The sequence below is a fragment of the Streptomyces sp. NPDC089915 genome (genome assembly GCF_040684675.1).
Lineage (GTDB): Bacteria > Actinomycetota > Actinomycetes > Streptomycetales > Streptomycetaceae > Streptomyces.
Genome location: NZ_JBFBGN010000034.1, coordinates 1 through 56,205, shown reverse-complemented (window position 1 = coordinate 56,205; position 56,205 = coordinate 1). Strand labels below are relative to the sequence as shown.

Below are 56,205 nucleotides of genomic sequence, written 5' to 3'. Positions count from 1 at the left end.
GGTTTCCCCCGGGGGGGGGGGGGGGGCGGGGGGGGGGGGGGGGGGGGGCCCCCCCCCCGAAGCGGCGCCCGGGGCGCACCGCCCGCAGGGCCCGCCCCCGACCCCACCCCTGTCCCCGGCCCGGGTCACCCTCTTCCCGGACACCTTCACCAACCACCTCACCCCCGAAACGGCCCGCGCAGCCCTCCGCGTGCTGGCCGCCGCCGGCCTCCCCACCACCCTCCCCGCCACCGGCCACCCCTGCTGCGCCCTCACCTACATCTCCACCGGCCGCCTCACCACCGCCCGCAAGGTCCTGCGCCGCACCCTGGACACCCTCGGCGAGCCCGAGGGCCCCGTCCTCGTCCTGGAACCCAGCTGCGCCGCGGCCCTCCGCACCGACCTCCCCGCCCTCCTCCCCGACGACCCCCGCGCCCACCGCCTCGCGGCAGCGGTCCGCACCTTCGCCGAGACCCTGGAGGAGTACGCCCCCCACTGGACCCCGCCCCGCCTGGACCGGCCCGTCGCGGGCCAGACCCACTGCCACCAGCACGCCGTCCTCGGCGACGCCGCCGACCGGCGGCTGCGCGAGCGCGCCGGGCTCACCGGCGGGCTCAGCGGCGGCTGCTGCGGCCTCGCGGGCGACTTCGGCTTCCAGCCGGGCCACCACGCCGTCTCCGTGGCCTGCGCGGAGGAGCAGCTCCTGCCCTCCCTGCGCGCCGCCGCCCCCGGCACCGCCGTCCTCGCCGACGGGTTCTCCTGCCGCACCCAGATCGCCCAGCTCTCCGAGCACCGAGCCCGCCACCTGGCGGAACTCCTGGCGGAGGCCCTCCCGGCGGACCGGCCGGACCCGGCGGAGCCCGTGTAAGAGAGAACACGGAGGCACGCCCCTTACCCACCCCTTAATCTGGAGAAATGCCCGCACCCTCCGCTTCCCCCACGAAACCCCCCACCGGAACGACGTCGTCCGCCACCACGAGCCCCAAGGGCGCTCCCGACGCTCCCAACGCTCCCGGCGGCCTCCGCGACCGCTTCGGCCCGGTGGCACTCGTCGTCGCGGCGGGCGTCTCGGTGCAGTTCGGCGCGGCCCTCGCGGTCATGATCATGCCGAGGGCGGGCGCGGCGGGCGTGGTCACCCTGCGCCTCGCGGCCGCCGCGCTGGTGCTGCTGGCCGTCTGCCGGCCCAAGGTGCGGGGCTACACGCGGGCCGACTGGGGCACGGTCGTCGCCTTCGGCGTGGCCATGGCGGGCATGAACGGCCTCTTCTACCAGTCCATCGACCGCATCCCCCTGGGCCCGGCGGTCACCCTGGAGGTCCTCGGCCCGCTGGCCCTCTCCGTCATAGCCTCCCGCCGCCTGGTGAACCTCCTGTGGGCCGGCCTGGCCCTGGGCGGCGTCGTCCTCCTCTCGGGCCACGGCGGCGGAGGCCTCGGCTTCGGCTCCCTGGACCCGCTCGGCGCGGCCTTCGCGGTGGGCGCGGGGGCGATGTGGGCGGCGTACATCGTCTTCAGCGCCCGCACCGGCCGCCGCTTCCCCCAGGCGGACGGCCTGGCCCTGGCGATGGCGGTGGCGGCGGTCCTCTCCCTCCCCCTGGGCATCGCCCAGTCGGGCTCGGCCCTCCTGGTCCCGAGCACCCTGGCCCTCGGCCTGGGCGTGGCGGTCCTCTCCTCGGTGCTCCCCTACACCCTGGAACTCCTCGCCCTCCGCCGCCTCCCGGCCCCGACGTTCGCGATCCTGATGAGCCTGGAACCGGCGATCGCGGCGACAGCGGGCTTCCTGGTCCTCCACCAGGCGATGTCGGCCCTGGACGCGGTGGCGATAGCCCTGGTCATAGCGGCAAGCATGGGCGCGGTACGAGCCCAGCGGGGCTGACCCCCTGCGGGGTCGGCCGCCCACCCGCCTCCCCGGGGAGCGGTCTCCCGCCAGGCAGCACTGGGACAGCGGGCGGGACCGGGGGAGGGCGGGACTTGACCCGACCGTTCTCAGGGAGGGTTGGGGGTTTCCCGCCAGTCTCATCGTCCTTCCGCGTCGGGCCGGTCAGTCAAGAGCGCTCCTTCGTCGCGTCGCTTCGCGATGTCGCTGCGCTCCACTCTTGACAGCCCGTCCCGCCACGAAATGCCGAAGACTGCCGGGAACCCCCCAAAGGAACGGGACGGATGTAAGTCAGACATGCGGCGGGATCAGCGATGAGCCGGGCAGACCGGGCCACGGCAGACCACACATCCGGCCCCCGACAGCGCCAAACGGCAATCCGGGCCAGCCCACGCATCAGATCGCTACGCGCTTCTCATCGCTTGGCGTCCGGCGACCGTCTGGGGCCGCTACCTGCACCCAAGGCCGACGAGATCGGCATCGGGGACCGGCGGGCGCAGCAGATCGCTACGCGCTTCTCGGATTTCGGCGTCCAGTTGGCGTCTGTGGTTGCTATCCGCACCAGGGAATCCCAGCAGCTCCGATAGCTGTCGGACTACCGTGCCCGCATGGCTGACTTCATGATCGTGCTGACGACGACCGACACCCAAGAGGCCGCCCGCGCCCTCTCCCGTTCGGCCGTCGAGAAGAATCTGGCGGCCTCCGGGCAGGTGAGCGGACCGATCGAGACCACCTACCGGCACCTTGGCACGGTCTCCCACGGTACGGAGTGGCAGGTGACCTTCAGGACCAGCGGGGATCGGTACGAGGCCCTGGAAGAACACCTCGTGTCACACCACCCGTACGACTCCCCGGAGGTCATTGCCTTCGCCATCGACGCGGGCCGCGCCGAATACCTGGAATGGATCACCCGCGCCACCCGCTAGACCCGGTGTGGGCCCGGCGGTCACCGTCCCCGCCTATGACCAGCCCCAGACGGCCGCCGGACGCCGAGACCAGCGAAGCGCGTAGCGATCTGACGCGCCCACCGGCCCCGGATGCCGCTCTGATTGGCATTTCGTGCGGGTAGCGGCCCCAGACGGCCGCCGGACGCTGAGAATTGAGAAGCGCGTAGCGATCTGATGCGTGGGCTGGCGCCGATTGCACCTAATGGCGGCCCGGATGCCCGGCTTGCCGTGTCCCGACGGCTCGGCTCATCGCTGATGCCGCCGTATGTCCAAGGAACATCCGTCCCGTTCCTTTGGGGGGTTCCCGGCAGTCTTCGGCGTTTCGTGGCGGGTCGGCCTGTCAAGGGTCGCCGCAGGCGATCGCGAAGCGACGCGACGAAGGAGCGCCCTTGACAGGGCGGCCCGACGCGGAAGGACGATGAGACTGGCGGGAAACCCCCAGCCCTCCCTGAGAGCGCCCCGCTTGGACCCCGCCTGCCCCCGGCCCCGGTCGGCTGTCCGGTCACCGCTCAGCGGGAGTCGGCGCCCGCCCAGCGCCCCGTACCGACGCCGACGGCCCCCTCGGCTGGGCCGAGGGGGCCGTCGGGCGTGGGGGTGGGGCCGGGGGTTACAGGCCCATCGCCGCCGCGAGGTCCTTCTTCACCGTGTCCAGGATCTCCTGGCCGCGGGTGCGGGCCGAGGTGAGGTCCGAGGCGTCCGTCACCGGGACGACGACCTCCAGGTAGCACTTCAGCTTGGGCTCCGTGCCCGACGGGCGGCAGATCACCCGGGCCTTGTAGTCGCCCTCCAGGTAGTAGCGGAGGCCGTCCGTGGGCGGGAGGGTGGCCGTGCCCTTGGACAGGTCCTCCGCCGAGACCACCCGCAGGCCCGCCAGGGAGGTCGGGGGCTGCGCGCGGAGCTGCGCCATCGCGTTCGCGATGATCGACAGGTCCTCGACGCGGACCGAGAGCTGGTCGGTGTGGTGGAGGCCGTGGGCCATCGCCAGGTCGTCCAGCAGGTCGGTCAGGGTGCGGCCCTGCTCCTTGAGCACCGAGGCCAGCTCGGCGACCAGGAGCGCGGCGGTGATGCCGTCCTTGTCGCGGACGCCCTCGGGGTCCACGCAGTAGCCGAGCGCCTCCTCGTAGCCGTAGCGCAGGCCCTCGACGCGGGCGATCCACTTGAAGCCCGTCAGGGTCTCCTCGTAGCCCACCCCGGCCGCCTCCGCGATCCGGCCCAGGAGGGACGAGGAGACGATCGACTCGGCGAAGACGCCCTGCGCGCCCTTGTGGACCAGGTGGGCGGCCAGGAGCGCGCCGACCTCGTCGCCGCGCAGCATGCGCCAGCCGCCGTCGTCGGGGACGGCGACCGCGCAGCGGTCCGCGTCCGGGTCGTTGGCGATCACGATGTCCGGGCGGACCTCGGCGGCCTTCGCGAAGGCCAGGTCCATCGCGCCCGGCTCCTCCGGGTTGGGGAAGGCGACCGTCGGGAAGGCCGGGTCCGGCTCCGCCTGCTCGGCGACGAGCACCGGGGTGGGGAAGCCGTGCCGGGCGAAGGCCGCCATGACGACGTCCTTGCCGACGCCGTGCATGGCCGTGTAGACGGTCCGCACGCCGCGCGGGGACCCGGGGGTCAGGACGGCGTCGGTGCGCGCCAGGTAGGCCTCCAGGACCTCCTCGTCGAGCTGCAGCCAGCCGTCGGAGGGGCGGGGGACGGACGCGAGGGAGGGGACCGCGTCGATCTCCGCCGCGATCTGCGCGTCCGCCGGGGAGACGATCTGCGAGCCGTCGCCGAGGTAGACCTTGTAGCCGTTGTCCCGGGGCGGGTTGTGGCTCGCGGTCACCTCGACGCCGGCGACGGCTCCCAGATGCCTTATCGCGTACGCGAGGACGGGCGTGGGGAGGGGGCGGGGGAGGACGGCCGCGCGCAGTCCGGCGCCCGTCATGACGGCCGCCGTGTCGCGGGCGAAGTCCGCGGACTTGTAGCGGGCGTCGTAGCCGACGACCACCAGGCCGCCCTCGTGGCCCTGGGCCTTGAGGTAGGCCGCCAGGCCCGCCGCGGCGCGGATGACCACGGAGCGGTTCATCCGCATCGGGCCCGCGCCGATCTCGCCGCGCAGTCCGGCGGTGCCGAACTGGAGCGTGCCGGAGAAGCGGTCCGCGAGCTCGGCGGTGTCGCCCGCCTCGATGAGCGCGCGCAGCTCGGCCGCGGTCTCCTCGTCGGGGTCCTCCGCCAGCCAGGCCCGGGCCCGGGTGAGCAGGTCGTCCTGTGCCTGTTCCACTAGTTCCGCCTTACCTCTCGTACGTCGGTCGTCGAGTTGTCGAGTCGGGTCGAGTCGAGTCGTCGATCAGATGCGGGCGAGGACCTGCGTCAGCAGGGTGCCCATGCGGGCGGCGGAGTCGCGGCCGGCCTGGAGGACCTCTTCGTGGTTCAGCGGCTCGCCGGACAGGCCCGCGGCCAGGTTGGTGACCAGGGAGATGCCCAGGACCTCGGCGCCGGCCTCGCGGGCGGCGATGGCCTCCAGCACGGTGGACATGCCGACCAGGTCGGCGCCCATGACGCGGATCATGTTGATCTCGGCCGGGGTCTCGTAGTGCGGGCCGGGGAACTGGACGTAGACGCCCTCTTCGAGGGTCTCGTCGATGTCCTTGCACATGGCGCGCAGGCGCGGCGAGTACAGGTCGGTGAGGTCCACGAAGTTCGCGCCGACGATCGGCGAGGTCGCGGTGAGGTTGAGGTGGTCGCTGATCAGGACGGGCTGGCCGGGCTTCATGCCCTCGCGCAGGCCGCCGCAGCCGTTGGTGAGGACGACGGTCTTGCAGCCGGCGGCGACGGCGGTACGGACGCCGTGGGCGACGGCGGCGACGCCGCGGCCCTCGTAGTAGTGGGTTCGGCCGAGGAAGAGCAGCGCGCGCTTGTCGCCGATCTTGTACGAGCGGATCTTGCCGCCGTGGCCCTCGACGGCGGGCGGCGGGAAGCCGGGCAGCTCGGTGACCGGGAACTCGGCCTCGGGCGCGCCGAGCGCCTCTGCGGCGGGGGCCCAGCCGGAGCCCATGACGAGGGCGACATCGTGGGATTCGACGCCGGTGAGCTCGCGGAGGCGGGCGGCGGCGGCGTCGGCGGCGGCGAAGGGGTCGGTAACAGATGCGTTCACGCGGATGAGCGTAGCCGCTGTTGGCCTACGCGCGTAGATGGCACAGCTCACGGTGTTCGGATCGTTGCCTTGTCGTTTCCGCCGAATCGTCCCGGAGGGGCGTGGAGGGCCTTTCCCGGGGGCTCCGGCCCCGGACCCCCGCGCCTCAAGCACCGGCGGGGCTGGATACGGCTGGAGGTGGCTGGACGGAGCCTGAAGCTCCGCCTCAGCGTCAGCAGGGGCGCTTGCGGAGTTCCATCACGTAGTCGTGCGGGGCGCCGGCCGATTCCGCCGCGTCGGCGATCTCGCCCAGGTAGCGGGCCGAGGGGAGGCCGCCCTCGTAGCCGTTCAGGACGTAGCACCAGGCGGCCTCCTCGCCGTCCAGCGTGTGGACCCGGATCCGCATGCGGCGGTAGATGTCCAGGCCGACGCCCTCCCAGCGGTCCATGGAGTCCTCGTCCAGCGGCGCGATGTCGTACAGGGCGACGAAGACCTGCTGGCGGGGGGCTTCCACGATGGTGGCGAGGGCGCCCTCCCAGCCCATCTGCTCGCCGCCGAAGGTCAGCCGCCAGTCGTTGATCCAGCCCGTGCCGCGCAGCGGCGAATGCGGAGCGCGGCGCGTCATCAGCCGCGGGTCGAGGTTGCCGGCGTACGCGGCGTAGAGCGACATGAGGTCGAGGGTACGGGAGGGGCGCCCCGGCACGCGTGCCCGGATGGCGCACGGATGACAGGACCGGGAGTGGGACACGTGAGCGGGACCGGGAGTGGAGCACCTTGAAGCGTGCGGGACAATGGGCGTGGAATGCATCCCCCGGGGAGACCCCCCGGATCGCCGGCAGGGGCGGCAGCCGGCCGGGCAGACGTGAGGCGGAGTTTTCGTGACCCGGATCGTGATCATCGGCGGCGGACCCGGCGGGTATGAGGCGGCCCTGGTGGGGGCCCAGCTCGGCGCGGAGGTGACCGTCGTCGACTGCGACGGTCTGGGCGGGGCGTCGGTGCTGACCGACTGCGTGCCCTCCAAGACCCTCATCGCGACCGCCGAGGTCATGACCACCTTCGACTCCTCGTACGAGGAGCTCGGCATCGTCGTCGCCGACGACACCCCGCCCATCGAGCAGGCCGCGCGCGTCGTCGGCGTCGACCTCGGCAAGGTGAACCGGCGCGTCAAGCGCCTCGCGCTCGCCCAGTCGCACGACATCACCGCGTCCGTGACCCGCGCCGGCGCCCGCGTCCTGCGCGGCCGCGGCAAGCTCGGCGGGCCGCAGGGCATCGACGGCACCCGGGACGTGATCGTCACCGCGGCCGACGGCACGGAGACGATCCTCACCGCCGACGCCGTGCTGATCGCCACCGGCGGCACCCCCCGCGAGATCCCCGACGCGATGCCCGACGGGGAGCGGATCCTGAACTGGACCCAGGTCTACGACCTGGAGGAGCTCCCGGAGGAGCTCATCGTCGTCGGCTCCGGTGTGACCGGTGCCGAGTTCGCCGGCGCGTACCAGGCGCTGGGCTCCCGCGTGACGCTGGTGTCCTCCCGTGACCGCGTGCTGCCGGGCGAGGACCCGGACGCGGCCGCCGTCCTGGAGGACGTCTTCCGCCGCCGCGGCATGAACGTCATCGGCCGCTCGCGCGCCGAGTCCGCCAAGCGGGTCGGCGACCGGGTCGAGGTCACCCTCTCCGACGGCCGGGTCATCAGCGGCACCCACTGCCTGATGGCGGTCGGCGCGATCCCGAACACCAGGGACATGAACCTGGAGGAGTCCGGGGTCCGGCTGAAGGAGTCCGGGCACATCTGGACCGACAAGGTCTCGCGGACCTCCTCGCCGGGCGTGTACGCCGCCGGTGACGTGACCGGCGTCTTCGCGCTGGCCTCCGTCGCCGCCATGCAGGGCCGGATCGCGATGTACCACTTCCTCGGCGACGCGGTGGCCCCGCTGAACCTGAAGACGGTCTCCTCGAACGTCTTCACCGACCCCGAGATCGCCACTGTCGGTTACACCCAGGCCGATGTGGACGCCGGGAAGATCGACGCCCGTGTCGTGAAGCTGCCCCTGCTGCGCAACCCGCGCGCCAAGATGCAGGGCATCCGGGACGGCTTCGTGAAGATGTTCTGCCGCCCGGGCACCGGGATCGTGGTCGGCGGCGTGGTCGTCTCGCCGCGCGCGAGCGAGCTGATCCACCCCATCTCGATCGCCGTCGACAACAACCTGACGGTCGAGCAGATCGCAAACGCGTTCACCGTGTACCCCTCCCTGTCGGGTTCGATCGCCGAGGTCGCCCGCCAGCTGCACACCCGCAAGGCCGCCGGAGAGGCGTAGGGCCGAGCGGCCGCCCGGGCCAACCGCCCCTCCCTCCAAGGGGGTTGGGGCGGGTTCCAGGGCCGGGCGGTGGCGTCCGGGTGGACGCGGGATGTCCGTTCGGACGCGTATACCACTTGTCGCCCCACCGTATGGACAACTTCGGTATTCCGGCGCAAGGAGCTGAAACCAGACGGTCGTTGGGGTTACTGTCAGTTTCGTGTTCGCTGCTGAACGTCGCCAATTGATCCTCGAAATGGTGCGGGCCAACGGTGCGGTATCGCTCCGTGAGCTCGCCCGCGTCGTCCAGACCTCCGAAGTGACCGTACGGCGGGACGTGCGGGCACTGGAGGCAGAAGGACTCCTCGACCGCCGCCACGGCGGTGCGGTCTTGCCGGGCGGTTTCACGCGGGAGTCCGGCTTTCCGCAAAAGTCCCATCTCGCGACGGCGGAGAAGACCGCCATCGCCGATGTCGCGGCCGGCCTCGTCGAAGAAGGCGAGGCCGTCGTCGTCGGCGCCGGCACCACGACCCAGGAGCTGGCCCGCCGGCTCGCACGGGTGCCCGGCCTGACCGTCGTCACCAACTCGCTGCTCGTCGCCCAGGCGCTGGCGCACGCCAACCGGGTGGAGGTGGTGATGACCGGCGGCACGCTGCGCGGGTCGAACTACGCCCTCGTCGGCAGCGGCGCCGAGCAGTCCCTCCAGGGGCTGCGGGTCTCGCGGGCCTTCCTGTCCGGCAGCGGTCTGACCGCCGAGCGCGGGCTGTCCACGTCCAACATGCTCTCCGCGAGCGTGGACCGGGCGCTGGTGCAGGCGGCGGCGGAGGTCGTCGTCCTCGCCGACCACACCAAGCTGGGCACGGACACCATGTTCCAGACGGTGCCGACGGACGTGATGACCCGGCTCGTGACGGACGAGCCCCCGCCGCACGACGACCGGGCCGCCACCGAGCTCCAGGCGCTGGCCGACCAGGGCGTGCAGATCACCGTCGCCGGCTCCGCGCCGGCCTCGGGCGGCCACGGGGGTCCCGGGGACGGCATGCCGGGGCGCAGGCCGCGCCGTGACGCCCCGCTGCCGGTGCAGCGGCGGGGCGGGCCGGGGGCGCAGCTGCGGAGCGCTCCCGCGTCGATGCTGGAGCAGCAGGCGGGCGAGCGGGGTCGCGTCGCGGACATGCGGCGGCGGTAGCCGCCGCCGTTCCCCCGGCCGGTGTCCGCCGGGCCGTCCCCGCCAGGGCGGCCCGTCGGACACCGGCCGGCGGCGTTGGAATGTGCCACGCACGTCCAGCCCCGTCGGCTTGAGCGCAACGGGGTCCGGGGCCCGCCCCGGGAAACGGTGGAAGGGCGGGTAGGGGACAGCCCCGCAGGGACCCGGTGAGCGCGAAGGCCCCGCCCGGTGTACCCGGGCGGGGCCTTCGTCAGGTGCTGGGGCGTCAGTCCTTGATCTCGCAGATCGTGGCGCCCGACGTCAGCGACGCGCCGACCTCGGCCGTCAGGCCGACGATCGTGCCGGAGCGGTGCGCGTTCAGCGGCTGCTCCATCTTCATCGCCTCCAGGACGACGACCAGGTCGCCCTCGTTGACCTGCTGGCCCTCCTCCACGGCGACCTTGACGATCGTGCCCTGCATCGGGGACGCGAGGGTGTCGCCGGAGGCGGCCGGGCCGGACTTCTTCGCGGCGCGGCGCTTCGGCTTGGCACCGCCCGCGGCGGCCGTGCGGGCCAGGGTCATGCCCAGCGAGGACGGGAGGGAGACCTCCAGCCGCTTGCCGCCGACCTCGACGACGACCGTCTCGCGGCCGGGCTCGTCCTCGGTGTCCTCGGCGGCCGGGGCGGCGAAGGCCGGGATCTCGTTGACGAACTCGGTCTCGATCCAGCGGGTGTGGACCGTGAACGGGTTCCCGCCGGCCGGGGCGAAGGCCGGGTCGGCGACGACCGCGCGGTGGAACGGGATGGCGGTGGCCATGCCCTCCACGTTGAACTCCGCCAGGGCGCGGGCGGCGCGCTGGAGGGCCTGCTCGCGGGTGGCGCCGGTGACGATCAGCTTGGCCAGCAGGGAGTCCCAGGCGGGGCCGATGACCGAGCCGGACTCCACGCCGGCGTCCAGGCGGACGCCCGGGCCGGTCGGGGCGTCGAACTTGGTGACGGTGCCGGGCGCGGGCAGGAAGCCCCGGCCCGGGTCCTCGCCGTTGATGCGGAACTCGAAGGAGTGGCCGCGCAGGACCGGGTCCCCGTAGCCGAGCTCCTCGCCGTCGGCGATGCGGAACATCTCGCGGACCAGGTCGATGCCGGCGACCTCCTCGGTCACCGGGTGCTCGACCTGGAGGCGGGTGTTGACCTCGAGGAAGGAGATGGTGCCGTCGGTGCCGACCAGGAACTCGACGGTGCCCGCGCCGACGTAGCCGGCCTCCTTGAGGATGGCCTTGGACGCCGCGTACAGCTCGGCGTTCTGGGCCTCGGACAGGAAGGGGGCCGGGGCCTCCTCCACGAGCTTCTGGTGGCGGCGCTGGAGCGAGCAGTCACGGGTGGAGACGACGACCACGTTGCCGTGGGAGTCGGCCAGGCACTGCGTCTCGACGTGGCGCGGCTTGTCGAGGTAGCGCTCGACGAAGCACTCGCCGCGGCCGAAGGCGGCCACGGCCTCGCGCACGGCGGAGTCGTACAGCTCGGGGACCTCTTCGAGCGTGCGGGCGACCTTCAGGCCGCGGCCGCCGCCGCCGAAGGCGGCCTTGATCGCGATGGGCAGCCCGTGCTGCTCGGCGAAGGCGACGACCTCGTCCGCCCCGGAGACCGGGTCGGGGGTGCCCGCGACGAGCGGGGCGCCGGCGCGCTGGGCGATGTGGCGGGCGGCCACCTTGTCGCCGAGGTCGCGGATGGCCTGCGGCGGCGGGCCGATCCAGGTCAGGCCCGCGTCGAGGACGGCCTGGGCGAACTCGGCGTTCTCGGACAGGAAGCCGTATCCGGGGTGGACGGCGTCCGCACCCGAGTCGGCTGCGGCCTGCAGGACCTTGCCGATGTCGAGGTAGCTGGTCGCCGGGGTGTCACCGCCCAACGCGAAAGCTTCGTCTGCCGCGCGGACGTGCAGAGCGTCCCGGTCCGGATCGGCGTAGACGGCTACGCTCGCGATCCCGGCGTCCCGGCAGGCCCGGGCAACGCGGACAGCGATTTCGCCACGGTTGGCGATGAGCACCTTGCGCACGATGGCTCCCTCCTTGAAACAAGCTGAGTTTAGGGACTGCCGACACGGCCTTACGACCCTTCCCCGGTGGTGAGCTTGCCCACACAGAGCGTGATGCGAGTGCCCCTTGAGTGTGAAAACCCTTGTGTCGCCCCAGGTCAGGGTGATCCCCGACTGCACAGTAACCCCGTGGTGCGTCGGAGGTCTCTGTTCGGCGGGTCAGCGGCCCCCGTCGATTCTTTGTGGAGTCCCGACGAACGGCCTAGGCAATCTTTGCGTGAGAGCCGTCACGGACCCCGTCCCGTAACCGACCGGCCCCGACCTCTTGTCCGCGGGTTTACTCGTTAGTAGCCTCCGTGGCGTCGAACACGCTTGTGGCGTGGGAGGGATGGGGGCGTCGTGCTGCGCAGACTCGTGGCGGGGCTGGGCGCGCTCGCGCTCGCCGCCGAGGCGGCGGTGCTCGTCGTCGTCCATCTGGTGCTCGGCCGGGCGACGGCCAGTCAGTCGATGTCGGTGGCCGGCAGCGATCCGGACGTCATGTCCAAGGCGACGTACGGGCTGGGGATCGCCCTGGGCGCCTTCCTCCTGCTGAACGCCGCGTTCCTCGCCGTCGCCGCCCTGCGCGACCGCCGGCCCGGGCGCGTCGCCCGGGCCGTCCTCGTCGCCGCCGCCGTCACCCACGTGGTGCTCGGCGCCCTCGCCGCCGCACTCGTCGGCTGGGGCGCCTTCGCGGTGGTCATGGCGGTCTTCTGCCTGATCACGGCGACCCTGACCCTCCACGCGGACCGCGCGGCGGAGCGGGGAGCGCCGGAGCGGCGGCTCAGACCCACAAATCCGTGATGGACACGTCCAGTTCGCCCAGCAGGGAGCGCAGCAGCGGCATCGACAGGCCGATCACGTTGCCCGGGTCGCCGTCGATGCCGTCGATGAACGCCGACGACAGCCCGTCCAGGGTGAACGCCCCGGCCACGTGCAGCGGCTCGCCGCTCTCCACGTACGCCGCCACCTCCGCGTCCGTCGGCTCGCCGAAGCGGACCGTCGTCGAGGCCGTCGCCGAGACCTGACGCCCCGTCGCCGTGTCGATCACGCAGTGGCCCGTGCGCAGGACGCCGGCCCGGCCGCGCATGGACTTCCAGCGGGCCGTGGCCTCCGCCGCGTCCGCCGGCTTGCCCAGCGCCTCGCCGTCCAGCTCCAGCACCGAGTCGCAGCCGATCACCAGCGCGCCGGCGGCCTCGGGCAGCTCCGCCACCACGCCCGCCTTGGCCTCGGCCAGGGCCAGCGCCAGCTCGGCCGGCTCGTCGTGGTCCAGCGTGTCCTCGTCGAAGCCGCTGACGATCACGTGCGGGGCCAGGCCGGCCTGCCTGAGCAGGTTCAGCCGGGCGGGGGAGGCGGAGGCGAGGACGAGCGTGCGTACGGTCATGGGGGCCAGCCTAGAACGGGGCCACGCCCAGCACGTAGACCCCCACCAGCGTCGCCAGCAGGAGCAGCACCAGCATCCGCCGCAGCATCGCCTGGGCGTCGCGCATGTCCTTCGGCGGCTCGTCCTTCGGGTCTGACCAGAGCATGCTCCGATCCTTGCCCCGGCACGAAGGCGGCGCCTGAGTACCCGTACTCAGGCGCCACCGTCCGTTCGCGCCATCTTTCCCCTGGCCGGGGGACGGTTCAGCCCTGGTTCGGCCAGTACGTACGGCCCCACGCGCGCGGACCCGGCCGCATCACGTGCCGCCGCGCCACCCGGCCCGGCGCCGCCCACTCGTCCGGGACCCGGGGCGCGCCCGACGGCGCGGAGGCCAGCGCCGCCGCGCGCGCGTGGACCACCGCCAGTGCGGCGGCCAGCTCCTCGGGGGTCGGGTTGCCCTTGACGACCTTGATCATCACTGTGAGCTCCTCGGGAACCTAGAGGGGGATGTTGCCGTGCTTCTTCGGGGGCAGCGACTCCCGCTTGGTGCGCAGCTGCCGCAGGCCCTTCACCACGTGGGCGCGGGTCTCCGACGGCATGGTCACCGCGTCGACGTAACCGCGCTCGGCGGCCGTGTAGGGGTTGAGCAGGGTGTCCTCGTACTCGGTGATGAGCCGGGCCCGGGTCTCCTCCACCTCCTCCGGGGCGGCCTCCGCGATCGTGCGCCGGTGCAGGATGTTCACCGCGCCCTGCGCGCCCATGACGGCGATCTGGGCCGTCGGCCAGGCCAGGTTCAGGTCCGCGCCGAGGTGCTTGGAGCCCATGACGTCGTAGGCGCCGCCGAAGGCCTTGCGGGTGATGACGGTGATGAGGGGGACGGTGGCCTCGGCGTAGGCGTAGATCAGCTTCGCCCCGCGCCGGATGATTCCGTTGTACTCCTGGTCGGTGCCCGGGAGGAAGCCCGGCACGTCGACGAACGTCAGCACCGGGATGTTGAAGGCGTCGCAGGTCCGTACGAAGCGGGCGGCCTTCTCCGAGGCGTTGATGTCCAGGCAGCCGGCGAACTGCATCGGCTGGTTGGCGACCACGCCCACCGGGTGTCCCTCGACGCGGCCGAAGCCGGTGAGGATGTTCGGGGCGAACAGGGACTGCGTCTCCAGGAACTCCCCGTCGTCCAGCACGTGCTCAATCACAGTGTGCATGTCGTACGGCTGGTTCGCACTGTCCGGGATCAGCACGTCGAGTTCGAGGTCGGCGTCGGAGACCTCGGTGTCCGCCTCCTCCGGGAAGGCCGGGGGCTCGGACAGGTTGTTCGACGGCAGGTACGCGAGCAGCGACTTCACGTACTCGATGGCGTCCTTCTCGTCACCCGCCATGTGGTGCGCCACGCCGGAGGTGGAGTTGTGGGTGCGGGCACCGCCCAGCTCCTCGAAGCCGACGTCCTCGCCGGTGACCGTCTTGATGACGTCCGGGCCGGTGATGAACATGTGCGAGGTCTGGTCGACCATGACCGTGAAGTCGGTGATCGCGGGGGAGTACACGGCGCCGCCCGCGCAGGGGCCGACGACCAGGCTGATCTGCGGGATCACGCCGGAGGCGTGGACGTTGCGGCGGAAGATCTCGCCGTACATGCCCAGCGCGCTGACGCCCTCCTGGATGCGGGCGCCGCCGGAGTCGTTGATGCCGACGAGCGGGCAGCCGGTCTTCAGCGCGAAGTCCATGACCTTCATGATCTTCTGGCCGTAGACCTCGCCGAGGGCCCCGCCGAAGACCGTGAAGTCCTGCGAGAACACGGCCACGGGGCGGCCGTCCACCGTGCCGTAGCCGGTGACGACGCCGTCGCCGTAGGGGCGGGTCTTCTCCAGCCCGAAGTTGGTCGACCGGTGCCGGGCGAACTCGTCCAGCTCGACGAACGACCCCTCGTCCAGCAGCAACGCCACCCGCTCACGTGCCGTCAGCTTGCCCTTGGCGTGCTGCTTCTCGACGGCACGCTCGGAACCGGCGTGTGTGGCTTCCTCGACTCGGCGCCGCAGATCCGCGAGCTTGCCCGCGGTCGTGTGCATGTCGATCGGCTCTGAGGGTTGGGACATCGGGGTCGCGGCTCCCTGTGTGGTGTCAACTGCCTGGTCAATTGATTGACTGCTGCTGGCTACTGGTGCGTAGCGTATCGGCGGGCATGGCGCTCGGCAGTGCGGCGTTTGACACACCTACATTGGGTTGCATGACTCCACAAGATGCTTCAGCCGGAGCTACGCCGGGCCGCTGGTCGAGCCTGGATCGGCCGCCCCTGAACGCCTCCGCCCTCTCGCGGGCCCTCGTCGTCGAGGGTGGGCTGTGGGACTCCCTGGAGGTCGTCGCCTCCACCGGGTCCACCAACTCCGATCTCGCCGCGCGGGCCGCGGAGCTGCCCGAGGGGGCCGTGCTGGTCGCCGAGGAGCAGACGGCCGGTCGGGGGCGGCTCGACCGGAGCTGGGTCGCGCCCGCTCGGTCCGGGCTGTTCTTCTCCGTGCTGCTCAAGCCGGGCGCGGGCGTGCCCGAGGAGCGGTGGGCGTGGCTGACGCTGCTCGCCGGGGTGGCCACGTCGGCCGGGCTGTCGCGGGCGGCGGGCGTGGACACCCTGCTCAAGTGGCCCAACGACCTGCTGGTGACGGTGGACGGCGAGGAGCGCAAGACCGGCGGGATCCTCGCCGAGCGGGTCGGCGACGGGGTGGTCATCGGCATCGGCCTCAACGTGACCCTCACCGAGGACGAGCTCCCCGTGCCGGCGGCGGGCTCCCTGGCCCTCGCGAAGGCGACGGTGACCGACCGGGAGCCGCTGCTGAAGGCCGTGCTGCGGTCGCTGGAGGACTGGTACGGGCGCTGGCGCGAGGCGGGCGGCGACCCGGCGGACAGCGGGCTCCAGGAGGCGTACGCGGCGGGCTGCGCGACGCTGGGCCGCCACGTCCGCGCGGACCTGCCGGGCGGCCGCGAGCTCACCGGAACGGCCGAGGCGCTGGACGCGGACGGGCGCCTGGTGATCCGTACGGCGGACGACGCGCGGGAGGCCGTGGGCGCGGGAGACGTGGTGCACCTGAGGTCGGTGCGGTAGCGGCGCTCGGGCCCCGTCGGTGACCTGTCTGGCCGAAGCGGGCACGAGGCTCTGAACCGGCGGGGCGCGCCCCGGAACGGGTTCGGGCGGGCGGCGGAAACCGCGGGCGGCGAGCGGTTTTCGCGCCCGCGCGGACCCCTGGGCCGGGCTCCGGCGCCCCGGAGGCGGAGAGCCTCCCAAAAGAGGGTGAGTGAGCTACGGCACACCTGCCGTATGGTTTAGGCGATCCCGACCGGGCTCCCCGGATTGCGCACGGAAATGGACAGGAGGCGGCCCTTGACCGTCGGCGACTCTACGTCCAGCGCGTCCTCCTCCGGCTCCGCGGGCAGTCCCGGAACCCCGATCGGGCGGGACCAGCACACCCCGTTCCACGAGGTCGACCACGCCGCGCAGCCCACGGCCGATCCGCTCGCCATCCGGTTGGAGCAGCTCATCCTGGGCGCCGAGCGGCGCTACACGCCCTTCCAGGCGGCCCGCAGCGCCGGGGTGTCGATGGAGCTGGCCTCCCGCTTCTGGCGGGCCATGGGCTTCGCGGACATCGGGCAGGCCAAGGCCCTGACGGAGGCCGACGTGCTGGCGCTGCGGCGGCTCGCCGGACTGGTGGAGGCCGGGCTGCTCAGCGAGCCGATGGCGGTGCAGGTGGCGCGGTCCACGGGCCAGACCACCGCCCGGCTGGCGGAATGGCAGATCGACTCCTTCCTGGAGGGGCTGACGGAGCCGCCGGAGCCCGGGATGACCCGTACGGAGGTCACCTACCCGCTGGTCGAGCTGTTGCTGCCGGAGCTGGAGGAGTTCCTCGTCTACGTGTGGCGCCGCCAGCTCGCGGCGGCCACGGGCCGGGTGGTGCAGGTCGCGGACGACGAGGAGATGGTCGACCGGCGGCTCGCGGTGGGCTTCGCGGACCTGGTGGGCTTCACCCGGCTCACCCGGCGGCTGGAGGAGGAGGAGCTCGGCGAGCTGGTCGAGGCCTTCGAGACGACGGCGGCGGACCTGGTCGCCGCGCACGGCGGCCGGCTGATCAAGACGCTGGGCGACGAGGTGCTGTACGCGGCCGACGACGCGGCGACGGCGGCGGAGATCGCGCTGCGGCTGATCGAGACGATGGAGGCGGACGCGCAGATGCCGGAGCTGCGCGTCGGCATAGCGTTCGGGACGGTCACGACCCGGATGGGCGACGTCTTCGGGACGACGGTGAACCTGGCGAGCCGGCTGACCTCGATAGCGCCGAAGGACGCGGTGCTGGTGGACGGCGCGATGGCCGAGGAGCTGAGCCGCACGGGTGCGGCGCCGAAGTCCGAGAAGGACGCCGAGAACGAGGTGGGCGGCGGCTCGTACCGTTTCGCGCTCCAGCCGATGTGGCAGCGGCCGGTGCGCGGACTGGGTGTCGTGGAGCCCTGGTCGTTGACGCGGCGGACGCCTAAGATCCCCGGGTAACGTCCGTTAACTTTTCCGGGGAGAGTGTGCCGTGGGCGGGAACGAAGCCCGTTTCGGGGAGTTCGTGGCGGTCCGGCGGCACGGTGACCGCGGGGTGGTCGCGGAGCTGGTGCTGGACCGGCCCAAGGCGATGAACGCCGTCTCGACGGAGATGGCGCGCTCGATCTCCGCCGCGTGCGACGCGCTCGCCGCCGATCCCGGCGTACGGGTCGTGGTGCTGTCCTCCACCCATGAGCGGGCCTTCTGCGTGGGCGCGGACCTCAAGGAGCGCAACTCGCTGTCGGACGCCGAGCTGGTGCGGCAGCGGCCGACCACCCGGGGGGCGTACGGGGGCGTGCTGGAGCTGCCCATGCCGACCGTGGCCGCGGTGCACGGCTTCGCGCTGGGCGGCGGCTTCGAGCTGGCGCTGGCCTGCGACGTGATCGTGGCCGACGAGACGGCGGTCGTGGGGCTGCCGGAGGTGTCGGTGGGCGTGATCCCCGGAGGCGGGGGCACGCAGCTGCTGCCGCGCCGGGTCGGGGCGGCCCGGGCCGCCGAGCTGATCTTCACGGCCCGCCGGGTGGAGGCGGCCGAGGCGCTGTCCCTGGGGCTGGTCGACGAGGTGGCGCCGGCCGGCTGGGACCGTGACCGGGCCCTGGAGCTGGCGACGGCGATGGCGGCGAACTCCCCGGTCGGGCTGCGCGCGGCCAAGCGGGCGCTGCGGCTGGGGCACGGGATGGACCTGGCGGCGGGGCTGGAGATCGAGGACGCGGCCTGGCGGACGGTGGCCTTCTCGGGCGACCGGGCGGAGGGCGTGGCGGCGTTCAACGAGAAGCGCAAGCCGGAGTGGCCGGGTCAGTAGGGGCGGAACCCGCGGGACCCGTGGAAATCGCGGAGCCTGTGGAAATCGCGGAACCCGCGGGACCGCTTTCCGCGCCGCCAAACTCGTGGCATCCATCACTTAATCGGATAAAACTCCCTAATCTGGGGTGATGGGAGTTGACGGACGGCTTCGGGCCGTCGTGGGCCTCGCGCAGGCCATGGCGGCGGCCTGCGCGCCGCGGGACAGTGTCCGGGCCGCGGCCCGGGGGGCCCGGCTCGCGCTGGACGGGTCCTTCGCCGCCATCTCCGCCTGGGAGCGGGAGCGGGGCCGGCTGCGGGTCCTGGTGAACGAGGGGGAGCTGCGGCCCGGGGAGGAGGAGTTCCCCGAGGACGAGTCCTACCCCGTGCACGACTTCCCCGAGATCACCGAGTTCCTGCACGAGCGCTGGGTCGGCGGCGGCGGGCCCCACGCCTGGGTGGACTCCGCCGACGGCGGCCGGCCCGGGCGCCGGGGCGCGGCGCTGCGGGCGCGCGGGCGCGGGACGTGCGTGGTCGCGCCGATCGTGCTCTCCGGGCGGGCGTGGGGGGAGCTGTACGTCGCCCGGGACGAGGGGCTGCCCGGGTTCGACGGGACCGACGCGGAGTTCGCGACCGTCCTGGCGGCCGTCGTGGCGGCCGGGCTCGCGCAGAACGAGCGCCTGGAGGAGGCCCGGCGCCTCGCCTTCACGGACCCGCTGACCGGCCTGGCCAACCGGCGGGCCGTGGACATGCGGCTGGACGAGGCGCTGGAGGAGCACCGGCGCACGGGCGCGGTGGTCAGCCTGGTCGTCTGTGACCTGAACGGCCTCAAGAAGGTCAACGACACCCTCGGGCACGCGACGGGCGACCGGCTGCTGGAACGTTTCGGCTCGGTGCTGAGCCTGTGCGGGGCCATGCTCCCGGGCGCGCTCGTCGCACGGCTGGGCGGGGACGAGTTCTGCCTGGTCGGCGTCGGCCCGTCGGCGGACGAGGTGGTGCGGGTCACCGAGGAGGTGTGCGTACGGGCCGCCGCGCTGGAGCTGGGGGAGGGGGTGGCCTGCGGGGTGGCCTCCACCGGGGACCCGATCGGACCGGTGAAGTCCTCCCGGCGGCTGTTCCGGCTCGCCGACGCCGCGCAGTACAAGGCGAAGGCGGCCCGGTCGGCGGGCCCGGTGGTCGCGGGCCGGGACACGGCGGTGGTGCGGCTGGCCGACGCCGCGGCCCGCGAGGCGCCGGGCGAGCGGCGGCGGTTCCGGGGGCGGCAGTAGGGGCGACGGTGGGGGCGACGGCAGGGGCGGGGGCGGGGCGGGTGTGGCCCGAGGGGTTGATCCGTAAGGGGTAACCGGCGGACCCGATCGTGACATTCTCAGCTAGTGACATGAAGGGATTCAGTCCGTAGGGTGCTGAATATGGATATGCACACTGTCGTGGTGGGGACCTCCGGGACCACCGCCGAGGACGTCATCGCCGTCGCCCGAGGCAACGCGCGGATCGAGCTGTCCGGCGAGGCGCTCGAAGCCCTCGGCCGCGCCCGCGAGATCGTCGACGCGCTCGCCGCCAAGCCCGAGCCCGTGTACGGCGTCTCGACCGGCTTCGGCGCCCTCGCCTCCCGGCACATCAGCCCCGAGCTGCGCGCGCAGCTCCAGCGCAACATCGTCCGCTCGCACGCCGCCGGCATGGGCCCGCGCGTCGAGCGCGAGGTCGTCCGCGCCCTGATGTTCCTGCGCCTGAAGACGGTGGCCTCCGGGCACACCGGCGTACGGCCCTCCGTCGCCCAGACCATGGCCGACGTGCTCAACGCCGGCATCACCCCCGTCGTCCACGAGTACGGCTCCCTCGGCTGCTCCGGCGACCTCGCGCCCCTCTCCCACTGCGCCCTCGCGCTGATGGGCGAAGGCGACGCCGAGGGCCCCGACGGCGTCGTCCGCCCGGCCGGCGAACTCCTCGCCGAGCACGGCATCGAGCCCGTCGAACTCCGCGAGAAGGAGGGCCTCGCCCTCCTCAACGGCACCGACGGCATGCTCGGCATGCTCGTGATGGCCCTCGCCGACCTGCGGATGCTCTACACCTCCGCCGACATCACCGCCGCCCTCACCCTGGAGGCGCTGCTCGGCAGCGAGAAGGTCCTCGCCCCCGAACTGCACGCCATCCGCCCCCACCCCGGCCAGGGCGCCGCGGCCGCCAACATGGCCGCCGTCCTGAAGGGCTCCGGGCTCACCGGGCACTTCCAGGAGGAGTCCGCGCCGCGCGTGCAGGACGCCTACTCCGTGCGCTGCGCCCCGCAGGTCGCCGGCGCCGGCCGCGACACCATGGCGCACGCCGCCCTCGTCGCCTCCCGCGAGCTGGCCTCCGCCGTCGACAATCCGGTCGTCCTGCCCGACGGCCGCGTCGAGTCCAACGGCAACTTCCACGGCGCGCCCGTGGCCTACGTCCTGGACTTCCTGGCCATCGCGGCCGCGGACCTCGGCTCGATCGCCGAGCGCCGCACCGACCGGCTCCTCGACAAGAACCGCAGCCACGGCCTGCCGCCGTTCCTCGCGGACGACGCCGGCGTCGACTCCGGCCTGATGATCGCCCAGTACACGCAGGCCGCCCTGGTCAGCGAGATGAAGCGGCTCGCCGTGCCGGCCTCGGCCGACTCCATCCCCTCCTCCGCCATGCAGGAGGACCACGTCTCCATGGGCTGGTCGGCCGCGCGCAAGCTGCGCACCGCCGTCGACAACCTGACGCGCATCATCGCCATCGAGCTGTACGCGGCCACCCGCGCCCTGGAGCTGCGCCACGGCCTCACCCCGGCCCCGGCCAGCCAGGCCGCCGTCGCGGCGGCCCGCGCGGCGGGCGTCGAGGGCCCCGGCCCGGACCGCTTCCTGGCCCCCGACCTCGCGGCGGCCGACGCCTTCGTCCGCGCGGGCGGCCTGGTGGCGGCGGTGGAGCCGGTGACGGGTCCGCTGGCGTAAGCGCGCCGCGACCCCGCGACCGTGAAGGCCGCGCCCCCGGGGATCCCCCGGGGGCGCGGCCTTCGGCGTCGGCGGGCGGGGCCTACCCCATCCGGGACCTGCGGACCGAGAACGCGACGAAGCCCGCGCCCAGGCCCAGGCACAGGGTGCCGCCCAGGACGTACGGGGTGGTGTCGACGCTGCCCGTGTCGGCCAGGGAGAGGACCGTGACCGTCGCGGGGCGTTGTTCCGGGGCGATGGTGCCGTCACCGGTGCCGTCGCCCGTGACGGTGCCCGTGTTGGCGGCGGCCGGGGCTCCGGAGGAGGCCTGGGGCTGCGGCGCGGTGGCGTTCGCCGACGGGACGAACCAGAGGGCGGCGAGGAGGGTGGTCGCTCCGAGAGCGGTGAGCAGCGGTCGAGGTGCGGACACGGTGCGATCCCCCTTGCGGAAGCAGCGAATTGGCCGTGTGCGCAGATGCTAGTGAAAGGGGCGGGTCGCGGGAAAGTCGAGGCTGTCGCGGGCTTACTCTCCGTCGTATGAACCCTTCTGAGACATCACGTTACGTCCGGCTTCGGGTGGATTTGGTGCTTGAGGTGTCGGATTCCGACGCCCTCATCGGCGCCGCCCTCGCCCACATCAAGGCCGACGAGTTCATGCCGGACGAGGAGCGCGGGCACGCCGAGTCGGCCGTGCGGGAAGACGAGTCGGAGGCCCTCGCCTACCTCGTCGACCCCACTGACCTGGTCGCGGAGCTCGCCGGCGTGGAGCTGGCGCAGGCCTCCTGGAGCAGCGAACCCGTCGAATACGACCCCGAGTCCCTGGAGTGGGACCTGGACGAGGAAGATGGGGTCTTCGAAGGAGAGGCCGACAACGCCTGACCGTGGGGTTGCACACATTCGAACGGAGTGTGGAACCGAACCGCGTCGTTAACGCGTTGTCAGGACGTGCAGGGGGTTGATGCCCCCTGCCCGGCCCGATCCCGGGAATGCAGCCTCGGGGTTTCCGGCAACGATGGAGTGACGTGTGAGGACGTACAGCAAGCGGCGGCGACGGTCCCTGGTGGCCGTGTCCGCCGTGCTCGGTGGCGTACTGATGCTTTCGGCCTGCAATGACGGGGGTGCCGACAAGTCTCAGGGCGGGGACACGGGCAAGTCGCAGGCCGATGTCGACGCGGCGGCGGCGAAGGACGCTTCCAAGGCGAAGATAGCGATCACGCCGAAGGACGGTTCCAGCAACATACCGACGAACGACGGGACGAACGTCACCGTCAGCGACGGTACGCTCACCAAGGTCGAGTTGAAGAGCTCGGACGGCGCCGCGGTGGCGGGCAAGATCGCGGCCGACGGCAAGAGCTGGAAGCCGGACGCGGCCCTGAAGCGCTCCACGAAGTACGCGCTCGCGGCGACCGCGAAGGACGATTCCGGGCGCGAGGCGCACGAGAACTCCTCCTTCACCACGCTGTCGCCCGAGAACAGCTTCATCGGCGACTACACGCCGGAAGAGGGCCAGACCGTCGGCGTGGGCATGCCGGTCTCGATCAACTTCAACAAGCCCATCAAGGACATGAAGGCCGTCCAGGCGGGCATCACGGTCACCTCCAGCAGCGGCCAGGAGGTCGTCGGCCACTGGTTCGGCAACCAGCGCCTGGACTTCCGTCCGGAGCAGTACTGGCAGGCCAACTCCACGGTGACCCTGAAGCTGGCGCTCCAGGGCGTCCAGGGCGCCCCCGGCGTCATGGGCGTGCAGAACAAGACCGTCACCTTCAAGATCGGCCGGAGCCAGGTCTCCACGGTCGACACGAAGACCAAGAAGATGACGGTCACCCGCGACGGGCAGGTCCTCAAGACCATCCCGATCTCGGCGGGCTCCCCGGAGAACCCGACCTACAACGGTCAGATGGTGATCTCCGAGAAGTTCAAGGAGACCCGGATGGACGGTTCCACCGTGGGCTTCAAGAACAGCGAGGGCAAGGGCGAGTACGACATCAAGGACGTCCCGCACGCGATGCGGCTGTCCACGTCGGGCACGTTCATCCACGGCAACTACTGGGGTGCCGACTCGATCTTCGGCAGCGTGAACACCAGCCACGGCTGTGTCGGCCTGAACGACGCCAAGGGCGCCAACGACCCGGACACCGCCGGTTCGTGGTTCTTCGAGAACTCGCTCATCGGCGACGTGGTCACCGTGGTGAACTCCCCGGACAAGACCATCAAGCCGGACAACGGCCTGAACGGCTGGAACATGAGCTGGGCGGAGTGGAAGGCCGGTCCGTCCGCCTGACGTGCGCCCGACGTGACGTGCGTCCGATGTGACGCCTGAACGCCGAACGGCGGGAAGTCCCCGGGGACTTCCCGCCGTTCGGCGTTCTCAGGCGCGCTCCTCCGCCGGCGCCGGCGCCGGCGCCGGGGCGGACGGCGGAGCCGCCGGCGGCGCCGTCCACGAGGACAGCAGGCGCAGGGCGTCCGCCGACGGGGAGCCCGGCTCCGGGTGGAAGGTGACGAGGAACTGCGCCGGGTCGTCCGGCAGGGTCAGCGTCTCGAAGGCCAGCTCCAGCTCGCCGACCAGCGGGTGCCGCAGCCGCTTCACCCCGTGCGTCTTGTCGGCCACCGTGTGTGCCGCCCACAGCCGGCGGAACTCCTCGTTCTTCACCGACAGCTCCCCGACCAGCGCCGTCAGCTGCTCGTCGTCGGGGTGCTGGCCGGCGTAGAGCCGCAGGTTGCTGACCACCTCGCAGGCCCGGCACTCCCAGTCCGCGTACAGCTCCGCCGTCGCCGGGTCCAGGAACACCAGCCGGACCAGGTTCCGCTCCGCCGCCGGGTGCGCGCCGAAGTCACCGAAGACGGCCGCCGCCAGCCGGTTCCAGCCGATCACGTCCTGGCGCCGCCCGACCAGGTACGCCGGTACGCCCTCCATGGCGTCCAGCAGCGTGCGCAGCTCCGGGCGGACCTGCTGGGGGCGCCGGGAGCGGCCGCGGCCGCGGGTGCGGGGGCTCGCCAGGTGGTTCAGGTGCGCCGCCTCCGTGTCGCCCAGCCGCAGCGCCCGCGCGACGGCGTCCAGGACCTCCGCCGACACGTTGTGGCCGTGGCCCTGCTCCAGGCGCGTGTAGTACGCCACCGACACCCCGGCCAGCTGTGCCAGCTCCTCCCGGCGCAGCCCCGGGACCCGGCGGCGCCCGTAGTCGGGCAGGCCCACGTCCTCGGGGCGCAGCCGGGCGCGGCAGGCACGCAGGAAGTCGCCCAGTTCGGCTCGTTGGTCGAGGTGCTGGTCCATAGCGCAAGTATCCGCGCCGCCGCGGCCCGGCGCGGGGCTCAGCCTGACCCCCTCAGGGGTAGGTCCGCCAGTCCTACCCTCAACAGGGGGCTGGGTGGCGCGGGCGGGCGGAGGCATGGTGGTGGCATCGCGTTACGGACGCCCCGGCCGGCTCTTCCCGGCCGCCGGCGTCCTCGTTCGTCCGAGGAGAGCACCCATGTCCGTCACCCAGGCAGCCGCCTACGCCGCCCCCGCCCCCAAGGCCCCGCTGGAGCGCACGACCGTGCCGCGCCGGCCGGTCGGCGAGCACGACGTCCTCATCGAGATCAAGTACGCCGGCATCTGCCACTCCGACATCCACCAGGCCCGCGACGGCTGGGGCGAGGGCATCTTCCCCATGGTCCCGGGCCACGAGATCGCGGGCGTGGTCACCGAGGCCGGTGCGGGCGTCACGCGGTTCGCCGTCGGCGACCGGGTCGGCGTCGGCTGCATGGTCGACAGCTGCCGCGCGTGCGAGTACTGCCTGGCCGGGCAGGAGCAGCACTGCGTGCAGGGGATGACCGGCACGTACAACGCCCTCGACCGGAATGGCGAGCCGACGTACGGCGGCTACTCCACGCACCTGGTCGTCGACGAGAACTACGCCGTCCGCATCCCCGAGGGCCTCGCCCTCGACGTCGCGGCGCCGCTGCTGTGCGCCGGCATCACCCTGTACTCCCCGCTGAAGCGCTGGGGCGCCGGCCCGGGCAAGAAGGTCGCGGTCGTCGGGCTGGGCGGCCTCGGGCACATGGGCGTGAAGATCGCGCACGCGCTGGGCGCGGAGGTGACCGTCCTGTCGCAGTCCCTGCGCAAGAAGGACGACGGCCTGCGGCTGGGCGCCGACCACTACCACGCGACCGCCGACGAGGCCACGTTCCAGGAGCTGCGGGGCCGCTTCGACCTGATCGTGTCGACCGTCTCGGCCCCGCTCGGCCTCGACCGCTACCTGTCCCTGCTGCGGGTCGGCGGCGCGCTGGTGAACGTCGGCGCCCCGGAGGAGCCGGTGGAGCTGAACCTGTTCTCGGTCATCGGCGGCAACAAGACCCTGGCGGGCTCGATGATCGGCGGCATCGCCGAGACCCAGGAGATGCTCGACTTCTGCGCCGCGCACGGGCTGGGCTCGGAGATCGAGGTGATCGCCGCGGACCGGATCAACGAGGCGTACGAACGCGTCCTGTCGAGCGACGTCCGCTACCGCTTCGTGATCGACGCCTCGACGATCTGACCGGCGGCGGGGTCGGCCTTCTCCAGCGCCCCGCGCAGCCGGTCGCGCGCGGCCGTCTGCGCGGCGATGCGGGCCTCCAGGACGGCGAGCCGCCGCCGGGCCACCGCCAGCCCCTCGGGGGAGGGCGGCCCGGCGGCGACGTCGCCGTCCAGGCATGACAGGAAGACGCGCACGTCGTCCAGGGTGAGCCCCGCGTCGAGCAGGGTCCGGATGTTGCGGACGCGGGTGACGGCACCCGCTCCGTAGACCCGGTAGCCGTTCGGCGCCCGCTCGGAGGAGAGCAGCCCGGCGCCCTCGTAGTGGCGCAGGGCGCGGGCGCTCGTGGAGGTGGCCGCGGCCAGTTCCCCTATCAGCATCCGGCCATGGTCTCAGGCCACCGACGCGCCCCCGTCGACCGGGACCACGACGCCGGTGAGGAAGGAGGCGGCCGGGTCCGCGAGCCGGCGCACCGCCCAGGCGATCTCCTCGGGCCGCCCGATCCGCCCCAGCGGGGTGTGCGCCACCTGCCAGGCCCGTACCCCGGCGGCCCGCTCGGGGCTCAGCCCCTGGTGCTCGCCGATCGGCGTGTCCACCGCGCCCGGCGCCACGGCGACGACCCGGACGCCGCGCGGTGCGAGTTCCACGGCCCAGCTGCGGGTGAGGGTGTCCAGGGCGGCCTTCGTGGCGGCGTAGACGGACGCCCCGGGCCACGCCCGCAGCCCCACGGCCGTGCTCACGTTGACGACGACCCCCGCCCCGGACGCCGTGAGCGCGGGCAGCGCGGCCTGGGTGAGCAGGACCGGCGCCACGAGGTTGACCTCCAGCTGCCGCGCGACGTCGCCGGCGGCCACCGCGCCGAGGGCGCCGGCGCGCACGATCCCGGCGTTGTTGACGAGCACGTCGAGCCGCCCGTACGCCCGGAGCACCTCACGGACGATCCGCTCGGGCTCCCCGGCGCCGGTGACGTCCCCGGCCAGCACCCGGATCCCCGGAACCCCGTCGGCCGTCTCCGCCAGCGGCCCCTCCCGCCGCCCGACGGCGACCACCAGATCCCCGCCGGCGGCGAACCCCCGCGCGACGGCCCGCCCGATCCCGGTCCCGGCGCCCGTGACGAGGACGACGCGCGGACCGCTGCTGCTCTTGTCGATGTCCATGGCGACAGCGAACAACCCTGCCGCCGGTGACAAGGTCAAGCCCGGGCGGGCTACGCCCCCGGTGCCGGGGCCACGCCGATCGGGCAGGAGACGCCCGTGCCGCCGATGCCGCAGTAGCCGCCGGGGTTCTTGTCGAGGTACTGCTGGTGGTACGGCTCCGCCGGCCAGAAGGGGCGGGGCTGCGCCGGGAGGACGGCCGTGGTGATCGTGCCGTAGCCCGAGGACGTCAGGACGCGCTGGTAGGCGTCGCGGGAGGCCTCGGCGGTCTTCTGGTGGGCGGGGGAGTGGGTGTAGACCGCCGAGCGGTACTGGGTGCCCACGTCGTTGCCCTGGCGGAAGCCCTGGGTGGGGTCGTGGGACTCCCAGAAGAGCTTCAGCAGGGTCTCGTAGGAGACGACGGCGGGGTCGAAGACCACGCGGACGACCTCCGTGTGGCCGGTCTGGCCCGAGCAGACCTCGTCGTACGACGGGTTCTCCGTGTAGCCGCCCTGGTAGCCGGCCAGGGTGGTCCACACCCCGGGGGTCTGCCAGAACTTGCGCTCCGCGCCCCAGAAGCAGCCCAGGCCGAAGTCGGCGACCTCCAGGCCCTCCGGGTAGGGGCCGGCCAGCGGGTTGCCGAGGACCGTGTGGCGTTCGGGCAGGGAGAACTGCGCTTCGGCGCGGCCCCTCAGGGCCTCCTCGCGGGTGGGCAGCTCGGGCGTGCGGCGGTACGAGAACATGGAATTCCCTCCTTGTGGGAGGGACAACGGCCGGGGAAGGGCGGGGATTCCCGGGGGCGGATCCCCGCCCTCCCCCGGGAAGCCCCGCCCGCCCCGGCGGTCACGCGTCCGGTGACGTCACGTCCACCGCCCAGTCACGGGCGTACAGGTAGCGCCGCTTCGGCTCCCCGGCGTACGTCCACGGCACGGCGCCGATGTACCCGTCGACGTGCCGGAACTGCTCGACCGCCTCCGCGTCACGGTCCTGCCAGAACAGCAGGTAGGCCAGCATGTGCCGCATCCGCGGGGTGCCGGGGTGCGCGTCGCCGGCGGCGGCCAGGTCCGCGAGGGCCGCGTCCACGGCGGCGACGATCTCCGGCTCCTTGTAGTACGTCTCCGGCAGGAGGTCGTCCTCCCACTCCTCCTGCTCGAAGTAGGCCAGGAGCGGGAGCAGGGTCAGCAGGTCGCCCGGCTTGCCGGCGGCCGCCGACGCGCGGGCGTACTCCATGGCCAGCTCGTGCGAGCCCCGCCACTTCGCGCACCAGTACTGCAGGCCCGCGACGTGCGACCACAGCACGCGCGGGGCGCGTCCGGTGATCCGCTCCCACAGCTCCCGGTACTCCTCGTGCGAGTAGCCCAGGCCCATGGCGATGGCCTGCTCGACCACGTACGGGGAGGGGTCCGCGGGACCGGCCAGCCGCTGGGCCTCGTGCGCGTCGTTCCGCGCCCTGGTGAGCAGCTCGCGGAAGAGGCGGAACTGCTCCTGCGTGGTGCCGGCGCCGGACTGGCTGCCGCGCACGTTCCAGGCCACCATGACGCTGGTGTCGGCGTTGACCAGCGCCGCGGTGGGGTCCGCGGGCCGGGCCGCGCGCCAGGCCAGCAGCCAGGCGTCGTCCTCCGCGGCGGCCTCGGCCAGGGCGCGCACCCGCTCCAGCCGCTCCTGCCAGTCCTCGCCGGCGGCCTCGGCGTAGGCCGCGGCGGCCTCCCAGTCGCCGGAGCGGGCGGCTTCGAGGACGGCGAGGCGCCCGGCCGGGACCGGCGCCGGGTGGTCGGTGTCGAGGCGGTCCTCCGCGACGAAGCCCTGCGCGGCGGCCGCGGCCGCCTTGCGGGCGCTCTCGTCGGCGCGGCCGGCCTCGGCCCGGGCGTCCAGGACGCCGATCTCGGCTTCGAGCCGTTTGGCCTTGCGGATGAGAAACACCCCGCGCAGCACCCAGCAGACGACGGCCAGCAGCAGGACGCCGATGACGGCGAGTACGACGGTCACGGGGCGAGCACCAGCTTCCGCAGGAGTCCGGTGTCGGGCAGGTCGGCGACGGCCGCGTCCAGGGCGGGGCCGAGCTCGTCCTCGAAACCGGGAACGGGGTAGGACAGGGCGGCCGAGTCCGACCAGGACAGCTCCCAGCGGGCGGCGCCGCGGGCGAGCAGTTCGACGGTGACCAGCCGTTCGAGGGCGCGCCGGACGACCGGGCGGGCGAACTCGCGGGCGGTGCGGCCGGTCGCGGCCCGGGCCTCGTCGGACCTGGGGAACCGCTCGGCGATCCGCCAGCGCACCGCCGGGTCGGCGTCGATGGCGTCGAGCAGGGCGTCCAGGCCGGGGCCGGCGCCCTCGGCGGTGAGGGCCTCGCGGACCTCCTCGGCGCCCCGGCCGACGTAGGTGGTCATCGACCGGTGGACGAGCTCGTCCCAGTCCACGCGGGTGAGCGCGAGGGCCTCGGGGGTGAGGACGGCCTGCTCCAGCGCGGCCAGCGCCTCCTGCGGGGAGGAGAGCAGCTCCAGGGACGGGCGGGCCGCCTGGCCGGTGCGGCCGTCGTCGGGCAGGGCCTCGATGCGGGCCACGCGCTCGGCGAGGGCCGGGTGGGAGTCGTACGGGGAGGCGGGCTCGGTGGACAGCTCGCGGCGCATCTCCTCCAGCTCGGCGGACCGGGCGTCGAGGAGGTGGCGCAGCCCGCCGAAGACCTGGCCGGGGCCCGGCAGCAGGCCGGCGCCGACGCCGAGGGTGGCGTACGAGCGCATGTAGAAGCCGTGCGCCGAGTCGAGGGCGTTCAGCTCGCGCAGCGCGGAGGCGGCGGAGTCGCGGCCGGCGACGCGGACCGAGGCGAGGTCGGCGGCGAGTTCCTGGCGGCGCGAGGAGGAGAGGGTGGCGCGCATGTAGAAGTGGGCGTACCCGGTGTAGATCTTCGCCATGGCGCGGTACGAGATGCCCGCGCCGTCGGTGTCGATCTCCTTGGCCTTCTTGCCCTTGGCGATCCGCTTCTCGGCGCGCTTCTCCTGCTTGGCGCGCTCCTTGGCCTCGGTGTTGTCCGCGCGGTCGTGGAAGTGGCCGATGGTGCGCATCAGCTGGGCGCGGCCGCGGGCGATGAGCGGGGTGAGGCGGGTGTCGAGGTTGGCGTAGTGGCCCATCTCGTGGGCCAGGACGGCGCGCAGCTGCATCTCGTCCAGGCCGGTCATCAGGGGCAGGCCGAGGTAGAGGCGGCGGGTGCCGGAGCGCAGGCCGAGGAGCCTCGCGTCCTCGGAGACGGCGGCGTTGACCTCGTCGATCAGCAGGATCTCGTCCGGGGCGCGGGTGCCGACCTGCTCGGCGATCTCGCGGACGGCCGCCCACAGGGCGGGCTCCTGCGCCTCGGCGACGCGGACGCCGGGCAGCGGGTCCGCCTTGGGGGTGCGGAGCATGAACATGCCGCGCACGATCGGGACGGCGAGGACGAGGGTGCCGATGACGATCTTGCCGGCGAGTGCGCCGTTCAGCCAGGCGGCGGCGGCCCAGTCGGCGAGTCCGAGGACGGCGAGCAGGATGAGGCCGAGCAGGTAGAAGCCTGCGAGCAGGACGAGGGCGCGCAGAGCGCGCAGCGAAGCGCCCATATGGACGGGATCCCCCCACGGGATGGTGCGGTTTTGACGCGCACTTGGTGCGATGTTTACGCGCACCTTACGTCCCGGGTCGGACAACGAGAAGCGGGGGGTACCCGTGGGTACCCCCCGCTTCCGTCGCAGGTCAGTGCGGCAGCGTCGCCGGGGAGCCGCCGTTGGCCTCGTAGCCGGCCACCGCCAGCGCCCGGTACACGGCGTACTGCGCGGCCGGGTCCTCGGTCGCCGACCACGGCAGCGCGCCCACGTAGCCGTCCACGTGCCGTACCTGCTCCATCGCCTCCGCCCAGCGCTCCGTCCGCACCAGGAACCACAGCAGCAGGTGCCGTACGTGCGCCAGCATCGGATCGTCCGCCCAGGCCTGCTGCACCGCGAACAGGGCGCCCTCGACCGCCCGGGAGACGACCGCGGTCCGGCCGAAGTCGCTGACCATGACCTGGTCGGGCAGGTTCTCGTACACGGAGAACAGCGGCAGCGCCGCCAGCAGCGACCCGTGCGGGGCGCGGGCCGCGGCGGCCTCCGCGAAGGCGGCCGCCTGCTCCCGGGAGCCGTGCCACTTCCCGCACCAGTAGTGCAGGGCCGCCAGGTGCGCCCCCATGTGTCCGGGCGCCACGTCGATGACCTTGGCCCACAGGGCGTCGAACTCCGCCTCCGTGTAGCCGAGCCCGCGCGCGACCGCCAGCTCCGTGATGAACGGCACCGGGTCGCCGGGCGCCAGCAGCGAAGCCCTGCGGCAGGCCTCGCGCGCCTCCTCCAGCATGATCCGGTGGTCCTGCGAGCCCACTCCGCCCGAGGACCGCCACGCCTGCTGCACCAGCAGCTCGGCGTGCACCTGCGCGCCGCCCGCGTCCTTCTCCGCCTCCAGCCGCCAGGCCTTCAGCCACGGCGCACCCGCCCCGGGACGCTGGACGAGGTCCAGCGCGGCCGCCCCGCCGAAGGCCTGCACCCGCTGCCAGCGCCGCTCCCCGTCCTTCGGGGTGCCGGCGAGCAGGGCGGAGGCGGCCTGCCAGCCGCCGGTGCGCTGGACGTTGCCCAGAGCGTCCATCAGGTCCCGGTCGGGTCCGGGCACCCGGACGTCCAGCTCCTCCTGCCGTGCGAACCCGTAGTCCGCGGGGTCGGCGGCGTCGGGACTGCCGGGCGAGACCATGCGCAGGCCGCCGCCGCGCCGGACCCGTACGAACCGATAGATCATGAGGCCGGCCAGCACCAGCATCATCAGGACCCACATCATCTGCATGCCTCCCAGCGAACCAGACCCGGCGGGCCGAACGCGAATGCGTACCCGGCCCCGTCCCCTCGCCGGCCAGGTCAGCGCCCGGTCAGCGCCGGGTCGACGGCGCGTCAGGGCAGGGGAGGAACGATCCGCGCGCGGGGCATAGCATCTGCCCATGAGCGACGACAGCCACGAGCACCAGAGCTTCGAGACCCGCGCGATCCACGCGGGCAACACGGCGGACCCGCAGACCGGTGCGGTCGTCCCCCCGATCTACCAGGTGTCCACCTACAAGCAGGACGGCGTCGGCGGGCTGCGCGGCGGCTACGAGTACAGCCGCAGCGGCAACCCCACCCGCACCGCGCTGGAGGAGAACCTCGCCGCGCTCGAAGGCGGCCGGCGCGGCCTCGCCTTCGCGTCCGGGCTCGCCGCCGAGGACTGCCTGCTGCGCACGCTGCTCTCCCCGGGCGACCACGTGGTCATCCCCAACGACGCCTACGGCGGCACCTTCCGCCTCTTCGCGAAGGTCGTCTCCCGCTGGGGCGTGGAGTGGTCGGTCGCCGACACCTCCGACGCCGCCTCCGTGCGCGCCGCCCTCACCCCGAAGACCAAGCTGATCTGGGTCGAGACCCCCTCGAACCCGCTGCTGGGCATCACCGACATCGCGGTGGTCGCGGACATCGCCCGCACGGCCGGCGCCAGGCTCGTCGTCGACAACACGTTCGCCTCGCCCTACCTCCAGCAGCCCCTCGCGCTCGGCGCCGACGTGGTCGTGCACTCGCTGACCAAGTACATGGGCGGCCACTCCGACGTCGTCGGCGGCGCCCTGGTCACCGCCGACGAGGCCCTCGGCGAGGAGCTCGCCTACCACCAGAACGCCATGGGCGCGGTCGCCGGACCGTTCGACTCCTGGGTCGTGCTGCGCGGCATCAAGACCCTCGCGGTGCGCATGGACCGGCACGCGGAGAACGCCGAGAAGATCGTCGAGGTGCTCCAGCGCCACCCGAAGGTCACCAAGGTCCTCTACCCGGGCCTGCCCGAGCACCCGGGCCACGAGGTCGCCGCCAAGCAGATGCGCAACTTCGGCGGCATGATCTCCTTCCAGGTCGCCGGCGGCGAGGAGGAGGCCGTCGCGGTCTGCGGCCGCACCCGGATCTTCACGCTGGCCGAGTCCCTCGGCGGCGTCGAGTCCCTCATCGAGCACCCGGGCCGCATGACCCACGCCTCGGTGGCCGGCTCGGCCCTGGAGGTCCCGGCGGACCTGATCCGCCTGTCCGTCGGCATCGAGAACGCCGACGACCTCATCGCGGACCTCACCCAGGCCCTGGGCTAGGCAGGATCCTGAAGAGACCGCCTGGCGGTCCCCGCCGCCCCTGGAACGGCTACCAGCCCTCCAGGGGCGGCGAGAGGTGACTGGGCGGCGTCGCCCACGGGTGCCTCAGCGCCGCCCACACCGTGAAGGCGGCCGCTGCCGCCCACAGCACCGCCCACCCGAACCGGCGCAGGGCGCGGCGCCGGCGCAGCAGCCGCCGGCCACGGGCCGCGGCCGCCGCCGCGAGACCGGCCGGCACCGCCGGGTGCGGCCCCTCCAGCAACTGTCTGACCTGGGCTTCCTTACGGTCGTACGGGCTCATGCGGCCCCCGCCTCCGCCGCCGGACGCACCGCCTCGCGCAGGGCGGCCACCGCCCGGTTGCGCAGGGCCTCGACCCGCTCCGGCGCCAGCCCCAGCTGTGCGGCCGTGACCTCCTCGGCGACGCCCTCGTAGACCCGCATCACCAGCACCAGCCGCTGCGCCGGGCTCAGCGGCGCCAGGATCCCCGTCCCGGCGGGCAGCCGCCGCGCGGTGCGCGCGTACGCGGCGCAGACCTCCTGGCGGGTGTGGTCGTACGGGTCGTCCCCGCGCAGCCGCTCCCAGTGCGCGTACGTACGGGCCAGCGCGCCGGCGAGGAGCCGGTGCGCGGCGTACGCCGACGCCGGGTGCTCGGCCGTCAGCAGCACCGCGACGTGCAGGAGCCGCCCCGCCGCGCCCGCGACGAAGGCCTCGAACTCCGGGTCCCGCCCAGCCCGCCGGTCCACAGCACACATGGTGCGGCCTGCTGCACCACCCCGGTCAAGGGGTCGGACGCGGCGGGATCCGGGGCCGGGTCAGGAGGCGGGGCCGCCCTCGGAGGCGGCGGCCATCAGCTCCGACAGCGAACCGTTGAAGCGGGTCAGCAGCGCCGTGAACACCTCGCGCTCCTCCTCCGCCCAGCCCTCGGTCACCCGGGCCATCAGCTCGCGCCGCGAGGAGCGGACCTCCTCCAGCCGCGCCAGCCCGCGCGGGGACAGCGCGAGGACCACGGCCCGGCCGTCCTCGGGGTGCGAGGTGCGCTTGACCAGACCGCCGTCGACCAGCGGGGCCACCTGCCGGGTCACAGTGGAGGAGTCGATGCCCATGCCGCCGGCGAGCGCCTTGACGCCCATCGGGCCTTCGAGGTCGAGGCGGTTCAGCAGCAGGTAGGCGGCGCGGTCCATGGAGTTGCGGGCCTGGCCGACCCCGCCGAGGCGGGTCTGCTCGGCCCGGCGGGCGAAGACGGCCACCTCGTGCTGGAGCGTGTCGAGGAGTCCGGATCCGGCGGGCGCTTCGGCCGCCGTGGGCAGGTCGGAACTGGCCGGGATGGAGGGCATGGCCGTGGCTCTCTTCGCGTGGGGCCGACAAGGATGGGGGACAGAGTACGCGGCCCTGCGGCGGCTCGTACGCCGCGTTTGACAACTGATACGCCCCGTCGGCGCGACCGCCCCCGGAGCGTTCCGCATGGCGAGATCTCGCCCCCCGCCCGGAGTCCGTTGGAGAGCGCGCGGACCCCCGGTCCATCCCTGAGCCGCGGCCCCCGCGGGCTGCGAGACTGGCCGCATGAACTACCGCGTGCAGCCCGTCCCGCAGGTCATCCTCGACGACGTCCGGGGGGCTCAGAAGATGCTGTCCGGGGTGTCCCGGGTGACCGCGATGGAGGGCAGCCGGTACCTGACGTCCCTCGTGGGCGCCCCGGTCCACCTCAAGTGCGAGAACCTCCAGCGCACCGGCTCCTTCAAGCTGCGCGGCGCGTACGTGCGCATCGCGGGCCTGCGCCCCGAACAGCGCGCGGCCGGGGTCGTCGCCGCGAGCGCCGGCAACCACGCCCAGGGCGTGGCGCTCGCCTCCTCCCTGCTCGGGGTCCGCTCCACCGTGTTCATGCCCGTCGGCGCGCCGCTGCCCAAGGTGGCCGCGACCCAGGAGTACGGGGCCGAGGTGCGGCTGGAGGGGCAGGTCGTCGACGAGACCCTGGCCGCCGCCCAGGAGCACGCGGACCGGACGGGGGCGGTGTTCATCCACCCCTTCGACCACCGCGACATCATCGCCGGCCAGGGCACCGTCGGCCTGGAGATCCTGGAGCAGTGCCCCGAGGTGCGCACGATCCTCGTCGGGGTCGGCGGCGGCGGGCTGGCGGCGGGCATCGCGGTGGCGGTCAAGGCGCTGCGCCCGGACGTGAAGGTGATCGGCGTGCAGGCGGCGGGCGCGGCCGCGTACCCGCCCTCCCTCCAGGTCGGCCACCCGGTGTCCGTCGACCGGCCGGTCACGATGGCCGACGGCATCAAGGTGGGCCGGCCCGGCGACGTCCCGTTCGCGATCATCGGCGAACTGCTGGACGACGTGCGGACGGTGTCCGAGGACGCCCTGTCCAGCGCCCTGCTGCTGTGCCTGGAGCGGGCCAAGCTGGTCGTCGAGCCGGCCGGCTGCGCCACGGTGGCGGCGCTGCTGAGCGAGCCCGAGCGGTACGCGGGCGGGCCCGTGGTGGCCGTCCTGTCCGGCGGGAACGTGGACCCGCTGCTGCTCCAGCGGATCCTGCGGCACGGCATGGCCGCGGCCGGCCGCTACCTGTCCCTGCGGCTGCGGGTGGCGGACGCGCCCGGGGCCCTGGCGGGGCTGCTGGGCGTGCTGTCGACGGTGGACGCGAACGTGCTGGACGTCAGCCACGTACGGACCGACCCGCGCCTGGGGCTCACGGAGGTGGAGGTGGAGCTGCACCTGGAGACCAAGGGGCCCGAGCACTGCAAGGAGGTGGCCCGCACCCTGCACGGCGCGGGGTACCGGGTGACGGGCTGAGGGGTCGCGCCGGGCGGGTGCCGCCCGGCACACCTAGGATTTGACTGGATTGATTGGTAATGCCCCGATTCGACTGACCGATCGCTGGGAGAATCCGTATGCCGGGCGCCATATACGCCGAAGCCCTGGTCAAGACCTTCGGCGACGTACGGGCACTGGACGGCGTGGACCTCGACGTCCCCGAGGGAACCGTGCTGGGCCTGCTCGGCCCGAACGGCGCGGGCAAGACCACGACCGTGCGCGTCCTGACCACCCTCCTCCAGCCCGACAGCGGCCGGGCCGTCGTCGCCGGGATCGACGTCCTCAAGCACCCCAACGAGGTCCGCCGCTCCATAGGCCTCTCCGGCCAGTTCGCCGCCGTCGACGAGTACCTCACCGGCCGCGAGAACCTTCAGATGGTCGGCCAGCTCTACCAGATGACCGGCCGGGCGGCGAAGGCCCGGGCCGTCGAGCTCCTGGAGCGCTTCAACCTCGCCGAGGCCGCCGACCGCACCGCCAAGACCTACTCCGGCGGCATGCGCAGACGCCTCGACCTGGCCGCCGCCCTCGTCGTCCGCCCGCCGGTGATGTTCATGGACGAGCCCACCACCGGCCTCGACCCGCGCAACCGCCAGGCCCTGTGGGACGTCATCGAGGAACTCGTCGCCGGGGGCACCACCCTCCTGCTGACCACCCAGTACCTGGAGGAGGCCGACCGCCTCGCCCACGACATCTGCGTCGTCGACCACGGCAGGGTCATCGCCCGCGGCACCTCCGACCAGCTCAAGGCCCAGACCGGCGGCGAACGCGTCGAGGTCGTCGTCCACGCCCGCGAGCACATCACCACCGCCCGCGAGGTCCTCACCGGCTTCGGCCGGGGCGAGACCACCGTCGAGGAGCACACCCGCAAGCTCACCGTCCCCGTGCAGGGCGGTGCCAAGCTGCTCGCCGAGGTCATCCGCGAACTGGACCTGCGGGGCATCGAGATCGACGACATCGGCCTGCGCCGCCCCACCCTCGACGACGTGTTCATCTCCCTCACCGGCCACGCGGCCGAACTGACCGACGGCAACGGCAACGGCAACGGCAACGGCAACGACGGCGGCAACGGCGGAACCGCACCCGCCGGGGGCGGCAGGAGGGCGGCCAAGTGACCACCACCTTCTCCGGAACGGAGCTCGCGGCCCCGCGCCCGCGCGGCGGCATCGTCCAGGGCGTCCGCGACTCCCTGGTCATCGCCCGCCGGAACCTGATCAGGATGTCGAGGATCCCCGAGGTCATCGTGTTCGGGGTCGTCCAGCCGGTCATGTTCGTCGTGCTGTTCAGCTACGTCTTCGGCGGCTCGATCGCCGTCGGCGGCAGCACCTCGCCGGCCGCCTACCGCGAGTTCCTCATGGCCGGCATCTTCGCCCAGACCGTCACCTTCGCCACCGCCGGCGCGGGCGCCGGCATCGCGGACGACATGCACAAGGGCCTGATCGACCGGTTCCGCTCCCTGCCCATGGCCCGCGGCGCGGTCCTCACCGGCCGCACCCTCGCCGACCTCGTCCAGACCGCGCTGACCGTGGTCGTCCTGGCGGTCGTGGCGCTGATCGTCGGCTGGCGCACCCACGAGAACATCGGGAAGGTCCTCGCCGGCTTCGCCCTGCTGCTCCTGCTCGGCTACGCCTTCTCCTGGATCGGCGCCCTGATCGGCCTCTCGGTGCGCACCCCGGAGGCGGCCACCTCGGGCGGGCTGATCTGGCTCTTCCCGCTGACGTTCATCTCGAACGCCTTCGTCCCCTCCGAGAACATGCCGGCGTTCCTGCGGCACATCGCGGAGTGGAACCCCTTCAGCGCGACCGTCCAGGCGGCCCGCGAGCTCTTCGGCAACCTCCCCGAGGGCTACCCGGTGCCGGCGGCCTGGCCCATGCAGCACCCGGTCCTCGCGTCGGTCCTGTGGTCGCTGCTGATCATCGTGGTCTTCCGCACCCTCGCGGTCCGCAAGTACCGCTCGGCCACCGCCTGAGGCCCCGGGGCCCCGCCGCGTACGCGCGAGCCCCCGCCGGAACCGGTCCGGCGGGGGCTCGCGCGTACGTCCTCGTAAAGGGTCGGATCAGCCGGTGAAGGGCTTCACGGCCATGACCTTGACCGTGGCCTTCTTGCCGTTCGGCAGCTCGTACTGGGCGTCCTCGCCGATCTTCTTGCCCAGCACGCCCGAGCCCAGCGGGGACTGCGGGGAGTAGGTCTCGAAGTCCGAGGAGGCGTACTCGCGGGAGGCCAGCAGGAACTCCAGCGTGTCGTCCTCGTCACCGTCGAACGCGATGGTCACGAGCATGCCCGGGGCCACCTCGCCCTCGGCCGACGTGGGAGCGGTGCCGACCTTCGCGTTCTCCAGGAGCTGGGTGAGCTGGCGCACGCGGAGCTCCTGCTTGCCCTGCTCCTCCTTGGCCGCGTGGTAGCCGCCGTTCTCGCGGAGGTCGCCCTCCTCGCGGGCAGCCGCGATCTTCGTGGCGATCTCCGTGCGGGCGGGACCAGAGAGGTAGTCCAGCTCGGCCTTCAGCTGGTCGTACGCCGCCTGGGTCAGCCAGGTGACGCTCTCGCTCGTCTGGGTCACGGGTGCTCCTCGTCGGTACAGGGGACTACAAAGCCGCCAGCGGCGGGCGAAACCACGAGCCTAACAATTCGGGAAGAAAAGGGGGAGGACACGATGTGTATGAAGTGTGTCATTGCACCCCGCTGCCCGCGGGAACGACCGATAAGGCCTGGTGGGCCCGGCACTCAGCGGGCGGTGCCCGCCGCCTGGCAGCCGACCAGCTGGACCATCGTGGCGCGCGCCGTGGTCTTCAGGGTGACCACCTCGTCGACGCGCTTGTCCTTCTGCGCGAAGGTGAAGTCCGCGCGGCCGACCTCGCCGTGGTCCTTGTCCTGGGAGTCGAGGGTGCAGACGCCGGTGACGGAGGCGTCCTTGCGGACCTCCAGGTGCACCTTGACCTCTGTGTCCGAGACGATCTGGAACTTGATCACCTCGGCGCTGACGCTCTGCCCGCCGACGTAGTCCCAGCCGATCCAGCCGACGACGGCCAGCAGCCCGACCCCGAGCACCGACCCGACGACCTTGAGCTTCCGGTCCGCACGCTCGTCCGCCGACCGGCCGTAACGGCCTTCCGGGAGCCCTTCGCGCACCGTGCTCATGATCGATTCCTCTCGCTGGGGAGGGTGAGGCACCCAGGAATTTTCCGTCCCCCGATTCGGTCAATATAGAGGTTGACCGTCGCGCCGAATCACAGAGGATCCTGTCTTGACCGAGCAGCTTCGACTGATGGCCGTGCACGCCCACCCCGACGACGAGTCGAGCAAGGGCGCGGCCACGATGGCCAAGTACGTTTCCGAGGGCGTGCCCGTCCTGGTGGTGACCTGCACCGGCGGTGAGCGCGGTTCCGTGCTGAACCCCAAGCTCCAGGGCGACAAGTACATCGAGGAGAACATCCACGAGGTCCGCGCCAAGGAGATGGACGAGGCCCGCGAGATCCTGGGCGTCGAGCAGGAGTGGCTCGGCTACGTGGACTCCGGCCTGCCCGAGGGCGACCCGCTGCCGCCGCTGCCCGAGGGCTGCTTCGCCCTCGCGGACGTGGAGGAGGCCGCCGGCGAGCTGGTGAAGAAGATCCGCGCGTTCAAGCCGCAGGTCATCACCACCTATGACGAGAACGGCGGCTACCCGCACCCCGACCACATCATGACCCACAAGATCACGATGGTGGCCTTCGACGGCGCGGCCGACACCGACAAGTTCCCCGAGGCCGAGTACGGCACCCCGTACCAGCCGCAGAAGCTCTACTACAACCAGGGCTTCAACAAGCCGCGCACCATCGCGCTGCACGAGGCGCTCCTCGCGCGCGGCCTGGAGTCGCCCTACGGCGAGTGGCTGGAGCGGTGGAAGGAGTTCGAGCGCAAGGAGCGGACCCTGACCACGCACGTGCCGTGCTCGGACTACTTCGAGATCCGTGACAAGGCCCTCATCGCGCACGCCACCCAGATCGACCCGGACGGCGGCTGGTTCCGCGTCCCGATGGAGATCCAGAAGGAGGTCTGGCCGACGGAGGAGTACGAGCTGGCGAAGTCGCTCGTCGACACTTCCCTCCCCGAGTCCGACCTCTTCGCGGGCATCCGGGAGAATGCGTAGCTATGAGCGCTATGCAGGCAGCAGTCGTCCAGCTCGTTCCGCTGGCCGCCGACACCTTCGACAAGAACAAGGTGACTCCGGGGCTCCTCGGGTTCATCGTGTTCGCGGCCCTCGCCCTCGGTGTGTGGGGCCTGATGAAGTCGATGAGCAGGCACATGGGCCGGGTGAACTTCGAGGAGGCCCCGGAGCCGGCCGCCGCGACGGCGTCACCGGCGGCCGACGGCCCCAAGGCCTGACCCCGAACGACACCGGAGCGCCCGCCCCGCCGCATCCGACGGGGCGGAGCGCAGCCGTGCGTGCGCGGACCCGCGGGGGGAGAGTGGCGCTCACGTGGGGGAGCGCTGCTGGCCTGGGAGAGCGCTGCTCACGTGGGAGGGTGCTGCCCACCCGGGAGAGCACTGCTCACCCGGGAGGGCACTGCCCGTGTGTGCGAGCGCTGCCCGGCTTGGCGAGCGCTGATCACGCCGGCGGCGGACGCCCACTCCCGTGGGCGGCGCTCACATCGGTGAGCACTGCTCTCAGAGGCGAGCACCGGCCAGGTCGGCGAGCGCCGCTCACACCGGCGGTGTCGGCAGGGAGACCCCCATCACCTCGCGGGCGCGCAGGTCCGGGACCAGGCCCAGGCGCCAGGCCTGCCAGCCCTCCGCCGGGTCCACGCCCCGGCCCAGCACCACCCCGTACGCCTCCACGCACTCCTCCAGCCGGTCCCCCCGCAGCCCGTGCGCGCCCCGCGCCAGCCGGTCCAGCTCCGCCCGGGCCTCCGCCGCGCCCGACGCCGGCGACGCGTACGGCAGCAGCGTGCACCGCAGGAAGCGCGCCCAGTCCTCCCCGCGCCGGTCCCCGTACGAGGCGAACAGCCGCACCGCCTCCTCGCACAGCGCCACCGCCTGCGGCAGCCGCCCGTTCCCCGCGTCCACCACGGCCAGCTCCAGGCAGGTCCACCCCTCCCCGTGCGCCAGCCCGATCCGCCGGAAATCGGCCCGCGCGTCCACCAGCAGCTGCCGCGCGAACCCCGAATTGCGCAGGTTCCCCGTCTGCGCCGCCCGCAGATCGCGCGCCACCCGCCCCGAGTGGTAGCGGGCGTGCGCCAGCCCGTACACGTCCCGCATCCGCGAGAACATCGTCCGGGCCCGCTCCAGCTCCCGCACCGCCCGGTCCAGCCCGCCGTCCTCCTCCAGCGCCTGCCCCAGGTAGTACAGCGTCCACGCCTCGCCCCGCGCGTCCTCCGCCAGCCGGTGCCGGGCCAGCGCGTCCCGCAGCCGCTCCAGCGCCGTCCCCGCGTCCCCCGCGACCACCCGCGCCCGGCCCAGCTGCGTCAGCGCCCACGCCTCACCGCGGTCGTCACGGGTCCGCCCGTACAGCCCGAGCGCCAGCAGCAGCTCCTCCTCCGCCCGGGACACGTCACCCACCCGCAGGTGCACCTGCCCCAGCTGGAAGTGCGCCCACGCCTCCCCGTGCACGCTCTCGCTCTCCCGGTGCAGCGCCAGCGACCGCTCCAGCAGCGCCACCGCCTCCCCCAGGTGCCCCCGGTCCCGCTCCACCGCGCCCAGCGCGTGCAGCGACCACGCCCGGTCGCCCGCCAGCTCCTCCGCCTCCTGCAGCGCCAGCGCCTCCCGGATCCGGGCCGCCGCCTCCGGCAGGTTGCCCTGGTGGTGCAGCGTGATGCCCAGCGACAGCAGCGCCATCGCCGCCCCCGCCTCCTGCCGGGCCTCCTTGTACTGGTCCACCAGCGAGGTCAGCGTCGTCCGCGACTTGTCCAGCTCGCCGAGCTGGCGCGCCGCGATACCGGTGCGCCACTGCACCGAGCGGTTCAGCCGCCCCTGGTCCACCGCCCGCGTCAGCTCGTTGATCTCACCCAGCCGGTACAGGTCCCCGCGCAGCAGGCAGAAGTCGCACAGCGCCCCCAGCAGGTCCAGCACCGCCTGCTGGTCCACCCCCTCCGAATGCCGCAGCGCCGCCGTGATGAAGCTCGACTCCTCGTCCAGCCAGCGCAGCGCCGCGTCCAGCGAGGCGAAGCCGTGCCCGCCGAAGTGGTGCGCCCGGGTCGACATCTTCCCGTCGACCATCCGGATCACCGAGTCCGCCAGCCGCGCGTAGTCCCGGACCAGCCGCTCGTGCGCGGCCGCCGCCTCCGCCGGTTCCTCGTCCGCCGCCAGCCGCGCCGCCGCGTACGCGCGCACCGCGTCGTGCATCCGGTACCGCTCCCCGCGGACGAGGTCCAGCAGGCCCGCCCGCGCCAGCTCGCCCAGCAGCCGCCCGGCCTCCACCCGCTCGGAGTCCGCCAGCGCCGCGGCCGCCGCCGCGCCCAGCGAGGCCCGCCCCGCCAGGGTGAGCCGGCGCAGCAGCCGGCGCCGCTCCTCGGGCAGGCGTGCGAAGGCCAGCTCCAGGGCCTGCTCCAGCGCCCCCTCCCCGTCCCCGCTCCCGTCCGAGGCCCGCGCCGCCCCCAGCGGAGCCAGCACGCGCAGCGCCAGCGGCAGCCCCGCCGCCAGGTCCAGCAGCCCCGCCTCCGCCGCCGGCCCCGGTACGGGCTCGCCCGCCGCCCGCGCCCCGGCCCGCAGCACCTCGGCCGCCTCCGGCTCCGCCAGCCGCACCACCGGCAGCTGGTGCACCCAGGCCGCCAGGTCCGCGGGCAGCTCCAGCGGCTCCCGGGCCGTGACCAGCACCAGGCTCTCGGAGCGCTCCGGCACCAGCGCCCGCACCTGCTCCGGGTCCACCGCGTCGTCCAGCACCACCGTCACCGGCAGCCCCTGGAGGTGCTGGTGGTACAGCTCCCCGAGGCGGCGCACCTGCTGCTCGGCCGGGGCCCCCTCCCGGAACAGCAGCTGCTCGCGCGGGGCGCCGAGCCGGTTCAGCAGGTGCAGCAGCGCCTCCCGCGTCGACAGCGGCGCCTCGCCGGCGGCCGGGGCCCCGCCCCGCAGGTCCACCACGCACGCCCCGCGGAACTGGTCCCGCAGCCCGTGCGCCGCCCGCAGCGCAAGCGCCGTCCGGCCCACCCCCGGCTCCCCGTGCAGCACGACCACCACCGGCCGCGTCTCGGTACTGGCCCGCGCCGTCTGCACCCACTGCGCGATCCGGGCCAGCTCCGCCCGCCGGCCGGTGAACAGCCCGTCGGCGTCCGGGAGCTGGCCGAACGACTGCTCCAGCATGCTCCGCCGCCGCGCCTCGGCGCTCCGGTCCGCCCCGCGCAACTGCGGCGGCACGGCCGCCTGGCCCTCCCCGCGCACGGGACCCCGTACGGGGGCGGGAGCCGGTGCGGCGGGCACGGCGGCGGCCGCCACCTTCCGCTCCTGCTCCAGGAAGGGCCGGATCCCGCGCACCTCCAGCGCCGTCAGCCACTTCAGCCGCAGCTGTTCCGGCCCACCCGGGCGCCCCGCCGCCCCGGCCCGCCGGTTCGCGGCCGGCACGTGCACGGCCGCCACCCGGGCCACCGTCGTCGCGGCCCCGGCCGCGCCGACCACGATGCCCGCGCTGAGCGCCGTACCGGCGTCGACGCCGAAGGCCATGTCCGCCCCGGCCGCGGCCGCCGCGGCGACGGCCGTCACCAGCAGGGCCGTCCCGCTGCCGGCCCGCCGCAAGGCCTCCCCGAGGGACTGCGCCCCGGCGGCGGCCTCGTCGAGCGCGGCCACGTAGGCGGCGTACTCCTCGCCCGCCACCCCGGCCAGCCCGTCGAGCGCCTCCCGCCCCCGCGCGAGCAGCACCTCGGCATCCACCCCGCCCCCCGCCCGCCGGACCTCCTCCCCGACGGCCCGGACCAGCACCCGCTCGGCCTCGACACGATGGCTGTCCCGCATCGGCATCCTCCTCGGAGAGCTCCGCAAACGTCCGCCAAGTGTCCTGCGCACCGCCCGCCTGCGCGAGGCAATCTGAGCTAGATCAGAGGGAGTTGGACCAGGAACGGCCATCGGCGTGCATATATGTACGCGGAGGGCCCCAGACGCCGTGCGGACCCCGAACGGCCGTGCGACGGGCCCGTCGCGCGGCGCGGGGCCGGGGGTGGGGCAGGATGGACGCATGTCGAACCGCCTCGTGAACGAGACCTCGCCGTACCTGCTCCAACACGCGGACAATCCTGTCGACTGGTGGCCCTGGTCGCCGGAGGCGTTCGCCGCGGCGCGTGAGCGGGGGGTGCCGGTGCTGCTCAGCGTCGGCTACTCCAGCTGCCACTGGCGCTAGTGAACTTACACAACCAGGTAGTCCTGACCTGGGACGTGTCCGGAGAGTGTCGGCTTGGATACTTGCGATGAGGCATTGGTGAGGTGGGGGCGCCTGGGCGAAGACCAGCAGGCCGCCTGGCCTGCCTCGTGCGGCGGCATCTGCCAGCGCTTGGAAGGCGCACCCCCGGTCGCGCTACCACAGCGACCTCCCGGCGGATGAGGACTCGACTCTGATCCCTTGATCGCCTCCGAGCGCAAAGACTTCGATGACTGCACCGCGAAGTACGGCATCCCGGTCTCGCCTACATCCAGCCCGTCGGCTCCGGTTGCATCGCGGCGCAGGCCGATAAGCGCATGACATGGCCCGGAGGGGGCTGGCGAGTAACACGTCATACGGGAGCGTCGTCGTGGTCACCGAAAGCGGAGAAGGAGGCTGACGCTGGATGTAGGGGGTGGCATTTCACGCAAGTTGAGCCCACAGAAGAGTAGTTGGCAGGTAGTCTGATGACGTGACAGACAGTCTCGAAGTCGCTCTTCAGAAGCGAGTCGACCTTGACCAGTACGACTCCAACAAGCGGCTGCTGTTCGCACTGCAGTTGGCGTTCGATATCGAGGACATCAACGTGGTGGCCGCCACCGCGCTGACCGATTCGTCGAACGACAAGGCGTGTGACCTTCTGTACATCGACCGCGATGCCGGGCGGGTCGTACTTGCGCAGGGGTACGAGTCTCAGAACGTGACCAAACTGCAGGCACCCTCCGGTAAGGCGGCGAGTCTTCATCAGGCGGTGAACTGGCTGTTCAGCACGAATGAGCCGCAGGGTGTGCCTGACGTTCTACTGGGAGCGTGGAGGGAACTGCATGACGCTCTGGCGGACGATGCCATCGGTGATGTCGAGGTCTGGTACGTCCACAATCTGCCGGAGGCTCAGCAGATTGCTCAGGAAATCAACGTTGCCGCCGAAGCTGCATCCGATCTTCTGCGCCAGGGATATCCTGAGAGTGACATCAACGTCTCAAGTACCGAACTGGGTCGTGCGACTCTGGCTCTCCGATATGAGAATTCGCAGACTCCGATCCTCGTGTCAGATACTCTTCGGATTCCTATTCCTGGCGCCTTCGAGGAGCGTGGCGCGAAGTGGACAGCACTGTGCACGAGCGTGCCGGTGCGTTGGCTTCACGCGCAGTACCAGGAGCATGGGGCAAAGCTTTTCTCGGCGAATGTCCGTGACTACCTCGGCGGTCGTCGGTCGCAGAGTAATATCAACAACGGAATTCAGGATACGGCGCGCAATGAGCCGACGAACCTGTGGGCTTATAACAACGGCATCACCGCGCTGGTCCACGACTTCCAAGTCGTTGGCAGGGAAGCCTTGGTGATCACTGGTTTGGGTATCGTCAACGGCGCCCAGACCACTGGCGCGATCGGCTCCATCCCGGCTGACGAGATTGGTGCGGAGAGCCACGTGCTCGCTCGCTTCATCCGTTGTGATGACCCGGAGACGGTCAAGAGCATTGTCCGATTCAACAATCGACAGAACCCTACACAGGCGTCGGACTTCCGGAGCAACGACGGGATTCAGCGACGTCTGGTCGAGGACTTCACTAAATTGGGTGTCGTCGGATACAACGGCGGCCGTCGAGGCGGCGCAGAGGATGTCATTCGGCGCCCGGGGGAGAATCAACTCTCTGCTGAGACCGCTGCTCAGGCGCTCGCGGCATTTCACGGAGCAGCTGATGTCGCCTACCATCAGAAGAGTAAGATTTGGGAGCAGGACGACATCTACAGCCGGGTTTTCCCTGAACGCGTGACAGCGAAGCACATCCTTTTTGTCTCCAGCTTGATGCGTGCCGTCGAGCTGGAGAAGACGAGGCTCGGCCGAGTCGACCCCGATGGTCGACTGCAGGACCAGGCTGATTTGCTTGACTGGCTGAGTCTTCGCGGATCGATTGTGCTGGCTGTCGAAGCGATTGGCAGCGTCATCGAGATCCTCGTGAGCTCTGCCGTAACGGACTCTTACACTCTGATGTTCAAGAAAAACCTCGCTATGCCTAGGACCTCCGAGGCGTGGCAGCCAGTAGTCGAGTCGCTGTTGGCCTTCGCGCCGGACCAACTGCGCGAGCCCTTGGTCACGTCCAGCCCTCTGCGGAACCGTGGTGCGGTCGACAAGGCCGTGAGCAACTTCCGGGCTCAGGTGAACGCGGCACGTAGGCACAACAAGGAGACGTTCGAGGAGTTCGCCAAGCACGTCACGCACTAATCGCCCCGTACTGGGCGACGGGCGGTTGTTGGTGCCGTACCGCGTTTGGCCGCGGCAAACGGTGGATACCCAGAGGGTGTTGCCGATCCCGCGGCACGGTAGAAAAGAGCTGGGGCGCCGGTGTAGTCGCTGGCCTACGTGCATCGCAAGGCGGGGAGGGTGCCACTGTCATGGAGGCATCCCCCGGCCGCAGGCTCGGGGACCGTCGCGACCCTGGGGGCGATCGGGTCGCGAAGAATCGCGATGCTGGCGCTACCAGTCAGACATTGGAAGCGGTGCGGCTTCTTCGTTCTTACATGGCCCCAAGATCGACCGTGATGGAGAAGGGCGCGGTGGCCTTCACGGTGCCGGTGAACACCTCGCCGTCCCGGTAGGACCTGTTGGCCGGGTCGAGGACGTAGGTGTAGACGATCGGGACTCCGGTGGCAGCCTGCTCGATCCGCCAGTAGAAGGGGATGCCGGCCTTGGCGTACTGGTCCACCTTCACGATCCGGTCGGTGGTCTCGGAACCGGGCGAGACGACCTCGACCACCAGCAGCACGTGCTCGGGGCGGGTGGGCGTGAGGTCGATGGTCTCCGCCCGGTAGACGATGACGTCCGGGCGGCGGTTGGTGAGCGGAACGTCCTGTAGGCGGACGTCGAAGTCCGTGTCGGCGTTCCAGTCCGGTCCTGCGGCAGCGTCCAGGGCATTGGCCAGGAGCCGCGCCAGCCTGTTGTGCCGCTTGGAGGCGCTCGGGCTCACGACGATCATCCCGTCCACGATCTCGATGCCGGCGCACTGCTCCTCGGACCAGGAGTCGTACTGCTCCGCGGTGATCTGCGCGTGCATCCACGCGGGCGCCACCATGTCGGCGGTCATGGTGAGCCTCCTTCGAGGGCCTCGGCGGTTCGGCAGTGCTGCCCCCAGCGTACTGTCTGAGGCGGGCCCGGGCCCCGGAGGCGGAACAAGGGGCCGTGCCGGGCCCCGCGGACGGGTGGGGCACGGCATAGATTGGACGCATGTCGAACCGCCTCGTGAACGAGACCTCGCCGTACCTGCTCCAACACGCGGACAATCCGGTCGACTGGTGGCCCTGGTCCCCGGAGGCGTTCGCCGCGGCGCGTGAGCGGGGGGTGCCGGTGCTGCTCAGCGTCGGCTACTCCAGCTGCCACTGGTGCCACGTCATGGCGCACGAGTCGTTCGAGGACGAGTTGGCCGCCGCCTACATGAACGAGCACTTCGTCAACATCAAGGTCGACCGCGAGGAGCGGCCCGACATCGACGCCGTGTACATGGAGGCCGTGCAGGCGGCGACCGGGCAGGGCGGGTGGCCCATGACCGTGTTCCTCACGCCCGACGCCGAGCCCTTCTACTTCGGGACCTACTTCCCGCCCGAGCCCCGGCACGGCATGCCCTCCTTCATGCAGGTGCTCGAAGGGGTGCGGGGGGCCTGGGTGGGGCGGCCCGAGGAGGTGGCCGAGGTCGCGCAGCGGATCGTGCGGGACCTCGCCGGGCGGCAGCTGGACTACGGGAAGGCCGGGCGGCCGGGGCCGGAGGAGCTGGGGCGGGCGCTGCTCGGGCTGACGCGGGAGTACGACGCCGTGCGGGGCGGGTTCGGCGGGGCGCCGAAGTTCCCGCCGTCCATGGTGCTGGAGTTCCTGCTGCGCCACCACGCCCGGACCGGGTCCGAGGGCGCCCTGCAGATGGCCGCCGACACCTGTGAGGCCATGGCCCGGGGCGGGATCTACGACCAGCTCGGCGGCGGGTTCGCGCGGTACTCCGTGGACCGGGAGTGGGTCGTGCCGCACTTCGAGAAGATGCTGTACGACAACGCCCTGCTGTGCCGGGTCTACGCCCACCTGTGGCGGGCCACCGGGTCGGACCTCGCGCGGCGGGTCGCGCTGGAGACGGCCGACTTCATGGTGCGGGAACTGCGCACCGAGCAGGGCGGGTTCGCCTCCGCGCTCGACGCCGACAGCGAGGAGCAGGGGACCGGGCGGCACGTCGAGGGGGCCTACTACGCCTGGACTCCGGGGGAGTTGGCGGACGTGCTCGGGGAGGAGGACGGGGCGCTGGCCGCCGCGTACTTCGGGGTCACCGACGAGGGGACCTTCGAGCACGGCAAGTCGGTGCTGCAACTGCCGCAGGACGGACCGGTGGTGGAGGGCGCGCGGATCGCCTCGATCAAGGAGCGGCTGCTCGCGGCGCGCGGCGCGCGGCCCGCGCCCGGGCGGGACGACAAGGTCGTCGCCGCCTGGAACGGGCTGGCCGTCGCCGCCCTCGCCGAGTGCGGGGCCTTCTTCGAGCGGCCGGACCTGGTCGAGCGGGCGATCGAGGCCGCCGACCTGCTGGTGCGGGTCCACATGGACGGGATGGCCCGGCTGGCGCGGACCAGCAAGGACGGGCGGGTCGGGTCGAACGCCGGGGTGCTGGAGGACTACGGGGACGTCGCCGAGGGCTTCCTGACCCTGGCCTCCGTCACCGGGGAGGGGGTCTGGCTGGAGTTCGCCGGGTTCCTCGTCGATCTCGTCATGGCCCGGTTCACCGCCGAGGACGGCTCGCTCTACGACACCGCGCACGACGCCGAGCAGCTGATCCGCCGTCCCCAGGACCCCACCGACACCGCCGCGCCCTCCGGTTGGACGGCCGCCGCCGGCGCGCTGCTCTCGTACGCCGCGCACACCGGCTCGCAGCCCCACCGGGAGGCGGCCGAGCGGGCGCTCGCGGTGGTCCACGCCCTCGGGCCGCGCGCCCCGCGCTTCATCGGGCACGGGCTGGCGGTGGCGGAGGCGCTCGTCGACGGTCCGCGCGAGGTGGCCGTCGTCGGGCATCCCGAGGACCCGGCGACGGCGGTCCTGCACCGCACCGCGTTGCTGGGGACGGCTCCCGGGGCGGTGGTGGCGGCCGGGCTGCCGCGCGCGGCGGACGGGAGCGGTGGGGAGTTCCCCCTGCTGGCCGAGCGCACACTGGTGCGCGACCTTCCGACGGCGTACGTGTGCCGGCACTTCGTCTGCGCGCGGCCTACGACCGAACCGGTCGAGCTGGCGGACCAGTTGGGTGTGGTTCATCCCTGAATGGGCGTGAGTAGCGTCAATTCCGGTTGCGGTACATCAACTCGGAAATGTGGTTTTTAACTGGGCGGTGCCTCGGCTTCACATGTGATGCCTAGTCTCGTGTCCTCGGGAGTCACCGAGGGGAGTCACCGAGGCGCGCGCCGGGGGGTGCGCGCACGAGGGGGAAAGCGGAGGCGGCGGGCCGGGGGGCCCGTGCCACGCCTCCGGGGGGTTTGCCGGTCGCCGCCTGGGGTTGCGGCATGTCTGTGGGGGGCAGTTTGTTCACCTCTGTCGTTATATCCGCCATTTCTCTGGCGCTGTTCTGGATGGCCGCCTTCACGCTGTGGTGGCAGATGCACGCCTGGCGCACGCCCGAGACGCTGGCCTCGACCCGCTTCGACCGCCCCGACGGCGGCGACCGGCTGGCCTTCTCGCTGCTGCTGCCCGCCCGCCACGAGCAGGCCGTACTGGAACACACCATCGACCGGCTGCTGGAGTCCGGCCACACCGACTACGAGATCATCGTGATCGTCGGCCACGACGACCCCGAGACCGCCGCCGTGGCCGACCGCGCCGCCGCCGGAGCGCCCGAGCGGGTCCGGGTCGTGGTCGACCACAACGAGACCAAGAACAAGCCGAAGGCCCTCAACACCGCCCTGCCGCACTGCCGGGGCGACATCGTCGGGGTCTTCGACGCCGAGGACCAGGTCCACCCCCAGCTGCTGTCCCACGTCGACCACGCCTTCCGTGCCACCGGCGCCGACGTGGTCCAGGGCGGGGTCCAGCTGATCAACTTCCACTCCAGCTGGTACAGCCTGCGCAACTGCCTGGAGTACTTCTTCTGGTTCCGCTCCCGCCTCCACCTGCACGCCGAGAAGGGGTTCATCCCGCTCGGCGGGAACACCGTCTTCGTCCGCACCGAGGTGCTGCGCGAGGCCGGCGGCTGGGACCAGAACTGCCTGGCCGAGGACTGCGACCTGGGGGTGCGGCTCTCCTCGGTGGGCAAGAAGGTGGTCGTCGCCTACGACTCCGACATGGTCACCCGCGAGGAGACCCCGGGTTCGCTGATGAGCCTGCTCAAGCAGCGCACCCGCTGGAACCAGGGCTTCCTCCAGGTCTACCGGAAGAAGGACTGGCGGCGGCTGCCGGGCCGCGGTCAGCGCTGGCTCGCCCGCTACACGCTGATGACCCCCTTCATGCAGGCCGCGTCCGGGGTGATCATCCCGGTCAACTTCGCCGTGGCGGTCTTCCTCGACGTGCCCGTCGGGGTCGCGATCATCACCTTCCTGCCGATGATCACGGCGATGGTGACCTTCGTCTTCGAGATCGTCGGACTGCACGACTTCGGCCGCCAGTACGGGCTGCGCGTGCGCTTCGTGCACTACCTCAAGCTCATCGTCGGAGGGCCCTTCTACCAGGTGATGCTGGCCGGCGCCGCGATCCGGGCGGTCTGGCGCGAGCAGCGCGGCCGCAACGAGTGGGAGCTGACCAGCCACACCGGCGCCCACCTGGAGACCGTCGGAGCCCCGGCCGGGCACTCCGCCGCCCCGATCCGAGAGGACGCCCACCGGTGACCGCCACCGTGCCCACGGCCGCCGGTCCCCAGCCGGCGGACGCGACCGCCGCCGCCCAGCTCCTGCCCGTACGCGACCTGCCCGGCTCCCGCCGCCCCGGAAGCGGCGGCAAGGGCTCAGGCTCAGGCTCCGGCTCCGGGGGAGGCCCGGCCGGTGGCCTCGGCGTCCGCCCGCCCGCCCCCGTCCGCCCGCTGGTCCGCTTCCGCTCCTCGCGGCCCGACCTGATCCTGTGCGGGATCCTGCTGCTGGTGATCGTCCTCGTCCAGGGCTGGAACATCACGAACTTCCCGGCCCTGAGCGACGACGAGGGCACCTACCTCGCCCAGGCGTGGGCGGTCCAGCAGGGCGACGGGCTCGCGCACTACACGTACTGGTACGACCACCCGCCGCTCGGCTGGATCCAGATCGCCGCCCTGACCTGGCTGCCGTCGCTGCTCGTGCCCGACTGGATGACGGTCGCGCCGATGCGCTTCTCGATGCTCGCCGTCTCCGCCGCCGGTTCCGTACTGATCTACGTGCTGGCCCGCCGGCTGTGGCTGCCGCGCTGGGCGGCCGGGCTCGCGATGGGCCTGTTCGGGCTGTCCCCGCTCTCGGTGGTGCTCCAGCGGGAGATCTTCCTCGACAACCTCGCCGTGATGTGGATGCTGCTGGCCTTCTGCCTGGCCGCGTCCCCCAGCCGGCACCTGTGGCACCACTTCGGCTCGGGACTGGCGGCCGCCACCGCCGTCCTGACCAAGGAGACGATGCTGGTGGTGCTCCCGGCGCTGCTGGTGACGATGTGGCGCCACAGCCACCGCGACACCCGCAAGTTCGCCGTCACCGGAGCCATCACCGCCTGCGCGCTGATCGGCCTCTCGTACCCGCTGTACGCGCTGCTCAACAACGAGCTGCTGCCCGGCGCCGGGCACGTCTCCCTCATCGACGGCATCACCTACCAGATGAGCCGCCCCGGCTCCGGCTTCATCCTCGACCCCGGCTCCGGCTCCCACGGGGTCTTCCGGTCCTGGCTGTACTACGACGCCGTCCTGCCGCTCGGCGGACTGGCCGGCGCGGTCCTGCTGCTGGCCACCCACCGGTGGTCGGTCACCGCCCGGGCCCTCGCCGGCCCGGCCCTGGCCGCCGTGATCCTCGCGGCGGTCGCCCTGCGGCCCTCCGGCTACCTCCCGGCGATGTACGTGATCCAGGCCCTGCCCTTCCTCGCCCTGGTCCTCGCCGCCGCCGCGGCCAGCGTCACCCACGCCGTGCTGCGCCGGCGCCGCGCCCCCGGCGAGCGGCGGGTCCTGGTGTACGGGCGCCGGGCGCTGGTCGCCGTCCTCGCCGTCGCGGCGGCCGCGTACGTCCTGCCGCGCTGGTACGAGGGCGACCGCACCGCCCTCACCGCCGACGCCAACGCCCCCTACCGGCAGGCCGCCGCCTGGCTGGGCCGCGAGGTGCCCGACCCGGCGCACACCCGTGTCCTCGTCGACGACGCACTCTGGCTCGACGCCGTTCACTCCGGTTTTGCACCCGGACCGGGCGCGATCTGGTTCTACAAGGCGGACCTCGACCCGGCCGTCACCAAGACCCTGCCCCGCGGCTGGCGGGACATCGACTACGTGGTCTCCTCGCCCACCGTGCGTCGCGACGCGGTGGACCTGCCCACCGTGAAGGCTGCTCTGGAGCATTCGACCGCGGTCGCCGTCTTCGGTACGGGCGAGGACCGTGTCGAGATCCGCCGCACCGACCGCGAGAGTGGGAGCTGAACCACCATGAGCGAGGACCTGTGGCCCCCGCACGCCCTGGACCATCCGGACGCCGGCACTCCGCCGACGGCCCCCGGGACCGGCGGCGTCACCCTGATCATCCCGACCTTCAACGAGGCCGCCAACGTGGCCGAGCTGCTCCGCCGGCTCCGTGAGGCCCTGCCCGGCGGCCCGCCCTGCGAGGTGCTCTTCGTCGACGACTCCACCGACGACACCCCGTCCCTCATCGAGAAGGCCGCCTCCGACTGCCCCTTCCCGGTCGCCGTCCTGCACCGCGACACCCCCTCCGGGGGCCTCGGCGGAGCCGTCGTCGAGGGCATCGCGCGGACCGGCTCCGACTGGATCGTCGTCATGGACGCCGACCTCCAGCACCCCCCGAAGCTGGTCCCCGAGCTGGTCGGCGAGGGCGAGCGCACCGGGGCCGCCCTCGTCGTCGCCTCCCGCTACCTGCCCGGCGGCAGCCGGGCCGGACTCGCCGGCGGCTACCGCGTCGCCGTCTCGCGCGGGGCGACCTGGCTGGCCAAGGGGCTCTTCCCGCGCGCCCTGCGCGGGATCAGCGATCCGATGAGCGGCTTCTTCGCGATGCGCCGCTCCGCCCTCACCGGCGCCGTCACCGGCGAGGCCCTCAAACCCCTCGGCTACAAGATCCTGCTGGAGCTGGCCGTCCGCTGCCGGCCGCGGAAGACCGCCGAGGTGCCCTTCGTCTTCCAGGACCGCTTCGCGGGCGAGTCCAAGTCCACCGCCCGTGAAGGGCTGCGCTTCCTGACCCACCTGGCCGCCCTCCGCTCGGCGAGCCCGCTCGCCCGGATGATCGGCTTCGGCCTGATCGGGCTCTCCGGCTTCGTCCCCAACCTCCTCGCCCTGTGGCTGCTCACCCACGCCGGGATGCAGTACCTCGCCGCCGAGGTCGTCGCCAACCAGGCGGGGGTGCTGTGGAACTTCCTCCTCATCGAGAGCCTCCTCTTCCGCGACCGCCGCCGCCACCGCCACTGGGCGGACCGCGTCGGGCGCTTCACCCTCCTCGCCAACGCCGACCTGCTGCTGCGCATCCCGCTGATCGCGCTGTTCGTCGACCGGTTCGGCCTCGGCGTCCTGCCCGCGACGGCGCTGGCGCTCGTCACCACCTTCGTGGTGCGCTTCGCCGCCACCGAAGCCCTCGTCTACCTGCCGCGCGGGCCACGCGCGGCGGCCCGCAACCGCCCCACGACCAGGAGTTGAGCCGCACCGAAAGGACCACCGCATGCCCAGGACGATCCGACGGAGGGCAGGGCGCAGGGCCGCGCTGACCGCCGTCGGGGCGATGACCGCAGGCCTGCTGCTCACCGCCCCGCAACAGGCCACGGCCGGAGCACCCAACCTGCTCACCAACCCCGGTTTCGAGACCGCCGGCGCGCCCGGCTCCGACATGCCGTCCTGCTGGTCCACATCGGGCTGGGGCGACAACGACTTCACCTTCGCCACCGTCGCCGACGCCCACAGCGGCACCAAGGCCGTGCGGGTCTCGCTCACCCGCCGCGTCGACGGCGACCGCAAGGCCCTGGTCACCGAGAACACGGCCTGCGCCCCCACCGTCGCGCCCGGGAAGCAGTACGACCTGTCCGCCTGGTACAAGTCGAACACCCCGGACGTGGCGGTGACCGTCTTCCGCCACGACACCGCCGCCGGCTGGCAGTACTGGACCGACCTGCAGAACCCGCCGGTCAGCGCCGCCTGGTCGCGCACCCAGGTCCGTACGCCGGCCGTCCCGCCGAACACCGACAAGATCGCCTGGGGGCTGTCCGTCTACGGGGTGGGCACCCTCACCACCGACGACTACGCGCTGGAGGAGGTGGGCGCCGTCCCGCCCCAGCCCGCCTGCACGGGCACCGCCGAGGAGTGCGCCAAGGGCAGGTGGGAGGTGATGGGCACGCAGAACCCGGTGCGCTCGATGCACGCCGTGGTCCTGAAGAACGGCAAGGTGCTGCTGATCGCCGGATCGGGCAACGACATCTCCCAGTTCAACGCGGGCACCTTCACCTCCGCCGTCTACGACCCGGTCGCCGGGAGCGTGCGGACGATCCCGACCCCGGTGGACATGTTCTGCTCCGGGCACGTGCAGCTGGCCGACGGCCGGGTGCTGGTGATGAGCGGCAACAAGGGCTACCCGTCCCCCGACGGCAAGATCGGCTACCAGGGGCTGAAGGACTCGTACGTCTTCGACCCGGCGACCGAGAAGTACACGAGGACGAACGACCTCAACGGCGGGCACTGGTACCCGTCCGCGACCATCCTCGGCAACGGCGACGTGATCTCCTTCGGCGGGCTGAAGGAGGACTCCACCGGCAACGTCACGGCGGAGAGGTTCTCGGCGGCGCAGAACAAGTGGCTGCCGATGAACCAGGTCAACCAGACCTGGTCCTACTGGGGCCTGTACCCCTCGATGATCCTCATGCAGGACGGCCGGCTCTTCTACTCCGGCAGCCACACCTTCGGCAACGGCACCGCCGGCTCCGGCTCCTCCGTCTACGACTACGGCGCCAACACGATCACCGACGTGCCCGGACTGCGGAAGAAGGACGAGCGCGACGAGTCGGCGAGCGTCCTGCTGCCCCCGGCCCAGGACCAGCGGGTCCTGACCGTCGGCGGCGGCAACAACGAGACGAACCCGGCCGCCCACCGGCTCACCGACCTCATCGACCTCAAGCAGCCGAGCCCCGCCTACACCCCGGGCCCCGACCTGCCCCAGGGGCTCGTCGACACCGGCGCGGGCAAGCGCCCGCAGACCGGGGCCGAGGGCAAGATGTACGTCTCCGCCGTGCTGCTGCCCGACGGCAAGGTGCTGGAGACCGGCGGCGGCCTCCACGACCGGGCCGACCCGGTCTTCGAGGCCTCCTTCTTCGACCCGGGGACCAACACCTACCAGCCGGGCCTGGCCGCCGACCCGATCCCGCGCACCTACCACTCGGGCGCCTTCCTGCTGCCCGACGGCCGGGTCATGTCGGTCGGCGACAACCCGGGCAACGGCACGTACAACCACGCGGTGTCGGTCTACTCCCCGCCCTACCTGTTCAAGGGGCCGCGCCCGAAGCTCACTTCGGTGATCGACACCGAGTGGGTGTACGGGGACACCCAGCGGATCACCGTCGACCGGCCCATCGCCAAGGCGGAACTCATCCGGCCGGCGGCGGTCACCCACTCCTCCGACCCCAACCAGCGGTTCGTCGACCTGCCGATGAGCGTGGTCAACGCCACCACCATCGACCTCAACGTCACCAGCAACCCCAACCTGGCACCGCCCGGCTGGTACATGCTCTTCGGCGTCGACGCGGCCGGCGTCCCCTCCGTCGCCACCTGGGTCCACCTGGGCGGGGCCCCCTCGCTCGCCGCCGGGCAGCAGCCCGCCGCGCACGAGCACACCTTCGCGAACGACCTGGCCGCACCCAAGGAGAACCCGCCGCAGCGGGCCTCCGTCCCGGTCGCACCCGCCGTGGCCGGCTGCGACCGCCACTACGGGACGGTCAACGTGTGCGTCCCGACGGCCTTCCCGGCGGAGGTGGCGAAGACCACACGGGCCCGCTGCGACTGGCTGGCCGCGCACCGGTTCCCGCAGCGGATGAAGGTCAACGGCAGCGACCCGCTGCGCCTGGACGCGGACGGCGACGGCTACACCTGCTAGCCGCCCGCATGCGGAAGGGGCCCCGCCGCACGTGGCGGCGGGGCC

Annotated in this window: 49 protein-coding genes and 1 pseudogene; 27 read left to right on the top strand and 23 right to left on the bottom strand. The window is 72.6% G+C overall.

All coding sequences use genetic code 11. The features are described from left to right. Positions 1-124: 124 nt before the first annotated feature. From AB0O29_RS13660 to cutA, 3 genes and pseudogenes are all read left to right on the top strand, one after another. A pseudogene (locus tag AB0O29_RS13660) lies at positions 125-847 on the top strand ((Fe-S)-binding protein); the annotation flags it as partial. A gap of 47 nt (positions 848-894) precedes the next feature. Next, the gene (locus AB0O29_RS13655; protein WP_365150880.1) at positions 895-1,851 is read left to right on the top strand and encodes an EamA family transporter; all 957 of its coding nucleotides are present in this window, start codon (positions 895-897) and stop codon (positions 1,849-1,851) included. A 608-nt stretch (positions 1,852-2,459) separates the two neighbouring features. Further along, a complete protein-coding gene (gene cutA / locus AB0O29_RS13650) occupies positions 2,460-2,777 on the top strand; it encodes a divalent-cation tolerance protein CutA (RefSeq protein ID WP_365150877.1) in 318 nt (105 codons plus the stop codon). A gap of 628 nt (positions 2,778-3,405) precedes the next feature. Here cutA and AB0O29_RS13645 read toward each other — a convergent pair. From AB0O29_RS13645 to AB0O29_RS13635, 3 genes are all read right to left on the bottom strand, one after another. Continuing rightward, complete coding sequence (locus AB0O29_RS13645; RefSeq protein ID WP_365150874.1) at positions 3,406-5,055, bottom strand: phospho-sugar mutase; 1,650 nt, start codon at positions 5,053-5,055, stop codon at positions 3,406-3,408. A 66-nt stretch (positions 5,056-5,121) separates the two neighbouring features. After that, positions 5,122-5,928, bottom strand: coding sequence for a purine-nucleoside phosphorylase (locus tag AB0O29_RS13640; protein WP_365150871.1), 807 nt, complete (start codon positions 5,926-5,928; stop codon positions 5,122-5,124). A 211-nt stretch (positions 5,929-6,139) separates the two neighbouring features. Then, entirely contained in the window at positions 6,140-6,577 is a 438-nt protein-coding gene (locus AB0O29_RS13635; RefSeq protein ID WP_007266087.1) for a gamma-glutamylcyclotransferase, read from the bottom strand. Positions 6,578-6,785: 208 nt separating this feature from the next. Between AB0O29_RS13635 and AB0O29_RS13630 the strand changes: the two genes are divergently transcribed. Both AB0O29_RS13630 and AB0O29_RS13625 read left to right on the top strand, forming a co-directional pair. Beyond that, positions 6,786-8,225, top strand: coding sequence for an NAD(P)H-quinone dehydrogenase (locus tag AB0O29_RS13630; RefSeq protein ID WP_365150868.1), 1,440 nt, complete (start codon positions 6,786-6,788; stop codon positions 8,223-8,225). Positions 8,226-8,424: 199 nt separating this feature from the next. Beyond that, positions 8,425-9,390, top strand: a complete 966-nt coding sequence (locus AB0O29_RS13625; protein ID WP_365150865.1) for a DeoR/GlpR family DNA-binding transcription regulator — start codon at positions 8,425-8,427, stop codon at positions 9,388-9,390. 244 nt (positions 9,391-9,634) lie between these two features. On the opposite strand, the gene AB0O29_RS13620 is transcribed toward AB0O29_RS13625, so the two are convergent. Continuing rightward, positions 9,635-11,398 carry a biotin carboxylase N-terminal domain-containing protein gene (locus AB0O29_RS13620; RefSeq protein ID WP_365150862.1) on the bottom strand — a complete coding sequence of 588 codons (1,764 nt, stop codon included), beginning with the start codon at positions 11,396-11,398 and terminating at the stop codon, positions 9,635-9,637. 378 nt (positions 11,399-11,776) lie between these two features. On the opposite strand from AB0O29_RS13620, the gene AB0O29_RS13615 reads away from it, so the two are divergent. Beyond that, positions 11,777-12,217, top strand: a complete 441-nt coding sequence (locus AB0O29_RS13615) for a hypothetical protein (RefSeq protein ID WP_365150859.1) — start codon at positions 11,777-11,779, stop codon at positions 12,215-12,217. On the opposite strand, the gene AB0O29_RS13610 is transcribed toward AB0O29_RS13615, so the two are convergent. From AB0O29_RS13610 to AB0O29_RS13595, 4 genes are all read right to left on the bottom strand, one after another. After that, positions 12,198-12,797 (bottom strand): nucleoside triphosphate pyrophosphatase, encoded by a 600-nt coding sequence (locus tag AB0O29_RS13610; protein WP_344163983.1) that lies wholly within the window; start codon positions 12,795-12,797, stop codon positions 12,198-12,200. The genes AB0O29_RS13615 and AB0O29_RS13610 overlap by 20 nt on opposite strands. Positions 12,798-12,807: 10 nt before the next feature. After that, positions 12,808-12,942: a hypothetical protein gene (locus AB0O29_RS13605; protein WP_365150856.1), complete on the bottom strand. Its 135-nt coding sequence runs from the start codon at positions 12,940-12,942 to the stop codon at positions 12,808-12,810. A gap of 97 nt (positions 12,943-13,039) precedes the next feature. Then, on the bottom strand, positions 13,040-13,252 hold the full coding sequence (locus AB0O29_RS13600; RefSeq protein ID WP_365150853.1) for an acyl-CoA carboxylase epsilon subunit: 213 nt from the start codon (positions 13,250-13,252) through the stop codon (positions 13,040-13,042). A gap of 21 nt (positions 13,253-13,273) precedes the next feature. Further along, positions 13,274-14,866, bottom strand: a complete 1,593-nt coding sequence (locus AB0O29_RS13595; RefSeq protein ID WP_365150850.1) for an acyl-CoA carboxylase subunit beta — start codon at positions 14,864-14,866, stop codon at positions 13,274-13,276. 131 nt (positions 14,867-14,997) lie between these two features. On the opposite strand from AB0O29_RS13595, the gene AB0O29_RS13590 reads away from it, so the two are divergent. The 5 genes from AB0O29_RS13590 (at position 14,998) to hutH (ending at position 21,074) form a co-directional block, all read left to right on the top strand. Next, positions 14,998-15,864, top strand: a complete 867-nt coding sequence (locus tag AB0O29_RS13590) for a biotin--[acetyl-CoA-carboxylase] ligase (protein WP_365150847.1) — start codon at positions 14,998-15,000, stop codon at positions 15,862-15,864. 276 nt (positions 15,865-16,140) lie between these two features. Then, complete coding sequence (locus AB0O29_RS13585) at positions 16,141-17,298, top strand: adenylate/guanylate cyclase domain-containing protein (RefSeq protein WP_365150844.1); 1,158 nt, start codon at positions 16,141-16,143, stop codon at positions 17,296-17,298. A gap of 31 nt (positions 17,299-17,329) precedes the next feature. Then, positions 17,330-18,139, top strand: a complete 810-nt coding sequence (locus AB0O29_RS13580; protein ID WP_365150841.1) for an enoyl-CoA hydratase-related protein — start codon at positions 17,330-17,332, stop codon at positions 18,137-18,139. Between the two features lie 130 nt (positions 18,140-18,269). Further along, positions 18,270-19,385, top strand: coding sequence for a GGDEF domain-containing protein (locus tag AB0O29_RS13575; protein WP_365150838.1), 1,116 nt, complete (start codon positions 18,270-18,272; stop codon positions 19,383-19,385). 147 nt (positions 19,386-19,532) lie between these two features. After that, on the top strand, positions 19,533-21,074 hold the full coding sequence (hutH, locus tag AB0O29_RS13570; protein WP_365150886.1) for a histidine ammonia-lyase: 1,542 nt from the start codon (positions 19,533-19,535) through the stop codon (positions 21,072-21,074). Between the two features lie 82 nt (positions 21,075-21,156). Here the strand turns inward: hutH and AB0O29_RS13565 are convergent, their stop codons facing one another. After that, the gene (locus AB0O29_RS13565; protein WP_365150835.1) at positions 21,157-21,483 is read right to left on the bottom strand and encodes a hypothetical protein; all 327 of its coding nucleotides are present in this window, start codon (positions 21,481-21,483) and stop codon (positions 21,157-21,159) included. 164 nt (positions 21,484-21,647) lie between these two features. Here AB0O29_RS13565 and AB0O29_RS13560 point away from each other — a divergent pair, with 164 nt between their 5' ends. Both AB0O29_RS13560 and AB0O29_RS13555 read left to right on the top strand, forming a co-directional pair. Further along, on the top strand, positions 21,648-21,932 hold the full coding sequence (locus AB0O29_RS13560; protein WP_365150832.1) for a hypothetical protein: 285 nt from the start codon (positions 21,648-21,650) through the stop codon (positions 21,930-21,932). A 145-nt stretch (positions 21,933-22,077) separates the two neighbouring features. Then, positions 22,078-23,334 carry an Ig-like domain-containing protein gene (locus AB0O29_RS13555; protein ID WP_365150829.1) on the top strand — a complete coding sequence of 419 codons (1,257 nt, stop codon included), beginning with the start codon at positions 22,078-22,080 and terminating at the stop codon, positions 23,332-23,334. Positions 23,335-23,421: 87 nt separating this feature from the next. On the opposite strand, the gene AB0O29_RS13550 is transcribed toward AB0O29_RS13555, so the two are convergent. Beyond that, the gene (locus tag AB0O29_RS13550; RefSeq protein WP_365150826.1) at positions 23,422-24,324 is read right to left on the bottom strand and encodes a helix-turn-helix transcriptional regulator; all 903 of its coding nucleotides are present in this window, start codon (positions 24,322-24,324) and stop codon (positions 23,422-23,424) included. Positions 24,325-24,520: 196 nt separating this feature from the next. Between AB0O29_RS13550 and AB0O29_RS13545 the strand changes: the two genes are divergently transcribed. Then, complete coding sequence (locus AB0O29_RS13545; RefSeq protein WP_365150823.1) at positions 24,521-25,567, top strand: NAD(P)-dependent alcohol dehydrogenase; 1,047 nt, start codon at positions 24,521-24,523, stop codon at positions 25,565-25,567. Here AB0O29_RS13545 and AB0O29_RS13540 read toward each other — a convergent pair. The 6 genes from AB0O29_RS13540 to AB0O29_RS13515 form a co-directional block, all read right to left on the bottom strand. Further along, complete coding sequence (locus AB0O29_RS13540; protein ID WP_365150820.1) at positions 25,534-25,923, bottom strand: MerR family transcriptional regulator; 390 nt, start codon at positions 25,921-25,923, stop codon at positions 25,534-25,536. The genes AB0O29_RS13545 and AB0O29_RS13540 overlap by 34 nt on opposite strands. Before the next feature lie 12 nt (positions 25,924-25,935). Continuing rightward, positions 25,936-26,700, bottom strand: coding sequence for an SDR family oxidoreductase (locus tag AB0O29_RS13535; RefSeq protein ID WP_365150817.1), 765 nt, complete (start codon positions 26,698-26,700; stop codon positions 25,936-25,938). A 50-nt stretch (positions 26,701-26,750) separates the two neighbouring features. Continuing rightward, on the bottom strand, positions 26,751-27,419 hold the full coding sequence (gene msrA, locus AB0O29_RS13530; RefSeq protein WP_365150814.1) for a peptide-methionine (S)-S-oxide reductase MsrA: 669 nt from the start codon (positions 27,417-27,419) through the stop codon (positions 26,751-26,753). A gap of 100 nt (positions 27,420-27,519) precedes the next feature. After that, complete coding sequence (locus tag AB0O29_RS13525; protein WP_365150811.1) at positions 27,520-28,662, bottom strand: hypothetical protein; 1,143 nt, start codon at positions 28,660-28,662, stop codon at positions 27,520-27,522. Further along, the gene (locus AB0O29_RS13520) at positions 28,659-30,257 is read right to left on the bottom strand and encodes a M48 family metalloprotease (protein WP_365150808.1); all 1,599 of its coding nucleotides are present in this window, start codon (positions 30,255-30,257) and stop codon (positions 28,659-28,661) included. The genes AB0O29_RS13525 and AB0O29_RS13520 overlap by 4 nt, the downstream gene beginning before the upstream one ends. A 133-nt stretch (positions 30,258-30,390) precedes the next feature. Then, complete coding sequence (locus tag AB0O29_RS13515) at positions 30,391-31,500, bottom strand: hypothetical protein (protein ID WP_365150805.1); 1,110 nt, start codon at positions 31,498-31,500, stop codon at positions 30,391-30,393. Between the two features lie 151 nt (positions 31,501-31,651). On the opposite strand from AB0O29_RS13515, the gene AB0O29_RS13510 reads away from it, so the two are divergent. Beyond that, entirely contained in the window at positions 31,652-32,809 is a 1,158-nt protein-coding gene (locus tag AB0O29_RS13510) for a cystathionine gamma-synthase (RefSeq protein WP_365150802.1), read from the top strand. A 49-nt stretch (positions 32,810-32,858) separates the two neighbouring features. Here AB0O29_RS13510 and AB0O29_RS13505 read toward each other — a convergent pair whose 3' ends face one another. From AB0O29_RS13505 to AB0O29_RS13495, 3 genes are read right to left on the bottom strand one after another with little or no spacing between them, the layout of a single operon-like run. Then, positions 32,859-33,110 (bottom strand): hypothetical protein, encoded by a 252-nt coding sequence (locus AB0O29_RS13505; RefSeq protein ID WP_365150799.1) that lies wholly within the window; start codon positions 33,108-33,110, stop codon positions 32,859-32,861. Further along, positions 33,107-33,562 (bottom strand): sigma factor-like helix-turn-helix DNA-binding protein, encoded by a 456-nt coding sequence (locus AB0O29_RS13500; protein ID WP_365150796.1) that lies wholly within the window; start codon positions 33,560-33,562, stop codon positions 33,107-33,109. Before AB0O29_RS13500 ends, AB0O29_RS13505 begins: the two co-directional genes overlap by 4 nt. A 60-nt stretch (positions 33,563-33,622) precedes the next feature. Beyond that, complete coding sequence (locus AB0O29_RS13495) at positions 33,623-34,144, bottom strand: MarR family transcriptional regulator (RefSeq protein WP_365150793.1); 522 nt, start codon at positions 34,142-34,144, stop codon at positions 33,623-33,625. Positions 34,145-34,370: 226 nt separating this feature from the next. Between AB0O29_RS13495 and ilvA the strand changes: the two genes are divergently transcribed. The 3 genes from ilvA (at position 34,371) to AB0O29_RS13480 (ending at position 37,587) form a co-directional block, all read left to right on the top strand. Further along, positions 34,371-35,600, top strand: a complete 1,230-nt coding sequence (gene ilvA / locus AB0O29_RS13490; protein ID WP_365150790.1) for a threonine ammonia-lyase — start codon at positions 34,371-34,373, stop codon at positions 35,598-35,600. Between the two features lie 98 nt (positions 35,601-35,698). Beyond that, entirely contained in the window at positions 35,699-36,733 is a 1,035-nt protein-coding gene (locus tag AB0O29_RS13485; protein WP_365150787.1) for an ATP-binding cassette domain-containing protein, read from the top strand. Continuing rightward, a complete protein-coding gene (locus tag AB0O29_RS13480; protein ID WP_365150784.1) occupies positions 36,730-37,587 on the top strand; it encodes an ABC transporter permease in 858 nt (285 codons plus the stop codon). The genes AB0O29_RS13485 and AB0O29_RS13480 overlap by 4 nt, the downstream gene beginning before the upstream one ends. A gap of 87 nt (positions 37,588-37,674) precedes the next feature. Here AB0O29_RS13480 and greA read toward each other — a convergent pair whose 3' ends face one another. Together greA and AB0O29_RS13470 are read right to left on the bottom strand one after the other, a co-directional pair. Then, entirely contained in the window at positions 37,675-38,175 is a 501-nt protein-coding gene (gene greA / locus AB0O29_RS13475) for a transcription elongation factor GreA (protein ID WP_365150781.1), read from the bottom strand. A 164-nt stretch (positions 38,176-38,339) separates the two neighbouring features. After that, complete coding sequence (locus AB0O29_RS13470; protein WP_365150778.1) at positions 38,340-38,753, bottom strand: DUF4307 domain-containing protein; 414 nt, start codon at positions 38,751-38,753, stop codon at positions 38,340-38,342. Between the two features lie 106 nt (positions 38,754-38,859). Here AB0O29_RS13470 and mca point away from each other — a divergent pair, with 106 nt between their 5' ends. Further along, positions 38,860-39,741 carry a mycothiol conjugate amidase Mca gene (gene mca / locus AB0O29_RS13465; RefSeq protein ID WP_365150775.1) on the top strand — a complete coding sequence of 294 codons (882 nt, stop codon included), beginning with the start codon at positions 38,860-38,862 and terminating at the stop codon, positions 39,739-39,741. 2 nt (positions 39,742-39,743) lie between these two features. Then, the gene (locus AB0O29_RS13460) at positions 39,744-39,977 is read left to right on the top strand and encodes a hypothetical protein (RefSeq protein ID WP_365150773.1); all 234 of its coding nucleotides are present in this window, start codon (positions 39,744-39,746) and stop codon (positions 39,975-39,977) included. A 318-nt stretch (positions 39,978-40,295) separates the two neighbouring features. Here AB0O29_RS13460 and AB0O29_RS13455 read toward each other — a convergent pair whose 3' ends face one another. Further along, positions 40,296-43,532 (bottom strand): tetratricopeptide repeat protein, encoded by a 3,237-nt coding sequence (locus tag AB0O29_RS13455; RefSeq protein WP_365150770.1) that lies wholly within the window; start codon positions 43,530-43,532, stop codon positions 40,296-40,298. Between the two features lie 220 nt (positions 43,533-43,752). Here AB0O29_RS13455 and AB0O29_RS13450 point away from each other — a divergent pair, with 220 nt between their 5' ends. After that, entirely contained in the window at positions 43,753-43,914 is a 162-nt protein-coding gene (locus AB0O29_RS13450; protein ID WP_365150767.1) for a DUF255 domain-containing protein, read from the top strand. 490 nt (positions 43,915-44,404) lie between these two features. After that, the gene (locus AB0O29_RS13445) at positions 44,405-46,156 is read left to right on the top strand and encodes an AIPR family protein (RefSeq protein WP_365150764.1); all 1,752 of its coding nucleotides are present in this window, start codon (positions 44,405-44,407) and stop codon (positions 46,154-46,156) included. 292 nt (positions 46,157-46,448) lie between these two features. On the opposite strand, the gene AB0O29_RS13440 is transcribed toward AB0O29_RS13445, so the two are convergent. Beyond that, positions 46,449-47,015 (bottom strand): Uma2 family endonuclease, encoded by a 567-nt coding sequence (locus AB0O29_RS13440; protein ID WP_365150761.1) that lies wholly within the window; start codon positions 47,013-47,015, stop codon positions 46,449-46,451. 140 nt (positions 47,016-47,155) lie between these two features. Between AB0O29_RS13440 and AB0O29_RS13435 the strand changes: the two genes are divergently transcribed. The 5 genes from AB0O29_RS13435 (at position 47,156) to AB0O29_RS13415 (ending at position 56,160) form a co-directional block, all read left to right on the top strand. Next, a complete protein-coding gene (locus tag AB0O29_RS13435) occupies positions 47,156-49,210 on the top strand; it encodes a thioredoxin domain-containing protein (protein WP_365150758.1) in 2,055 nt (684 codons plus the stop codon). 257 nt (positions 49,211-49,467) lie between these two features. After that, entirely contained in the window at positions 49,468-50,763 is a 1,296-nt protein-coding gene (locus tag AB0O29_RS13430) for a glycosyltransferase (protein WP_365150755.1), read from the top strand. A 191-nt stretch (positions 50,764-50,954) separates the two neighbouring features. Further along, positions 50,955-52,505, top strand: a complete 1,551-nt coding sequence (locus AB0O29_RS13425) for a phospholipid carrier-dependent glycosyltransferase (protein WP_365150883.1) — start codon at positions 50,955-50,957, stop codon at positions 52,503-52,505. A 6-nt stretch (positions 52,506-52,511) separates the two neighbouring features. Further along, positions 52,512-53,723, top strand: a complete 1,212-nt coding sequence (locus tag AB0O29_RS13420) for a glycosyltransferase family 2 protein (RefSeq protein WP_365150753.1) — start codon at positions 52,512-52,514, stop codon at positions 53,721-53,723. A 22-nt stretch (positions 53,724-53,745) separates the two neighbouring features. Continuing rightward, positions 53,746-56,160: a galactose oxidase-like domain-containing protein gene (locus tag AB0O29_RS13415; protein ID WP_365150750.1), complete on the top strand. Its 2,415-nt coding sequence runs from the start codon at positions 53,746-53,748 to the stop codon at positions 56,158-56,160. Positions 56,161-56,205 lie beyond the last annotated feature (45 nt).

What these genes read in the sequence shown, in the direction of transcription:
- AB0O29_RS13420 (WP_365150753.1), top strand. Translation starts at nt 52,512, where the DNA reads ATGAGCGAGGACCTGTGGCCCCCGCACGCCCTGGACCATCCGGACGCC.
- AB0O29_RS13450 (WP_365150767.1), top strand. Translation starts at nt 43,753, where the DNA reads ATGTCGAACCGCCTCGTGAACGAGACCTCGCCGTACCTGCTCCAACAC.
- AB0O29_RS13515 (WP_365150805.1), bottom strand. Translation starts at nt 31,500, where the DNA reads ATGCAGATGATGTGGGTCCTGATGATGCTGGTGCTGGCCGGCCTCATG.
- hutH (WP_365150886.1), top strand. Translation starts at nt 19,533, where the DNA reads ATGCACACTGTCGTGGTGGGGACCTCCGGGACCACCGCCGAGGACGTC.
- AB0O29_RS13500 (WP_365150796.1), bottom strand. Translation starts at nt 33,562, where the DNA reads ATGTGTGCTGTGGACCGGCGGGCTGGGCGGGACCCGGAGTTCGAGGCC.
- msrA (WP_365150814.1), bottom strand. Translation starts at nt 27,419, where the DNA reads ATGTTCTCGTACCGCCGCACGCCCGAGCTGCCCACCCGCGAGGAGGCC.
- AB0O29_RS13505 (WP_365150799.1), bottom strand. Translation starts at nt 33,110, where the DNA reads ATGAGCCCGTACGACCGTAAGGAAGCCCAGGTCAGACAGTTGCTGGAG.
- AB0O29_RS13440 (WP_365150761.1), bottom strand. Translation starts at nt 47,015, where the DNA reads ATGACCGCCGACATGGTGGCGCCCGCGTGGATGCACGCGCAGATCACC.
- AB0O29_RS13655 (WP_365150880.1), top strand. Translation starts at nt 895, where the DNA reads ATGCCCGCACCCTCCGCTTCCCCCACGAAACCCCCCACCGGAACGACG.
- AB0O29_RS13545 (WP_365150823.1), top strand. Translation starts at nt 24,521, where the DNA reads ATGTCCGTCACCCAGGCAGCCGCCTACGCCGCCCCCGCCCCCAAGGCC.
- AB0O29_RS13540 (WP_365150820.1), bottom strand. Translation starts at nt 25,923, where the DNA reads ATGCTGATAGGGGAACTGGCCGCGGCCACCTCCACGAGCGCCCGCGCC.
- AB0O29_RS13535 (WP_365150817.1), bottom strand. Translation starts at nt 26,700, where the DNA reads ATGGACATCGACAAGAGCAGCAGCGGTCCGCGCGTCGTCCTCGTCACG.
- ilvA (WP_365150790.1), top strand. Translation starts at nt 34,371, where the DNA reads ATGAACTACCGCGTGCAGCCCGTCCCGCAGGTCATCCTCGACGACGTC.
- AB0O29_RS13600 (WP_365150853.1), bottom strand. Translation starts at nt 13,252, where the DNA reads ATGATCAAGGTCGTCAAGGGCAACCCGACCCCCGAGGAGCTGGCCGCC.
- AB0O29_RS13495 (WP_365150793.1), bottom strand. Translation starts at nt 34,144, where the DNA reads ATGCCCTCCATCCCGGCCAGTTCCGACCTGCCCACGGCGGCCGAAGCG.
- AB0O29_RS13550 (WP_365150826.1), bottom strand. Translation starts at nt 24,324, where the DNA reads ATGGACCAGCACCTCGACCAACGAGCCGAACTGGGCGACTTCCTGCGT.
- AB0O29_RS13510 (WP_365150802.1), top strand. Translation starts at nt 31,652, where the DNA reads ATGAGCGACGACAGCCACGAGCACCAGAGCTTCGAGACCCGCGCGATC.
- AB0O29_RS13605 (WP_365150856.1), bottom strand. Translation starts at nt 12,942, where the DNA reads ATGCTCTGGTCAGACCCGAAGGACGAGCCGCCGAAGGACATGCGCGAC.
- AB0O29_RS13455 (WP_365150770.1), bottom strand. Translation starts at nt 43,532, where the DNA reads ATGCGGGACAGCCATCGTGTCGAGGCCGAGCGGGTGCTGGTCCGGGCC.
- AB0O29_RS13470 (WP_365150778.1), bottom strand. Translation starts at nt 38,753, where the DNA reads ATGAGCACGGTGCGCGAAGGGCTCCCGGAAGGCCGTTACGGCCGGTCG.
- AB0O29_RS13485 (WP_365150787.1), top strand. Translation starts at nt 35,699, where the DNA reads ATGCCGGGCGCCATATACGCCGAAGCCCTGGTCAAGACCTTCGGCGAC.
- AB0O29_RS13590 (WP_365150847.1), top strand. Translation starts at nt 14,998, where the DNA reads ATGACTCCACAAGATGCTTCAGCCGGAGCTACGCCGGGCCGCTGGTCG.
- AB0O29_RS13435 (WP_365150758.1), top strand. Translation starts at nt 47,156, where the DNA reads ATGTCGAACCGCCTCGTGAACGAGACCTCGCCGTACCTGCTCCAACAC.
- AB0O29_RS13460 (WP_365150773.1), top strand. Translation starts at nt 39,744, where the DNA reads ATGAGCGCTATGCAGGCAGCAGTCGTCCAGCTCGTTCCGCTGGCCGCC.
- cutA (WP_365150877.1), top strand. Translation starts at nt 2,460, where the DNA reads ATGGCTGACTTCATGATCGTGCTGACGACGACCGACACCCAAGAGGCC.
- AB0O29_RS13520 (WP_365150808.1), bottom strand. Translation starts at nt 30,257, where the DNA reads ATGGGCGCTTCGCTGCGCGCTCTGCGCGCCCTCGTCCTGCTCGCAGGC.
- AB0O29_RS13595 (WP_365150850.1), bottom strand. Translation starts at nt 14,866, where the DNA reads ATGTCCCAACCCTCAGAGCCGATCGACATGCACACGACCGCGGGCAAG.
- AB0O29_RS13610 (WP_344163983.1), bottom strand. Translation starts at nt 12,797, where the DNA reads ATGACCGTACGCACGCTCGTCCTCGCCTCCGCCTCCCCCGCCCGGCTG.
- AB0O29_RS13415 (WP_365150750.1), top strand. Translation starts at nt 53,746, where the DNA reads ATGCCCAGGACGATCCGACGGAGGGCAGGGCGCAGGGCCGCGCTGACC.
- AB0O29_RS13635 (WP_007266087.1), bottom strand. Translation starts at nt 6,577, where the DNA reads ATGTCGCTCTACGCCGCGTACGCCGGCAACCTCGACCCGCGGCTGATG.
- AB0O29_RS13575 (WP_365150838.1), top strand. Translation starts at nt 18,270, where the DNA reads ATGGGAGTTGACGGACGGCTTCGGGCCGTCGTGGGCCTCGCGCAGGCC.